We start from the raw sequence: 54,486 nt of genomic DNA, 5'->3' as shown, positions 1-54,486 counted from the left end.
ATTCACTGTCCAAGTACTCGTGGAATCAGTGTCCAAGTGGCCGTGGAATGAGTGTCCAAGTCAGCGTGGAATCAGTGTCCACGTGTTCGTGGAATGGGTGTCCAAGTGCGCGCGGAATACGCAGATTCGATTGTGCAGGCAGGCTTCAAGGCTCTTACTGATCAACCGGGCTTGGCCACCTCTGTGCTCGGCGTTGAAGCATGCACGTGCAAAAACTCCGTTGCCGCAATCGGCCGGCCGAACAGATACCCCTGAAAAGCCCCGCAACCCAAGGTTTTCAACCCCTCACGCTGCGATTGGGTTTCCACGCCCTCGGCAATGGTCGATACGCCTAGAATCCCGGCAATTTCGATAATCTTCCTGACCAGCTCACGCTTGCTTGCATCATTTTCCATGCCTTGCACGAATACCTGATCGATCTTCAGTTCATCCAGCGGCAGCGCTTGCAGCATTGAAAGTGAGGAAAAGCCTGTACCGAAATCGTCCAGCGACCAGGCGATACCATCATCACGCAGGGCGTTCATTTTCGCGGCGATCAGCGTCAGGTCGCTGGCAAAAACAGATTCGGTGATTTCCAGGCACAGCCTGTTCGGTGGCACACCGGTTTTGTGCAGAATGGCCCTCACATCGGCGACGAACGATCTGGATGTAAGCTGCAAGGGGCTGACATTCACCGAAAGCGTCCATTGATCGACACCCGGCAGCCTGGACCAGGCTTTCAAGTGCCAACAGGCCTGCTCCAGTACCATCAAGCCCATTTCATGGATCAGGCCGGTTTCTTCGGCGAGTGGAATGAATCTGGCGGGCGACTGGATGCCATGACCGGGCCGGTCCCAGCGCAACAGCACCTCGGCTCCTATCACTTTGCCCTCGGTCGACACTTGTGGCTGCAGGTACGCACACAGCTCATGCTGGGCAAGCGCGCGAGCCAGTGCCACATATTGATCGACCCTGGCACTGAGGTCTTCGCGAAAGATCGCCAGCACGCCGACCGTCAGGACCACGGCCGTGAGGGTGTTCAGGCCGTGACCCAGCGCCTGGATATTCGCCGGAAAAAGCTCCAGCCCGGCACCAAGACTCACCGGGCTGATCGCCAGAGCCACCAGCGCACAAAAGCACATGCCCGGAAACAGCCATCGCAGGTAAAACCCCTCGCAGCGACACAGAAAGAACGTTGCAACGCCAATCGGCATAAGAAACAAGTGCGTGGACCTGCCCCCTGCCGCCGTTGGTGAATCGGCCAGGCTGGCGAATACCGTCATGAACAGCAGCACATGAGCGATAACGCTCAACGAGAAGCGCTCAGGTGTTTTTGACTGGTACAGGCATGTCATGCCCACGAGCATGAGCGCGAACAGCACCACAGCCAGCACGCTCATGCCCTGCGCCGTGTAGTAGCTGCCCCATGCCAGGCCATGTAAAACGCAAGCGCTGCCCCCAAAGCGCAAAAGCCGCTGAATACGCGGCCATTGGGTGGTATCAGGAAACTTGGGGTTCGCCAGCTCCCTGCTTGACCTCAAGCGAATGTCTTTCACAACGGTCCCTTCTTGACTGTATGCAATTGACGCAGCACGACGCCAGTCAGGAGCCGGCAGCCCGCCGCAGTGTGATTCGGGTGAGTTCTGAAGGCCTGCCCAGGCGAATGGCAAATCCGGGCCATAGCGCGGTGCCGTTGTTGACGTACAACTGCATCCCGTCGACATCGTAAAAACCAGACACGAAACCCGCATTCGCCATGGCGATCACCCGGTCAAGGACGCGGATCATTCCACCATGGGTATGCCCGGACAACTGCACCGCCACCCCTTGGCTGGCAGAGAATCGGGCGTTCCTGGGTTGATGGTCGAGCAGGATGATCGGGGCATCCCTGGGCGCGCCTTTCAGTGCTTGCTCAAGGTCTGGCGCAGGGAAGCCGGTGGTCGGTGCAGTGACATCGGTGACGCCCGCCAACACGATCCGCGCACCGTCACGCTCGATAAGCGTGTGACGGTTTGCCAGGGGGATCATTCCCAGCGAAACGAAGTGCTGCATCCACGCGGCATTGTCGAAGAAATATTCGTGATTACCGGGGATGACGTAGACACCGTCTGGCGCATGCAGATCACGCAACGCCTCCACATCCAGCGTCCTGTTGCTGATCGATCCATCGATCAGGTCGCCCGTCACGACGATCAGGTCAACGCCCAGGGCATTGGAATCACGCACAACCGCTTGCGTCCACGGTTGGTCATACAAGCGGCTGATGTGCAAGTCAGTCAGTTGCAGAACGGTGTAACCGTCAAATTGCACAGGCAGGTTTTTGATCGCAATCTCGATGTCCTTCAGAGGCGGGACACGTATCGCCTGATGAACACCGATGGCGGCCAGCAACAGCGCCGCCGTGGCGATCGCGTAACGCAAACGTGCCGGAATGCCCAACCGTTTTCGTCGAGCCAGCATCGTCAGCAGCAGGCCGATGTCGACCATAATTTGCAGCACCGCAATCAACAGGATGGCGCCAAAGGCCCAGTTGAACAGCATCACGGCCGTGCGCGGAAATTCCGGGGAAAAAACGCTGCCCGAAGAAAACCGCGAGTACAGGTGATATTGAGAGGCGAGCAACAGCAGCAGCGCAGCGGCCAATCTGGCCGATAGCGCCCACGGCATTGGCCAGATAAACCGGATGAGGACGTAGAGGCACGGCAAGCTGAACATCACGTGAAACATCAACGCTTTCCTTGTGCGTGTTACGACCAGAAGCGTTGTTGGGTCAGGCGGCTCCACCATTTGCTCGCCATGCTGTCGACCGACGCAGCTGCGGCCATGCCGACGCGCTCCTGCAAACTTTTGCGCTGGGCATAATGCAGGTGGAACACATCAGCATGTTCAGCTTTGTCCGACAGGTATTCGTCACTGGTCTTGAGCTCGTCGACCAGTTGCTTGTCGAGTGCCGCCATGCCCAGCCAGACTTCACCGGTGGCCACTTCGTCGATGCTCAACTGTGGCCGGTAGCTGGCCACGAAGCCCTTGAACAGATCGTGGGTGATGTCCAGGTCCTGCTGAAATTTTTCGCGGCCCTTCTCGGTGTTTTCGCCAAACACGGTCAAGGTGCGTTTGTATTCGCCTGCGGTCAGCACCTCAAAATCGATGTCGTGCTTTTTAAGCAGGCGGTTGACGTTAGGCAGTTGCGCCACGACGCCAATCGAACCCAATATCGCAAACGGTGCGCTGATGATCCGGTCGCCGATGCACGCCATCATGTAACCGCCGCTGGCCGCGACCTTGTCGATGCACACGGTCAGCGGAATGCCCGCCTGGCGAATGCGCGCCAGTTGCGAAGACGCCAGACCGTAGCTGTGGACCAGACCGCCGCCGCTTTCAAGGCGCAGTACCACTTCGTCCTTGTTCGTGGCCAACGTCAGCAAGGCGGTGATTTCATGGCGCAGGCTTTCAGTCGCCGAGGCCTTGATATCACCGTTGAAGTCCAGCACATAGACGCGCGCCTTGGGTTCGGCCTGCTTCTTGTCTTTTTTCTGCGCCTTGGCCTGCTCTTTGCGCAATGTCTTCAAGCGCGCCTTGTCGAGCAACGAGCCCTCAAGGCGCTCACGCAAACCTTTATAGAAGTCGTTCAGCCGGGTGACCTGCAATTGCCCCGCTGTTTTAGCCCGGCCCTTGCTGCGCAACGAGGCGATGGCGACCAGCACGACAACGATGGCAACCACCAGCGTGACAGTCTTGGCCAGAAAGCCTAAATAATCAGCAACAAAATCCACGGATACTCCTTGATTGCCTGGCGCCCTTCATTCAAGGACGCGATGGCCAAGCATACCGAGCGGGTCCGCCGATCACCAGCGCACAGCATGCCGAGTGGATTTAAACGGCTAATTCAAACAGATGTATGATTTGCGGTTGACAGGCTCCTGGCATCCTCATAACCTCGCCAGCAGCTGCGCACGCAGACATTCATCCATAAGGACCGAACCATGACCTCAGTAGCCGAAGCCGTTCAAACCATGCACGCCAAATTCAATCCTGCTGCCGCTGCCGGCCTGGATCTGGTCTTCGGCTTCAACATCACCGACGAAGACAAGCACTTCGCGCTGATCATCAAGGACGGCACCTGCGAGCTGCAAGAAGGCGAAAATCCGGACGCCAACGTGACCCTGGTGACCGACAGCGAGACCCTCAAGGGCATCGTCAGCGGTGAAACCGACGGCATGCAGGCCTTCATGGGCGGCAAGCTGCGCACCGAAGGCGACATGATGCTGGCGCTGAAACTGAGCGAACTGTTCCCGGTCTGAGTCTGATACCAGGCCTGCGCCCTCCCCTCCAAAAAAGAACCGAAGCCTGTGTGCTTCGGTTTTTTTTCGTCTGCATCCAAGGAGCCATCATGAGCAAAACCCTTTTATTCGACCTCGACGGCAAGATTGCACTGGTGTCCGGCGCCAGTCGCGGGATTGGCGAGGCCATCGCCCGGTTGCTGGCCAGCCAGGGCGCGCATGTGATTGTCTCCAGCCGCAAGCTGGAGGCCTGCCAGCAAGTAGCCAACAGCATCATCGCAGACGGTGGCCAGGCCACGGCGCTGGCCTGTCATATCGGCGAAACAGAGCAGATCGAACACGTCTTTGCGCAGATTCGTGAACGCTTTGGCCGGCTGGACATTCTGGTCAACAATGCCGCCACCAACCCGCAGTTTTGCCACATTCTCGACACGGACGCTGGCGCCTTTCAGAAAACCGTCGATGTGAACATTCGCGGCTATTTCTTCATGTCGGTGCAGGCCGGCCGACTGATGCGCGAGCACGGCGGTGGCAGCATCATCAACGTTGCGTCCATCAATGGCGTCTCGCCCGGTGAGTTTCAGGGTATCTACTCGGTGAGCAAGGCGGCCGTGATCAATATGACCAAAGCCTTTGCCAAGGAATGCGCGCCGTTCGGTATTCGCTGCAATGCCCTGTTGCCGGGGCTGACCGATACCCGCTTTGCCTCGGCACTGGTCAACGACGCGACCATTCTGAAGACCGCACTGACGCGCATCCCGCTCAAACGCGTTGCAGCCCCTGAAGAGATGGCCGGCGCGGTGCTGTACCTGGCCAGCGCGGCGTCGAGCTACACCACCGGCGCGATCCTGAATGTCGATGGCGGCTTTCTGTCCTGAAAATCGCCGGCTGATAAAGAATTAAATTTCCACTATTTTATTTTTTGGAATATATTTTCTGCACAACAACATTTCCTCCCAGGAGAGCGTCATGCAGAAAACTTCCCCCAGCGGCCAGACTGAACTCGGCATCGGCTTGATCGGCACCGGCTTCATGGGCCGTGCCCACGCGCTGGCCTTTCACAGCGCCCGTGCGGCGCTGGATCTGCCGGTACGCATTCGTCTGGCGGCCCTGGCCGACGCTGACAGCGCGCGTGCCGAGCAGTGCGCTCAGGCCTGGGGTTTCGATCACAGCCATAGCGACTGGCAGCAACTGGTGCAAGACCCTGACGTTGATATCGTGGCGATCACCACACCCAATCACCTGCACTTCCCCATGGCCATGGCCGCCATCGCTGCCGGCAAAGCGGTGTACTGCGAAAAGCCTCTGGCCGTCAGCCTCACTCAGGCCACTGAAATGCACCTGGCCGCCAAAGCCGCCGGCGTGGTGACCCAGGTCGGTTACAACTACCAGCACAACCCCATGATCGGCCTGGCGCGGGAGATGATCGAAGCCGGTGATCTGGGCGACATCATCAGTTTTCAGGGCGAGTTCTGCGAAGACTTCATGGGCGATGCCAACTCGCCCTGGTCGTGGCGCTGCGAAGCCGCGCATGCCGGCGGTGCGCTGGCCGACCTGGGCAGTCACTTGCTGGCGATGGCCCGCTACCTGCTCGGCGATATCGAAGCGGTGTGCGCCGACTCCAATACGGTGCACGCCAAGCGCCCGGCCAGCGTCGGCAGCCAGGAGTTACGCGCCATTGCCGTCGATGATCAGACCCATGCCCTGCTGCGTTTCGCCAGCGGTGCACGTGGCACCGTCAGCACCAGCTGGCTCAAGCACGGTTACAAGAACCATCTGAGTTTCGAGATCAGCGGCACTCGCGGCACCCTGGCGTTCGATCAGGAACGCCTCAACGAGCTGCGCCTGTATCGCAGTGGCAATCCGGGGCGTGATGGCTTCCAGCGGATTCTGGCCGGCCCGACCCAGGCCGGTTACGCGGCGTTTTGCCCGGCTCCGGGCCATCAACTGGGTTACAACGAGCTCAAGGCGCTGGAAGTGCGCGACCTGATCCTTGCGGTTGCCGGCAAGCGCCAGCAAGGCCCGGACTTTACCGAAGCCTGGCAGGTCGAGCGGCTGGCCAGTGCGATTCGTCTGGCAGCCAGCGAACAGCGCTGGGTGGCGCTGGGCGAAATCTGACGTCTGACAGGTCGCGTTGATGGGCGTAGAATGCGCCGCCTTCGGGCAGCCATTCTGCCCCCCTGCCGAACAAGTCTACCGTCATGCTTTTTGAACTCAGTGTCGAACCCAGCACCCTTGCCATTCTCGCGGTCGTTGCCTTTGTGGCCGGCTTTATCGACGCCATTGCCGGCGGTGGCGGCCTGCTCACCACGCCCGCACTGATGACCGCCGGCCTGCCGCCACATCTGGTGTTGGGCACCAATAAACTCTGCGCCACCTTTGGCTCGGCCACCGCCAGCTTTACCTATTACCGACGCAAGCTGTTCGACCCCAGGCAATGGAAGCTGGCGCTTTTCAGCACCGCTGTCGGTGCCTTGATCGGCGCCATCATCGCCCATTACCTGCCCGCCGAATGGATCAACCAGATGTTGCCGGTGATCGTGTTCGCCTGCGGCGTGTACCTGCTGTTTGGCGGCACACCCAAGGCACCGCTGAACAGCGATGCACCGATCAAGAAAGGCCGGCAACTGCCGCAGGGGCTGGGGCTGGGGTTTTATGACGGCGTGGCCGGTCCCGGCACGGGCGCGTTCTGGACGGTCAGCACCTTGCTGCTCTACCCCGTCGACCTGGTCAAGGCCAGCGGCGTGGCGCGCAGCATGAACTTCGTCAGCAATGCGGCCGCGCTGTCGGTGTTCGCTTTTTCCGGGCAGGTCGATGTGCTGATCGGCGTCAGCATGGGCCTGGCAGTGATGCTCGGCGCCTACTTTGGCGCCGGCACCGCGATCAAGGGCGGAGCCAAATTCATCCGCCCGGTGTTCATCACCATGGTGCTGCTACTCACCGTGCGCCTGGCCTGGCAGCACTGGTTCGGGGGCGCCTGAGCGGCGCGCCAGGTACAGCTCGATCAAGTGCCGGGCAATCGAGCGACTGGCCGGCAGCGGCGGCATATCGTGGATGCTGAACCAGCGCGCATCCTCGATTTCATCGGCCTGAGGAACGATGTCACCGCTTTCGTATTCGGCATGAAAGCCCAGCATCATCGAGTGCGGGAACGGCCAGCACTGGCTGCCCACGTACTGGATATTACGAATACGCACCTGCACCTCTTCCATCACCTCGCGGCGCACGCAGTCTTCGGCCGACTCGCCGGGTTCTGCAAAGCCTGCCAGGGTGCTGTACACGCCGGGCACGAAGCGCGGCGAACGGGCCAGTAATACCTCATCGCCACGGGTAATCAACACGATCATGCTCGGCGAGATTCGCGGGTAAAAACGCAGGTTGTCATCGCTGCAATACATCGCCCGCTCGCCGGTCACCTGCACCGTCGGCTGACCGCAAGCGCCACAGAAACGATGCTCACGCGCCCAGGTGGCGATCTGCGCGGCATAACCGAGCTTCTGAAAAACCGCGTAGTCGCCTTGCAGCATGAACTGGCGCAAGCCTTGCCAGGCCAGGCCTTCGATGTCGACGTCATGCCGCAGCACCCAGACATACACTGGCTCGCCATCGAAATGACCAATGCCATGTTCGCCCAGCAGCGGCAAATTCAGGCTGGTCAGCCATTGCCTGGAAAACAGCACGCCCTCGTCACCCAGCAAAAAACCCTGGGGGCTGTGCACCACGGCACGTCCGCCCGCAGCCTGAGGGTCCAACACGGCAGTGGTCCAACGGGGTGTCATCAACTAACTCCTTGTGAGCCGGGCTCAATCGTCGAACACCGGCTTCTGCTTGCTCATCTGCGCCATCATGGCCAGCTTGAGGTCGGCTGATTGCAGCATGGACGCGTTCCAGATAGCAACGTGTTCAAGACCATCATCGATACGATGGTCGCGCATATAGTCGATCATGCGCTTGGTGCCTTCGATGGCAATCGGCGATTTTTGCGCAATCTGCCGGGCCAGGGTCAGCACCGCTTCAAGCAATTGCGTGCTGTCGTCATAGACCCGATTGACCAGGCCGATGCGCTCGGCCTCAATGGCATCGACGTTGCGTCCGGTGTAGGCCAGTTCACGCAACATGCCATCACCGATGATGCGCGGCAAGCGCTGCAAGGTGCCGACATCGGCAGCCATGCCCATGTCGATTTCACGAATCGCAAACTGCGCATCCAGTGCGGCGTAACGCATGTCACAGGCCGCGATCAAGTCGACGCCTGCGCCCAGGCAATAACCCTGCACAGCCGCCAGCACCGGCTTGCGGCAGTCGGCCACGGCGGTGAACGACGCCTGCAACTGCTCGATCTTGCGCCGCAACACTCGCGCATTGCGCCCGGCATCAGGCCCCAGCTCACTGGCCACCGCCCCCAGCAGCGCAAAGTCGATGCCCGCTGAAAAATGCTTGCCCGCGCCGCTGAGCACCACGACGCGAACCCCATCGTTTTCGTCGACCCAACGGAAGATGTCGATGATTTCGTCCCAGAACGCCGTATTCATGGCGTTGGCCTTGTCCGGACGATTGATCTGCACATGAGCGACCTGCTCATGAAGCTGGACGATGAAGGCTTGATAGTCGGACACGGCAGGTTCCTTTTGCGTTCGGGGCTGAGCGCCGGACTATAACAAGCCGGCGACAGGCATCGTAAGGCGGCGCAAGTGCCATTTACCGGACCCATTAAATAGCCAGTATCTGCACATCCCTCTATTCACCGCCCTCAAAAACTCTGAACCCCCAGCCGCCCACCGGTGTCTAGCATCAATGTGATACGACGGCTCGCCGGGAGGCCGGGTCGGTGTCCTGTTTTCCGACATCGAGGGTTTTCATTGACTACATCCAAAGCGGCAACCGGTATTGAAGGGCTGGACGACATTCTGACGGGCGGGTTTTCCCGTGGTCATGTGTTTCTGGTCGAGGGCGAGCCCGGTACGGGCAAGACCACCGTGGCGCTCAAGTTTCTGATGACTGGCGCAGCCGCCGGTGAGAAGACGCTGTACATCACCCTGTCGGAGACCGAGCGCGAGTTGCGCGACAGTGCCCGCTCGCATGGTTGGGAGCTGGACGAAAACATTCACGTTTTTGAGCTGACGCCGCCAGAAAGCCTGCTCAGTGCCGAGCAACAGCAAAGCCTGTTGTACTCCTCGGACCTGGAACTGGGCGAGACGGTCGCGCGGATTTTCGAGGTGGTGGAACGCATCCAGCCCACGCGGGTGGTGATCGACAGCCTTTCGGAGATTCGCTTGCTGGCGCAAAGTTCGCTGCGTTATCGCCGTCAGGTTCTGGCGATGAAACATTATTTCGCCCGTTTCGATACGACGGTGCTGCTGCTCGACGACCTGACCACCGACACGCTGGACAAGACCGTGCACAGCGTTGCCCACGGGGTGATTCGCCTGCAGGAGCTGACGCCCAATTACGGCGGTGAGCGCAGACGTTTGAAGATCGTCAAATACCGTGGCCAGAAGTACCGGGGCGGATTTCATGACTTTACGATTCAGAAAGGCGGTGTGCAGGTATTCCCCCGCCTGGTGGCGGCTGAGCATCGTAATCAATATGAGCGGCGCCAGTACACCAGCGGTATCGCCGAGCTCGATGGTCTGCTGGGCGGCGGCGTAGACAGCGGCTCCAGCACGCTGATTCTGGGTCCTGCGGGTACGGGAAAATCGTTGATATCACTGGTCTTCGCGGTCCAGGCCATGGCGCGTGGCGAACGTGTCGGGCTGTTTGTCTTCGATGAAGAACTAGGTCTGCTGTACGACCGCATGCTAAGCATCGGTATCGACCTGCAAGCCTATCAGGACAGCGGTCAGCTGTGGGTCGAACAGGTCGATGCGGCCGAATTGTCACCCGGCGAGTTCTCTCATCGGGTACGCCGCTATGTCGATGAGCAACAGATAAAGACAGTCATTATCGACAGCCTTAATGGTTATCAGGCGGCGATGCCGGAAGAGAATGCGCTGGTGCTGCACATGCACGAGTTGCTGCTGTATCTCAACCGTCAGGGGGCCTCGACGTTCATGACCGTGGCCCAGCATGGCCTGGTCGGTGACATGCGTGCCCCGGTCGATATCACTTACCTGGCCGACACCGTGATTCTGCTGCGCTATTTCGAGGCGCTGGGTAAAGTGCGCCGGGCGATTTCGGTTATCAAAAAACGCACTGGCGCACACGAAACGACGATTCGCGAATACCGTATAAGCCATAACGGCTTGCGCATTGGTGCGCCCTTGCATGATTTTCAGGGTGTGCTGCGTGGCGTTCCCAGCTATCGAGGCGATGGGCAGCCACTGCTGCAGGATGACGAAACGTGATTCCAGCTTTTTCCGAACGGGCAATCATTCTGGCCCCCAATGGTCGCGACAGCCAGATCGCCGCCGCCATCCTCAACGAGGCCGGTTTACGCACTAAAGTCGCCCACGATACGGCTGAGCTGGTCAGGGAACTGAGCATCGGCGCAGGGCTGGCAATCATTGCCGACGAAGCCCTGCGCGGTGTCGACTTCAACCCGCTGCTCAACCTGCTGGCCAGCCAGCCGACCTGGTCCGATTTGCCGGTGGTGTTGCTGACCCGCCACGGCGGCCCGGACCAGAACCCGTCGACCCGTCTGGGTGCGGTGCTGGGCAACGTGACGTTTCTGGAGCGGCCGTTTCATCCGATGACCCTGGTCAGTCTGGTCAATACTGCCGTGCGCGGCCGGCGCCGTCAGTATGAAGCCCGCGGGCGGATGGAAGATTTGCTCGAAAGCGAAAAACGTCTGCAAAACGCCCTGACTGCCGGCCGTCTGGGCTCCTGGCAACTGGAAACCGAGTTTCTGGACCTCAGTTGCTCGGCCATCAGCAAAGCCCACTATGGACTTGCCGAGGACACGCCATTCGACTATCAGGCCTGGCTGGATTCGGTTTACGCCGCCGATCAGCCACGCATGCAGTCAGCCTTGCAGCGTAGCCTGGACACCGGCGTCGACTTCATTATTGAGTACCGCAACCTGTGGCCCGACGGTTCGCTCAGGTGGGTGGATGTTCGCGCCCGCGCCATCTACGGCAAAAGCGGCCAGGTGATTGCGCTTGTGGGGGTCACCTCCGATATCAGCGAGCGCAAGCAAGCCGAAGCCGAGCTGCGGCGACTCAATGAAACCCTTGAGCAGCAAGTTGAAGAGCGCACTTCGCAACTGCGCCATAACGAAGAAGCACTGCGCCAATCGCAGAAGATGGAAGCGGTCGGCCAATTGACTGGCGGCATCGCCCACGACTTCAACAATATGCTGACCGGTATCATTGGCAGCCTGGAACTGATGCGTCGACGCATTGCGCGTGGGCGGGTCGATGATCTGGATAACCTGATCGACCTGGGCGTGACCTCAGCCAACCGCGCCGCCGCCCTTACCCATCGCCTGCTGGCGTTTTCCAGGCGCCAGTCACTGGACTCAAGGCCAGTGGAGATGAACCACCTGGTCAAAGCCATGGATGAGCTGATTCTGCGCAGCCTGAGTGAAAGCATTCATCTGGACATGCAGCTGGACGCGCAGTTATGGACCGCAGAAGCCGACCCCAACCAGCTGGAAAGCGCTTTGCTCAACCTGGTGCTTAACGCCCGCGACGCGATGCCCGACGGCGGACTGCTGCGGGTGCAAACCCGCAACGAGCGGCTGGAGCGCAGTTTTACCGATGCGCATGAAAACTTGCTGCCCGGCGATTATGTGTTACTCAGCGTCAGCGACACGGGGTGCGGCATGCCCGAAAGCGTGGTCAACCGCGCCTTCGATCCCTTTTTTACCACCAAGCCGATTGGTCAGGGCACAGGCCTGGGCTTGTCGATGATCTATGGTTTCAGCAAGCAATCGCGCGGCCATGTACTGATCGAAAGCGAAGTCGGCAGTGGCACGACCGTCAAGCTGTACCTGCCGCGCCATCAAGGTGTTCTGGAAGACGATCAACTGGCCTTTCAAAGTAATGCCACCTACGCCAAGGCTGGCGAAACCGTATTGATCGTTGAGGACGACCCGGCCGTGCGCACGCTAGTCAGCGAAGTGCTCAGCGAACTGGGCTATGCGTTCGTGGAGGCTGCCGACGCCCAGAGTGCGGTGCCGGTACTGGAGTCGGATACCCGTATCGATCTGCTGATCAGCGATGTGGGGTTACCCGGCATGAATGGCCGGCAACTGGCAGAAATCGCCCGGCAATTGCGCCCCGGCCTCAAGGTGCTGTTCATCACCGGTTACGCCGAGCACGCTGCAGTACGTGGTGATTTTCTCGGTAGCGACATGCAAATGATCACCAAACCCTTCGCGTTCGATCACCTCACCTCGAAAGTGCGCGAGATGATCGAGGCCTGACGGTGTCAGGCCAGCAAGTGCTCGATCTGCGCGTGCAGGGTTTCCATGGTGAATGGCTTGGCCAGAATCGGCGCCTTCAAGGTGATAGGGCTACCGGAATCGACGATTTCCGCCGGGTAGCCACTGATGAAAATAACCTTGAGGTCCGGGCGCAGCTTGACGGCCGGCTCGGCGATCATCACGCCAGAGATACCCCCAGGCAGGCGGTAATCGGTAATCATCAGGTCCAGGTGCGGTCGGGTGGCAAGGATTTCAAAAGCCTGTTCACCATTCTCGGCCTGCAACACACGATAGCCTTCGCCCGACAGATAGTCGGCCAGCAGCATCATGATCAGGGGTTCATCTTCGACAATCAGTACAACGTCTTGGGCATCAGCGCTCATTGGAACGGCCTTCAATCTTCAAATAGCTGCCAATACGACCACGGTGCGTACTGGAGGTTGCGCAAAATGTCAGACAATTCGCACTTCGTAGAGGTTTAATTTTTTGCAGCGTCACACCGATGCCTGCAACGGCAGGCACACGGTGAATGCCGAGCCCTTGCCCTCTTCGCTTTCGACCAGAATCCGCCCGCCATGGGCCATGACGATCTGCTCGGAAATGAACAGCCCAAGGCCAAGGCCCGCCACCGCATGATTGGCCGTGACCCGCTCGAACTGCTGAAAGATGCGCTTCTGGTTTGCCTCGGAAATACCAATGCCCTGGTCGGCGACTTCAACGCGTGCCCGATGCTGTTCGGCGTCGGCATATACGCGGACACGGATCGGCTTGCCGGTGCCATAGCGCAAGGCATTGGTCAACAGATTGGCAATCACCTGCTCGATGCGGAACTCGTCCCAGATGCCGATTACCGGCTGATCGGCACTAAAACTGATACTGCAATTGGCAGCAGCAATCTGCGCAGCGAAGTTCTCCAGCAGGCGACCGACCAGCTCCGACAGGTCGAACGCACTGGTGCGGATCGATAGCTTGCCGGTGCGGATGCGCGACACATCGAGCATGTCTTCGATCAGGCGAATCAGGCTCTGGATCTGCCGCTCGTCGCGCTCCACCATGCCACGTATCTTGTCCATGCTGAACGCGGCTTCGTTGTTCTTGGCCAGGTGCAGCTTGCGCAACTGGGTTTCCAGAATCAGCCCGTTGAGCGGCGTGCGCACTTCGTGGGATACGATCGACATGAAGTCGTCGCGCATGCGCACCGCGTGTTCAAGCTCGACCTGGGTAGCCTGCAGGCGATTGAGCAATACCTCTTGCTCCTGCCGGCTTTGCTCCAGTGCCTCGACCTGCAACTTCACCGCCTTGCGCTGACGGTACAGTTCGACGAAGACATTGACCTTGCTCTTGACCGCATGAATGTCCAGTGGCTTGTAGAGAAAGTCCACCGCGCCGCTTTCATAGCCCTTGAAGGCGTAGTTGAGCTCGCGACCGGCCGCCGTGACGAACACGATAGGGATGTTCTTGGTTTTCTCGGTGCCACGCATCATTTCGGCCAGCTCGAAGCCGTTCATGCCGGGCATCTGCACGTCGAGCATGGCCAGGGCGAATTCGTGCTGCAACAGCAACGACAGGGCTTCATCGGCAGACAGCGCCTTGTAGACAATGCGGTCTTCGCGCTTGATCAGGGCTTCGAGCGCCAGCAGATTCTCTGGCAGGTCGTCGACGATCAGCAGTTTTGCCTGGGTATTACTTAGCATGCGATTCGTTCCAGCTGGATCAGCAAGGGACCGATGTCCGACAAGGGCAACAGGTAATTGGGCGTGTGCAGGCTCAACCCGGCGTCCGGCATGATGCGTGCCAGCGCGGTATCGGGATCCTGAATCACGGTCAGGCCGCCGGCGGCGCTGATCTTCGCCAGGCCCCGGGCACCGTCGTTGTTGGCGCCGGTCAACAGCATGCCGCACAGTCTTGCGCCGTAAGCGTCGGCCGCCGAATCAAAGAGAATGTCGATGCTGGGCCGTGAATGAAACACTTTGTCTTCTTGGCTCAGCGACAGGCTGTAGTCGTCCTCGACCGACAGGTGATAACCGGCCGGAGCAAAGTACAAGGTGCCCGCCTTGATGGTCTCTTTGTCCTGCGCTTCATGCACCGGAATCGGCAAACGGTTCTGGAACACTTGTGCCAACTGGCTGCTGCGCTCTTCAGGCAGGTGCAGTACCACCAGGATCGGCAGCATAAAACCCGGGCGAATGCTGCGCAGCACAGCGAGCAACGCCTCGACACCACCGGCGGAGGCCCCCATCACCACTGCATCGACTGCCGGCAGGTCGCCGGCGGCTTGCGCATCGAAAGATGTGTTCATTTCTTGCGGTAGATCCGTTCCGGCTTGACCAGGGTTTCAAAGGCATCGCTGTAGCCGGAGAAATCCAGGGTTTCCTTGCTGCCCAAGGCCAGAAAGCCTCGATGACAAAGGGACTCGTGGAACAATCCAAAGGCGCGATCCTGTAATTTTTTATTGAAATAGATCAGTACGTTGCGACAGGAAATTAAATTTGTTTCTGAGAATACGCTGTCGGTGGCCAGGCTGTGATCGGCAAAGGTCACCGTTTCACGCAGGGTCTTGTCGAAAATCGCATAGTCATAGCCCGAGGTGTAGTAGTCGGAGAAGTCCCCCAGGCCACCTGCCAGCCGGTAATTCTCAGCCCAGCCGCGTACGCTGTCCATGGAGAAGATGCCTTGGCGGGCTTTGTCCAGTGAACTGGGATTGATGTCGGTGGCATAGATGATGGTGCGCTCCAGCAGGCCTTCCTCGCGCAGCAGGATGGCCGTCGAATACACTTCTTCACCGGTGCTGCACCCGGCAATCCAGACCTTCAGCGATGGATAGGTGCGCAACAACGGCACCACCTCGCGACGGATTGCCAGAAAATGCGACGGGTCACGAAACATCTCGCTGACCGGAATGGTCAGCAATTGCAGCAACTGCATGAACGCTGCCGGGTCGTGCAGCACACGCTCCTGCAAGGCCGAGATGGTGCTGCACTCGAACTGGCGCAAGGCGTGGTGCACACGGCGCTTGATCGAAGCGCCGGAATAATCGCGAAAATCGTAGCTGTATTTCAGGTAAATCGCCTCGATCAACAGGCGCAGCTCGATATCGGCATTCTTGTCATAAGACATGCTTGAACCTGACGAGGTGAATCCGGGTGCTGCTTTGGCCGCAAGCACTCAGATACGTTCCATTTTCGGCAGCCAGACCCGAATCAGGGAAAACAGCCTGTCCAGATCGATCGGCTTGGCCAGGTAATCGTTGGCCCCCGCTTGCAGGCAACGCTCCTGATCGTCCTTCATGGCCTTGGCGGTCACGGCGATGATCGGCAGCTTGCGCCAGCGCGGGTCTTTGCGGATATGCATCGTGGCCTCGAAACCGTCCATTTCCGGCATCATCACGTCCATCAGCACCAGGTCGATGTCTTCTACCGCATTCAGACGCTCGATGGCCTCCAGGCCGTTACGCGCCACTTCGACCACCGCGCCCTTGTGCTCCAGGGCGCTGGTCAGGGCAAAAATATTGCGTACATCGTCATCGACCACCAACACCTTGCGGGCCTCGAAGACTTTGTCGCGGCTGCGTGCGGTCAGGAGCATTTTCTGCCGTTCGTTGGACAGTTGCGACTCGACCTTGTGCAGGAACAACGTGACCTCATCCAGCAGCCGCTCCGGCGAGCGGGCGCCTTTGATGATGATCGAGCGCGAGTACTTCATCAGCTCGGCTTCTTCATCGCGGGTCATGTTGCGCCCGGTGTAGACGATGACCGGCGGGAAGGCACAGATGTCCTCGGTCGACATGCGCTTGAGCAGCTCGTTGCCGAGCATGTCCGGCAGTTTCAGGTCGATGATCATGCAGTCGTAGACATGCTCGCGCAAAAGCTCCAGCGCCTGCTGGGCGTAACCTACAGCGGTGATTTCAATGTCGTCGTCACCGATCAGCCGGGCAATGCTGTCACGTTGCAGGTCATCGTCTTCGACCAGCAGGATGCGCTTGACCTTCTGGGTCAGCTTGGCCTCGAGCTTGGCGAACACATCCTTGAGCTCTTCACGGGTGGTCGGCTTGACCGCATAACCGATGGCGCCCATGTGCATGGCCGCTTCCTGGCGGTCTTCTACAGAAATCACGTGCACCGGAATGTGTCGGGTCTCGGCCTGCTCTTTGAGGCGTTGCAATACGGTCAGCCCGGAATGATCAGGCAGGCGCATGTCGAGCAGCACCGCGTCCGGCGTGTAGTTAACCGCCAGATTGAAGCCTTCGTCGGCCGCGTGTGCCACCAGACAGTGGTAATCGAGCTCATGGGCCAGGTCGAAGAGGATCTGCGCGAACGCCACGTCGTCTTCGATGACCAGAATGCTGCGATTCTCGAACGGCGCCTTGTGGCGGTCATCGGCGAACGGCGCGGCACTGTTTTCAACCGGCAGCGGTGCTGGTTCAGGCTCTGCACGGCGCGGCAGCAGCGTGGTGACACCGGGCGACATTGCCGAGACCACCGCCGACAGCGGCGCAGCGCGTTCTTCGCCTTCGGCACTCCAGCTTTGCGGCAACACCAGGGTAAAGATACTGCCCTGGCCCAGTTCGCTGACCACACTGATCGACCCACCGAGCAAGGCCGCCAGGTCGCGCGAGATCGACAGTCCCAGACCGGTGCCGCCATAACGGCGGTTGGTGGTGCCATCGGCCTGATGGAAGGCCTCGAAGATGCTTTGTAACTGGTCGCCAGCGATGCCAATGCCTGAATCGCGCACCGCAAAGGCGATGCCGTCACCCGGCTGACGCGAGACGATCAGACTGACCTCGCCGCTTTCGGTGAACTTGATGGCGTTGGACAGCAGGTTCTTGAGGATCTGCTCCAGACGCTGGAAGTCGGTGTACAGCAGCGCTGGCGCGCCTTCTTGCAGCTCGACGCTGAACTGCAAGCGCTTCTCGCTGGCCACAGGCCGGAACACGTTGTGCAGGTTTTCGACCAGCCGGGCGACGCTACTGTTCTCAGGGCGTACTTCGAGTTTGCCGGCCTCGACCTTGGCAATGTCGAGAATGTCGTTGATCAGGTTGAGCAGGTCGTTGCCGGCCGAGTAAATCGACTCGGCAAACTTGACCTGCTCGTCGGTCAGGTTGCGGATCGGGTTTTCCGCCAGCAGCTTGGCCAGAATCAATGAACTGTTGAGCGGCGTGCGCAGCTCGTGGGACATGTTGGCCAGAAACTCCGACTTGTAGCGGCTCGAGCGCTGTAACTCATCGGCCCGCGCCTGCAACTGCACCTGGGCGTTGCTCAACTCTTCGTTGTTACGGTCCAGCGCATCGCGCTGCTCGGCCACCGCCTGGCTTTGCTCGGCCAGTTGCAGGTTGGTCTGCTCAAGTTCGGCCTGCTGGGTTTCCAGCTGGGCCTGGGATTCCTTGAGAATCCGCGACTGTTCTTCAAGTTCTTCGTTGGCGGTACGCAGTTCTTCCTGCTGCACCTGCAACTCTTCGTTGAGCTGCTGGGTTTCGCTCAGGACTTCCTGCAGACGCTGACGGTAGCGGGCGGCCTCGACCGAGGTGCCGACGTTATCGGAAACCAGTTCGAGAAATTCCAGATCGCGCTCGGTCAAAGGCCGCAGAAAGCCCAGCTCGACCACGGCATTGACCTGGTTGTCGTTGCTGGTCGGCACGATCACCACGCTGGAGGGCTCGCCCTGGCCAAGGCCCGAGCTGACCTTGAAATAGTCACTGGGCAGGTTGTCCAGGGTGATGATGCGGTCTTGCTGCACGGCCTGGCCGATCACGCCCTCATCGGCGTAAATCGACTGCTCGTGTTGTTCCTGTTCGCGAGAAAAGCCATAGGAGGCGACCCGTACCAGACCACCATGTTCCTGGCGCACATACACCGCTGCCACCACGGCGCCCAGGTACTGGGCAAAAAACTGCAGCACATTACGCCCGACCAGGTTCAGGGTCAGCTGGCCAAGTACCCGTTCGGCCAGTTCGCTTTGTCCGTTGCGCAACCAGGCCACTTTTTCCAGGCGCTCGGCATTGACCTGTTGCAGCTTGAGGTTGGCGTCATAGGTGCTGGACAGCGACAACAGATCGCGCCGCCCCACGAACGCCAGTGCTGCACTGACGCTGAGGACGAATATCAGGTAAAGCGTGACCGACAGCACGGTGGTGCGCGTCACATCAGCGTTACGGTTGATGCGCAGTTGTTGTTCCATGGCCACGGCCAGGTCGTACTCGTTGCGCATCTGGTCGGTTATGCGCTTGCCGCGCCCGTCCTTGGTCGGCGTCAGGTAATCGCCATTCTGGCGGCGCAGGCTGATCATCTGCTGGGCGAAGTTATCCCATTCGTCCTGCAAGGTGGACAACCGACGGATTCGGTCCTGTTGCGTGGGGTTATCGGCCACCAACGCTTCGAGACCGCCCAGTTCAGCCTTGAGCAACGGCCGGGCGATCTCGTAAGGATCGAGAAAATGCTCGTCACCGACCAGTAGAAAACCGCGCATGCCGGTTTCCATGTCGATGGACAGCTTCATCGAGCGGTTGATGTTGTTGATCACCCTGTCGGTGTGCTCGACCCACTGGATCGCTTGCAACAGGTAGTTGATCAGAATGATGAAAAACACGGCGCTGAGCACGCCGACACCCAGCGGCAGACCGACGTTACGCCCCAGCAGTTTCCGAAAACGCTGCGCGTCGATAGTGGACAGGCGATTCATGTAAAGTCCCTGATGGCCCAGTGAAACCATGGAGTTTGCCGCAAACTTAACAAAAAGACTCGGTTTTCGGTCTTACAGGATTGAAATTTCAGACATAAATGGGCGATAAGCTCGGCCACATCACAGAAAGCCTGCCGTTTTGGAGAAGGAATGCATGGCGTTGAGCTGCTCATGGAACTTCTGAGGGTGTTTTACTTACAGATTCAGGAGGCCGCTATAAAAATGCAGCCTTCAATGACCATATCCAAGGGAGTTAACCATGTCCGATCCAACCAGCACGATTCTCGTGGTCGAAGACGATGACATCGTGCGCATGCTGATCGTCGATGTGCTTGAAGAGCTGGAGTACAAGGTGCTTGAGGCCGGTGACGGCAAATCGGCACTCGATACGCTCGCCAATGCCGACAACGTGATCCACCTGCTGATGACCGACCAGGGCCTGCCCGACATGAAAGGCACCGATCTGGCCCTGGCGGCCCGTGAGTTGCGCCCGCAGGTGCCGGTGCTGTTTGCCAGTGGTTATTCGGAAAATATCGATGTACCCGGCGACATGTACTCGATTGGCAAGCCGTTCTCCATCGATCAATTACGCGACAAGGTAACCGCTATTCTTGGCCAGGCATGACGTACCCGACGTGACCCTTACTGCTTCTGTTCGCCTGCTGATCATTGGCTACGTCTGGCCAGAACCCCGCTCTTCGGCGGCCAGTGGTCATATGATGCAATTGATTCACTGCTTTCTCGATCAGGGCTGGCACATCACCTTTGCCAGCCCCGCTACGGAGGGTGCGCACAAGGCCGATCTGGCCGGACTGGGCATCGATGAGCAACACATCGAACTCAACAGCAGCAGCTTCGATGATTTTGTCCGCCATCTAAACCCCGATATCGTACTGTTCGATCAATTCATGATCGAGGAGCAGTTCGGCTGGCGTGTCGAGAAACATTGCCCGAATGCTCTGCGCATCCTGGAAACCTCAGACCTGCAAAGCCTGCGGCATGCGCGGCATCACCAGCTAAGGGAATTACTCAAAAACCCTATTCAAGCGGATGATACTGCTGAGCTTTTCAAGCAGGATCATGCGGTGTGGTTCGAGCACATGGCCGGCACTGATCTGGCTCAGCGCGAAATCGCGGCACTGTATCGCTGCGACCTGAGCCTGATGACTTCCGATGTGGAAATCGAGTTGCTCACCGGGCAGTTCGGCTTGCCGCCGGCGCTGCTGCACTGGTGCCCGCTGATGGTCGAAGACGGCGTACCCGAAACACCCGGATTCGAACAACGGGCACACTTTCTGAGCATCGGCAATTTTCGCCATGCGCCCAACTGGGACGCCGTGCTGTGGATGAAGCAGAGCATCTGGCCGTTGATTCGCCAGCAACTGCCGGGTGCGCAACTGCATGTGTATGGTGCCTATACACCGCCCAAGGCCACCGCCCTGCACAATGCGGCTCAGGGCTTTCACATCATGGACTGGGCCGAGGATGCACTGTTAGTGATGAGCAATGCGCGGGTATGCCTTGCGCCCTTGCGTTTTGGCGCGGGCATCAAAGGCAAACTGATCGACGCCATGCTCTGCGCCACACCCTCGGTGACTACCCCGATCGGCAGCGAGGCCATGCAGGGCGCCCTGCCCTGGCCCGGCCTGATCGCACAAAGCGCTGAAGACATCGCCGCAGCCGCCGTACGCCTGTATCAGGACCAGGCATTGTGGGAGCAGGCTCAGGAAGCTGGCACGGCGCTGTTGCAAGCCCGCTATCAGTACCGTGAGCACGCACAGAGCCTGATCGAGCGCATCGAAGCCCTGCGCCGCGACCTGCCCCGGCACCGCTTGCACAACTTCACAGGCTCCATGCTGCGCCATCACCAGCACAAGAGTACGCAGTACATGGCGCAGTGGATCGAGGCCAAGAATCGCCCGGCCTGATCCTTAGCCGATCAAACCAGCCTTGAGGGCATTGATGCGCACATTGATGTCCTCCTTGGCCACCTCCTGCTGTTGCTTGAGTGCTTCCTTGAACTTTTCGTCCACGCCAAGTTTTTCCTCAGGGCTCATGGCCTCGTACGCCTCCTTGCTGACCCCGGTCAATTGCTCGCGCAAGCGGTCTTCGGCCGGCTGTTTCATGTAGTCGAGAAACTGTTGCTGGGCAGAGGTATAGGTCGTGTCGTTGGCGGCCGCAATCGACACATCACCGCTAACGCCGTTATCGACATCAGCCGTCGTTTGCGACAGCGCGGTTTCAGCCTGAGCCTTGAGGCCCAGCATCATCCGCGCAAAGGACTCTTCATAGGCCGAACTGTCCTGGGTACTGCTTTGCGACGCGCCCTTGCCGGAGCCCGAGGTGAGCGCGGCGGCAGAAGCCTTGGTCTCCGGTGGCTTGATCAGGCTGAATGACGCCTGGGACACTTCGTCCAGCGCACTGCGCCCGCTGACAAACCTGGAGGCCAGGCTTTCTAATGTGTTGCTGCTGACTAGCATGACGTTCTCCTGCTTTAGCGAGGCGATTAATCCCCGGCCAGTCTTTACTCAGCAAAATGGATGCCATTCAGCGCAAGCCCGGCAGACCTGCATCATTGTTGAAAAGCTAGCCGCTTGCCACCCGCCGGGACCGGAGACGACTTGCCAGCTTTGGCAAAAGCTTGCCGTTCAGTCGGCACCTGGCAGCACCAGACGATCCTCAGGCAGCGGCACGGAAAAATAATAACCCTGGGCCTGACCGGCGCCGATATCGCGCAATAATTCAAGGGTGGCTTGATCCTCGACCCCTTCGGCCACCACGGTCAGGTCCAGCGACTCGGCCATGCGCACAATCGCACGCACGATCGCCCGGCTGCGCGCGCTGGTGCTGAGTTCGAAAATGAACGACTTGTCGATCTTCAGGCCGCTGAAGTGGTACTGGTGCACGTAACTGAGCGATGAAAAGCCCGCACCAAAGTCATCGAGCACCACCGACATGCCGTTATCGGCCAGTTGCTTCATGGTCTGGCGCGCTTGCTCAGGCTCGGCAACCAGTGCGCCCTCGGTCAATTCCAGGCAAATACGCGACGGCGCCACGCCCTGCCCGGCCAGCATGGCCAGTACCTCGGCGGCAAATTCCGGGCGGGTGATGCTGTAGCTGGAGCAGTTAACGTGCACGGCCGGCCAGTGGGCATTGGCCGGCAGCGCGAGAATGGCAATGACCTGTTGCAGCATGTACAGGTCCAGACGACCGATCAGTCGCAAACCCTCGAGCGCCGGCAAAAAGTGCCCCGGAGCAATCACCCGACCATCGGGCTGGTGCCAGCGAATCAGGGCCTCAAGCGCCAGCAGCTTGCCGCTGTTGACGCAGACGATGGGTTGAAAATACGGAATCAATTCATCGGTACGTTTGAGCGCGTTACGCAACGCGCCCTCTTGCTCGACCTGATCGGATACTTCACGGCGCAGCGCCTGGTTGAATACTGCAAAGCTGTCACGCCCGGCATTCTTGACCCGGTACATGGCAATGTCGGCATCGCGCAGCAGATCGGTCGGCTCGCGATGAAACTGGCTGTCGGCTCCGACCACACCAATGCTGCACGAAGAAAACACCGCATGCCCGTCAATGAAGAACGGCAGGTCGAAGCTCGCCAGAATGCGCTCGGCAATGCCGCTGCCAACCTCCAGCGAAGCACCGACCGCCAGCACCGCGAACTCGTCGCCACCCAGACGGGCCAACAGGTCACTTTCGCGCATGCAACCACGCAAACGCTCAGCGGCCTGGACCAGCAGATCGTCACCGCAGTGATGACCCAGGCTGTCGTTGACCAGTTTGAAGCGGTCCAGGTCGATGAACATCACCACCAGCGGCCGACCCTGCTCGCAGAAATCACGCCACACCGCTTGCAGGCGCTGTTGCAGATGGCTGCGGTTGGCCAGCCCGGTCAGCGCATCGTGGGCGTTTTCATACTGCAGCTTGGCGTTGGCATGATCCAGCTCACGAGTACGGTCTTGCACCCGCGCTTCAAGCTGCAGATTGGCCGCATGAATCGCCTCGGCCGCACTGCGTCGCGACAGGGCCGTGTCGATATGCCGGGACACGAACGTCAGCAGTTCCTGATCGCGCTGGGTGTAACTGACATTGGGCGAGTAGCTTTGCACCACCAGAATACCGCGCACCTGGTCACCCTCGAACAACGGGATACCCAGCCACGACCAGGAGCGCTGCGACTCTCGCTGCTCTTCGATCTCGCCCAGCGCCGCCAGGCGCATGGCCTCATCGCGATTGATCAGACACGGACGGCGCTGACGGATCACGTATTCGGTATAGCCGCGCTGGCCACGGCGGGAACCGGGGCGTGCGCTTTTCTCGTCGACGAAGTACGGAAACGCGACCTCGCCGGTGCTGTGGTCATACAGGGCGATGTAGAAATTCAGCGCCACCAGCAGTTCGGCCACGATCATGTGCAAACGGTGGAACAACTCGGCCATGTCGCCCTGCTGGCTAGAGAGTTCGGCAATCTGGAACAAAGCGCTTTGCAAGTGCTCGGCACGCTCGCGGTCGGCCACTTCCTGGCGCAGAGCATCGTTGGCCGCCGATAACTGCTGGGTGCGCAACAATACGGTCTGCTCAAGATCGGTACGATGCAGCAGCCGGTCCAGGGCCATTGCCACATGCCGCGACACCACCTGGAACAGCGCCCGATCCTCAAGGCTGTAGACCCGGCTGGCGTCATAGACCTGCATGGCCAGCATGCCGAATACTTCGTCGGCGGCATTTTTCAGAGGCGCGCCCATCCAGAATTCCGGGCGGTGCCCGACACAACTGAAGCGCCCCTGAAGCCTGGCCTGTTCGATATCGTGCGCATCGACGAACAAGGACTGGCCACCGGTCAGCACATAGCCGGTCATGGACATGTTTGCACGGTCGAGAAATTCGTAGGCATCCGCCTCAGGCGCCTCGCCGTCGATACTGTCGACGTAATAGGGCCAGGTAATCTTGTCGCGCAGCCGGTCGTACAAGGCCAGCGAAAAGTTCTCGGCATCGATCAGGTTCGACAGCTGCTGGTGAACGCCCTTGATGAACTCGCCGCGATCACGGGCGGAACTGGCCAGATGGCTGATTTCGTAGAGCACCCGCTGGGTGTGCTGGGCGCGGATCAGGGCCGCACTTTGCAACAGCGAGCCCAGGCGCAGGGCCAGATCCGCCAGCCATGGGCTGTGGGCCTGTGCATGGGGCGCCACGACCCAGCCCAGCACGTCCTCACCCCTGCCGGCAACCCAGCGATGCAGGTCGTGCGCCTGACACCAGCTGTCGAAATCGGCGCTGGCGATATGTTCCGGCCAGTCCTGGCCCGCAGCATCCCGGCCCAGCAGGCGCTTCTGTTCGCCCGCGCCATAGACGGCCCAGCGGGCGCCAGGGCGCATGTCTTGCACGCCTTGCAGCAGGCTGCTGATCGAGATGACGGCGGATGACGAATGATCGGGCAAGTGAACTGAATGGCACACATCGTCGACCAAAGGAGGAATATTCATCAAAGCCTCACACCCATAAATCCACGCCCCATCAGACTGTTCCCTATTGCGCCGGCGGCGAAGAACAATACTGCGAAAACGGCTTTATCGAAACCTGTAACCGTCTGCCACACACATATCAGTCCCGTCGCCATCTGACGAACGTCACAACACCTCGTCTCCGGGTATTTGACACGCCTGAACTTGAGGCGCGCAATGTGCGCCTGCCTGAAAACAAGGAGAGATGAACATGGCCAGGATCAATGTTTTATCAGGAGACTTTCTTCAAGGTGACGCAGAGTATCGCTCTGGCACCCTCACACTGGTGACCGCACTGTTTCCCTCGCCTGGTATCAGCTTCAATCACGATGAAATCCAGTCCATGGAAATAGCCAGTCAGGCCAGCAGCAAGAATATCGACGACGCCATTGGCCTGGGGCTGGCCGGAGCGCTGATGCTGGGTCCGCTTGGCGCGGCGGCCGGCATGATGCTGGCCGGCGAGGAAAAGGAAATCACCTTTCTGGCAACGCTCAAGGATGGCCGCACACTGCTGGCGGCCACCGATGACAAGACATTTCGGCGCATGGCTCGCCATATCGGGCTGAACCTTTGATGCCTTGAACGGGACAAACCCTGACAGCGCATAGATGCCCCCCGCAGGCCAGGATATCCCTCCCCCCATGAAAGCCAGAGCCACCGTTATTTGTAAACGCGACGACCAGATTCTTTGTGTACGCAAGGCCAAATCGCGCTGGAACCTGCCTGGCGGCAAAATCGAAGCCGGCGAAACACCACGGCAGGCCGCCACCCGCGAGTTACGCGAAGAAACCGGGCTACGCGACCTGCAGCTGTTGTATCTGGACGAGTTCACCGGTAATCAGGTGCGCCACTACGTGTTCGTGACTAATGTGCCCAAGAAGGGCAAGCCCAAGCCCAATAATGAAATCAGTGCGTGCAAGTGGCTGGCAGACACACAGTGGAGCGAGCTCAAGGCCAGCGACACCACCAAATCGATCCTCAAGGCATTTGCCCGGCAATCCTGAATAGCCCACAAACTGCCAACGAGTGCACACCTCGACATGCGCAGGCGAACCCGGACGAATTTTCAAGGTCTTTCAGATGACCTGAAACAACGACGGACGACGAAGATGAGCCTGATCGACTGCCCTGAATGTGCCGCCCGGATTTCCGACAAGGCCCATGCCTGCCCGCACTGCGGCAACCCCATGAGCGCAGCCCCGAACCGCCTGCTCAGCGAGAAAAACATCGGCCAGATCGCCGGCGCCACTGGCGTGTGGCTGACAGCCCCATGGATCGCGAGAATGATATTTGGCGTGGTGTTCGTGATTGCCGCCGCCGCGGTGCTGATTTTCAGATAGTCCGGCGGTTTTAAAAGCACCAGACGCAAAAAAGGCGACCCTTTCGGATCGCCTTTCTTGTACCGCCCAGCAGAGCGGATTTTGTTTGGTAGGCGCGATTGGACTCGAACCAACGACCCCCACCATGTCAAGGTGGTGCTCTAACCAACTGAGCTACGTGCCTGCTGTGAGGCGGCATTCTACGGAATTCCGACCCCCTGTCAACGACTTTTTTCAGTAAGCCACTGAAAAACCGAATTTTTTAGGAAAGCTTGAGCCCACAATCACATCTCAACCCGATTACGCCCATAAGCCTTGGCCCTGTACAGGGCGCTGTCGGCCACTTCAACGATCGAGGGCTTGCGCTGAGTTATCTCGCTGCCCTGAAAACAGGCAATGCCAAAACTCATCGTCACTCGACCAAAGGGGCTTGGTGCATGACCGATATTCGCCGCAGCCAGCGCTTCGAGCATGGCAGTGGCCAGCAGGCGTGCTCCCTCAGCATCCGTGTCCGGCAGGATGGCGGCCAACTCTTCGCCGCCATACCTGGCCACCAGATCTGAAGGACGGCGCGCGCAGCCTGCGATTACGCGGCTGACCGCTTGCAGGCACTCGTCACCTGCAACATGGCCATAGGTATCGTTGAACAGCTTGAACAGATCGATATCCATCAGGATCAATGACAAAGGCGTCCCTGCGCGCTGAGCGCGCCGGACTTCCACTTCCAGCGTTTCATCGAAACAGCGCCGGTTGGCCAGGCCAGTCAGTTGATCGCGTGACGCCAGCTGCTCCAGCTTTTCGTTGGCGCTCATCAATTGCTGACGCGCCATCTGCAACTGGGATTGCGCTTCAATCCTGCGCTTGATCAGATTGAACAACACCCAGCCGGTACCCGCCGTCAGCAATATCAATACGGCCAGCACCATCAGTGACAACTGGGTTTCAATCCGCCAGGTGCGCAAAGCCTCGTTCTTGCCCAGCGCCACGGTCGTGATCAATGGAAAGCTTTCACTTTTGCGAAAGGCATACAAACGCTCGACACCGTCGAGTGTCGAGGTGAGCGAAGCGGTTCCGGAATCGCGATCCAGAAAATACTTCTTGAAGCCCGGCGACTGGGAAAAATCCTTGCCCATGTCCTGCTCGCGAAAGGGATAACGCACCAGCAACTGGCCGCTGGCATAGGTCAGTGAAATGGCGCCATCGTCGCCAACATCAATCTTGCCGTACAGGTCGAGAAAGTTTTTTATCCCCAGCGTCGCCGCCACCACCCCTGCAAACTTGCCGTCAACATGGTCGATGCGACGACTGATGGTGATGACCCATTCCTTGGTCGCACGATGCAGGATGGGCGGGCCGATGAAGATGTCCCGCGATGCATCATCGCGGTGATGGGTGAAGTAGGCACGATCGCCACTGTTGAATCCGGAGGAAATGGCGCCGTTCGATGACAGCAACCAATTGCCCTCCCTGTCGTAGAGGGTGATGCCGCTCAACTGGGGCATGGCACGGTGCTGGATCTTCAGAAATCTTTTCAGGCGATCGAACTGCTCCGGGCCCGTGCCCTCGGTTTCAATACGCTCGACCATGCCGTTGAGCAGCATCGACCCCTGGCGCATGATCCCTTCCGAATAGGTCACCAGCGCCTGAGCCAGGTTCGCGCCATTGACATTCACATTGCTCAAGGCTCTTTCGCGGGCCGCCATGACTTTCCAGAAAGTGATGAATACCAGCGAAAAACACACGACCAATAAAAGCGCTACAACGAGCTGAAGATCACGTTTCACTTGAGCACCTGACAGCCAGCTCTACAACAACCTGCCGAGACGTCCCTATGGCTGGGTAACCCGGCACCACGAGCCAACCCCTGGCCCGTCAGGAGGAATGGTAGCACTGGAACAAGTAATAGCTCTATGCCACGTCATCGACACTCACAGCCGATTACCCCCCGAACCCTCCCTGCGAGGCCCTGCAACTGCCCAGGCGATCAGGCCCAGTACGGGAAACAAAACAATCCCTGCACTCCAGGCCGCTTTGACGCCTGGACTTTTCTCGCTGCGGCATACGCCGATGATCACCACCACGTCTGCAATTAATACAAGCAAAGTGAACGGCAGCCACAACAGGCTGATAATTGCTTCCACGACGGGTACTCCGTGATTGATAAATACAGCTGTACGAATACCGGACCGGCATCCAGCGGCGGGGCATTTTGCAAAAAATCTGCCCATAAAAGAAGGGAAACAACTTCTGATCGCCTGACGAAACATCATTCAAGTCTGGTTTTCATGAATATTCGATGCAATGGTGTCGCATCGAACATCTCGACCCAGGAGCCGACATGGCCACAGCATCGACACTTTGCATCTACCACGGCAATTGCGCCGATGGCTTCGGTGCCGCGTGGGTAGTGCGCCGCCGGTTCGGAACCGACGTCCAGTTCTACGCCGCCAACCATGGAGAGCCGCCACCTGAAGTCCTTGATCAGCATGTCGTGATCGTTGACTTCGCCTATTCGCTAGAAGTGCTGACCGCGATGGCCAGCACCGCCCTGTCAGTTCTGGTCATCGACCACCACAAGACAGCACAGGCCGATCTGGCCGATGTGAAGCCTTTTCCTGAGCGACGGCAGCCAGGTCCGCTCGAAGGACTGCATGCCGTGTTCGACATGAATCGCTCTGGCGCCGGACTGACCTGGGACCATTACTTCAAAGACAAGCCGCGACCGGAGCTTATCAATCACATTGAGGATCGTGATCTGTGGCTATTCAAACTTGAAGGCACGCGAGAGATCACCGCGAACCTGTTCAGTCATCCGCAAGACTTCGAGGTATGGGATGAGCTGATGGCCACGCCGGTCAGCACCCTGCGCTCGGAGGGCGCCGCGATCGAGCGCAGTCGGCAGCGAGAGCTGGCCGCCCTCCTGCGGACCACTCCGAGGCGCCTGGTGATTTGCGGATTTGACGTACCAGCCGCAAACCTGCCATTTACCCATGCCAGCGATGCAGGGCATCTGCTATGCGCGGGAGAGCCTTTCGCTGCCATCTATTGGGATACACCGCAAGGGCGGTCTTTCTCTCTGCGCAGTACCGAGGCCGGCGAGGATGTGTCTGTGATTGCCAGACAGTTCGGCGGTGGCGGGCACCGCAATGCGGCGGGCTTCAATGTGCCTTACGGGCATGAGCTGACGCTGTACGTGGAGTCGGGACACATTCAGAACCGCGATTGCACAGTTCAGACCGATGAAGATAAAAGCACCGAGGTTATTGCTGCTGAGCTGAAACTGTGACCCTCTGCCTACAACTCAGCTGACGGCAATGAGCGCAACCCAAAGAAGAGGAACCATGCAAACGTTACTCAAGATCTTCGCAACCGGCGTGATGCCAATACTGGCAGTGGCACTGGCCGTCCTTGCCTATCGACACAACATGAAGAAGTGGCGATCAAAGATTGACGCAGAGCTACAGACAGCGTTGAGCGGACTGGGAGTTGGCGCCTACACATTGATCGTGGACAAACTGACGGCGCCCAGCACCAACACTACAGCCGATGTCTACCGCATCCTGCATGACGATCAGGATCGTTACTTCTTGTTCATCAAAATCGGCGAACATCCCGGAGTGCTCAAGCCCCTGACAAAAGAACGGGCCTTACTGGCAGCACAGATGAATGGGTGAAACGGTTAATAAGATGGGGGGCGACCTGGCGGATGCCACACTGGCGTTTTGAGAGGAGCGCTTTGAAAAAATCGCCCATAAGAAAAAGGGGGAGATCATTTCTGATCTCCCCCTTCCCAGCCCGCGCATTGCGCGGGTTTTGTCTGGTAGGCACGATTGGACTCGAACCAACGACCCCCACCATGTCAAGGTGGTGCTCTAACCAACTGAGCTACGTGCCTGCTGTGAGGCGGCATTCTACGGAAATTAAAACCCCTGTCAAACGTTTTTTTCGCTAAGCCACTGAATTAGAAAACCTTTTATAAACGCCCTGTTTTGCATCTTTAACGATCTCGGGTAGGATCGCCATCATTCGTCAAGAATTTTAAACGGAGAGTCCGCATGGCGAGCATTGCCTACCCGCAGTCCTATTACGCAGCCTCAGCCAATCCGGCACCCGAGCGCCCTGCCCTGCAAGGCGAAATCGAGACTGACGTGTGCATCATCGGCGCCGGCTACACCGGGCTTTCCAGCGCGCTGTTTCTGCTTGAACACGGTTTTAAAGTCACGGTTCTGGAGGCGGCGAAAGTCGGCTTTGGTGCCTCGGGCCGTAATGGCGGGCAGATCGTCAACAGTTATAGCCGTGATATCGATGTGATCGAGCGCAGCGTCGGCGCGGACCAGGCGCAATTGTTGGGGCACATGGCCTTTGAAGGCGCGCAGATCATTCGTGAGCGGATTTCCCGCTATGCCATCCAGTGCGACCTCAAGGACGGCGGCGTGTTCGCGGCCCTGAATCCCAGACAGATGGCGCATCTGGAGTCGCAGAAGCGCTTGTGGGAGCGTTATGGCCACTCGCAATTGCAGCTGCTGGATACCGCACGCATACGTGAAGTGGTGCAGTGCGACCAGTACGTGGGCGGCATGCTGGACATGAGCGGCGGGCACATTCATCCGTTGAACCTGGCGCTGGGCGAAGCGGCTGCGGTGGAGTCGCTGGGTGGTGTAATTTACGAACAGTCGCCGGCGATTCGCATCGAGCGCGGCGCCAGCCCGGTGGTGCATACCGCTCAGGGCCGGGTGCGGAGCAAGTTCGTGATCGTGGCGGGCAATGCTTATCTCGGCAATCTGGTGCCAGAACTGGCCGCCAAGTCGATGCCTTGCGGCACGCAAGTGATTACCACCGAACCGCTTGACGACGAACTGGCCCGCACGCTGCTGCCGCAGGACTATTGCGTCGAAGACTGCAACTACCTGCTGGACTATTACCGCCTGAGCGCCGACAAGCGCCTGATTTTCGGCGGAGGCGTGGTCTATGGCGCACGCGACCCTGCCAATATCGAAGCGATCATCCGGCCGAAGATGCTCAAGGTCTTCCCGCAGTTGCAGAACGTGAAGATCGATTACGCCTGGACCGGTAACTTCCTGCTGACCCTGTCACGCCTGCCGCAGGTCGGTCGCCTAGGCGACAACATCTATTATTCGCAAGGCTGCAGCGGCCATGGTGTGACCTATACGCACCTGGCCGGCAAGCTGCTGGCCGAAACCCTGCGCGGCCAGGCCGAGCGCTTCGATGCCTTTGCCAACCTGCCCCACTACCCGTTTCCTGGCGGCCAGTTGCTGCGCACGCCGTTTACCGCGCTGGGTGCGTGGTATTACAGCTTGCGGGACAAGCTGGGGTTTTAACGCCTAACGCCCCAGCGTCTTGACCGCCTCGCCGGCTGCCTGCTCCTGGCCGGCTTTGGCCAGCGCCTCGGCCGCTTGCAGCCAGCGCTGGCGGTCGACGTTGACGGGCAACTGGCGGGCGCCCTGCACCAGTACCGCCCAGTGACCGGCGTCATTCCAGGCCGAGGTGAAGCTGTCAAACTTCATCAACAGCCGACGATTCATGCCGGCCTGCAACAACACCCCGTCGCGGTATCGGTCGTAACCGACCAATACCGCGTAACGCGGCTCTTTCCACAGTGCCGAGCCTTCGCTAAAGCGCAACAGCACCGGGTAACCCGCCGTCAGTTGAGCCTTTAAATCGCTCAACTGGCCATTGAGCGGATAAACCACAAAGCCGTACTCACGGGCTACGCGTTGCAGGTTTTGCTCCAGTTGCGCTTCAGCGCCCGGCAGTTGCAGATTTTTCTCCAGCAGGCCGGGAGTGGTGGCGACGTTTTGATGCGCCAGCATGGTGGCCAGTGCGTTAGGCCCGCTCTGGAAAGCATTGCCGCGAAAGAATGGCATCGATGTCAGCTCGACCCGGTCGGGCAGCCCTTGCGGATCCGGCGGCAGCGCATGCAACGTGCGCGACGATGAAGAACAGCCGCCCAGAATCGCCAGCATGGCAACCGCCAGTCCAACCCGAACCGCTCTGGATGCAAATAATACCGGCAACATGTTCCCTCACTTGATCGAACGCCAGGCGACCTCTGACCTGACGGGAATGGCGATAATAGAGCGCTGTACGTCGGCGGTATAGCCTTTAGGCATGTAGCCATCATTGCATAGAGCAAAACAGTCGAAGCCGGCAACCACTTGTCAAGTTGGCGAAACACTAAGGGGTCTAGACTGTCGGTTATGAAGACTGCAATCGATTGCAGCGACTGTGGAGGAACATCCATGAACGTGGAAATGACTATTGCGATGTTGATCGCTGCCTGGCTTGCCGTAGCCTGCGCCATGCTCTGGGGCGTCATGCGCATTGCCCGTCGCCATCATCGGCATCACACCCGCCCCACTCCAGTCGTTCAACCCTCGAAGCCCGCCAGACATCACAAGATCCGGCCGGCGAACGCTCACTGATATCGCTTTTTCAGACCTGAAAGCAAAACGGTCGGCCCCATCACAGGACCGACCGTTCTTTCACTCGCCTGCAGAAATCAGGCAGTAGAAGCTTTCTTGCGTTTGGAACGACGCGCCAGCATGTTCAGCACCTCGATCAGGGCCGAGAAGGCCATCGCGGCATAGATATAGCCTTTTGGCACATGGGCACCAAAGCCCTCGGCGATCAGCGTCATGCCGATCATGATCAGGAAGCCCAGCGCCAGCATCACCACGCTCGGGTTGTCGTTGATGAATTTGGCCAGCGGGTCAGCCGCCACCAGCATCACCACCACCGCCGAGACTACGGCAATGATCATGATCGGCAAGTGCTCGGTCATGCCCACCGCAGTAATAATGCTGTCGATCGAGAACACCAGGTCGAGCATCAGGATCTGCGCGATGGCCGCACCCATGCTCAAGGTCACCTTGGAACCGACAGTGTCTTCCTTGTCGTGCGCCTCATCCATGCTGTGGTGGATTTCAGTGGTCGCCTTCCAGACCAGAAACAGACCACCGGCGATCAGGATCATGTCTTTCCACGAGAACGCCTGGCCCATCAACTCGATCACCGGTTCGGTCAACTGCACGATCCAGGCCACGGTGCTGAGCAGGCCCAGACGCATGATCAGCGCCATGCCGATACCCAGCCGGCGTGCCTTGGGCCGCTGATGCTCGGGCAGCTTGTTGGTCAGGATCGAGATGAAGATCAGGTTGTCGATGCCCAGCACCACTTCCATGACCACCAAAGTTGCCAGCGCCACCCAGGCCGCCGGGCTTGAAGCCAGTTCCAACAGGTATTCCATATTTGTGTCCCGAATGAGCCAAGGTTAATAACGTCAGATTTCCTGCCCGGCTTTAGTGCCGGCATCTTTTGGCTTTGCCGCAGGCTGCGCGACCGACAACTCTTCACGAGCTTCCTCCAGCGCCTTGGTGGCCGCTTTATGGGTGTCGTCGATGGCCTGTTTGGCGGAACTTGCCGCCGTATCGAGCATCTGCTTGCTGGTTGTTTCAACCTGATCACAGCCGCTCAGTACAAACAGAGAACATGTCAACAATGCAGCATAAAGGGAGCTTTTCATGGTTTCCTCGATCATCGGTGCCAATGGTTTAAGCGTCATGGCGATGAGGAAGCATTCTAGAGACCTTGTAACATCAGGAAAATTCGCATTTTCAAGGTATATACTTCGTTTTTTACGAAGTGTGTGAACCCATGCTCAATTACCGTCAATTGCATTATTTCTGGGTCGTGGCCAAGACCGGCAGTATCGTGCGCGCCTGCGAGCAACTGAACCTCACGGCTCAAACCATCAGCGGTCAGATCAGCCTGCTGGAACAGGGCCTGGGCGTCGACCTGTTCCAGCGGGTGGGCCGGCAACTGGAGCTTACCGAAGCCGGCCGCCAGGCGCTGCCTTATGCCGAACAGATGTTCCAGCTCGGCAACGAACTGGAAACGGTGTTGCGCTCGCGGCCCGATGAGCAACAGATTCTGTTCCGTATCGGGGTAGCCGATGTGGTACCAAAATCCATTGTTTACCGGCTTATCGCCCCGACCATGGAGCTGAGCGAGCCGGTGCGCATTACCTGCCGAGAAGACAAACTTGAACGCCTGCTGGCCGATCTGGCCATCCAGCGCCTGGACATGGTGGTATCCGACAGCCCCATGCCACCGCATCTGGACATCCGTGGTTTCAGCCAGAAACTGGGCGAATGTGGCGTCAGCTTCTTTGCCACCGAAGAAGTCGCCCAGCGCCTGCACGCGGATTTTCCGCAAGCCCTGGACAACGCCCCGCTGCTGATCCCCGGCCAGGACACTGTGGTGCGCGGGCGGCTGATGCGCTGGTTCGCCGAGCAGAAAATACGCCCGCGCATCATCGGCGAGTTCGATGACAGCGCGTTGATGAAGGCCTTCGGCAAATCGGGCAGCGGCGTATTCGTGGCGCCCAGCGTCATCGCTGACGAGGTACAGGCGCAGTATGGCGTGCGCATGATCGGTCAGACCGACGCGGTGACCGAATCGTTCTACGCCATCACCGTAGAACGTAAAGTGCGCCACCCCGGTGTCGTGGCGATCACCGAGGGGGCGCGCAACAAGCTGTTCAGTGACTGATCACAGGCTCGCCTGCGCGCATCATGCCCAGCGCCAGCATGATCGCCAGCGCAATGATGCCGGCCGCCGCGAAACCGACACTGGTCAGCCCCAGACTGTCAATGACCCGGCCACCAATCAGCGCGCCCATGCCAATGCCCAGATTGCCGCCGGCCACGTTCAGCGAGGCGGCAAAGGCCGGTGCCTGTGGCGCAGCCTTCATGATCCGCACGTGGCAAACCAGAAACAGCGCCGCCTGGGTCACACCCCAGACGGTCAGGGCCAGGGCTAGCGCCGGCAGGGACTGAATACTGGGGACCACGGCCAGCATGCCGGCAATCAGAAACGTGCAGAACACCAGGCTGGCGATCAGCGGATGGCGATCGACCAAACGTCCGCCCAACGCATTGCCCAGCAAACCGACCGCACCAAAGCCCATCAGGCACCAACCCACCACAGCGCCATCGAAGCCAGCCAGGCGCTCAAGAATGTCAGCCAGATAGGTGTAGGCGGTGAACATGCCGCTGAACACTAGCACCGACAGCAACACATGCCCCTGCATCAGGCTGCTGCGCAAAATGCCGAACTGGCTGAGCATCGAAACCTTTTGCACAGGCCTCGATTCCGGCAACCAGAGCGCCAGCAGCAAGGCCTTGAGCAGTGCCAGGCCAGCCAGTACCGCAAAGGCGGTGCGCCAGCCAGACATATCGCTGATCAGCGTGCCGACCGGAATGCCAAACACCATGGCGCAGATGATTCCCACGCCAAACCGCGCCACCGCGCGTCCGGCAGATGCCGGGCCGGCGATACTCACCACCGTTTCACTGGCCAGTGCCCAGAACACCGGCAGGCCCAGCGCCGGAATCAACCGGGCGAACGCCATTAGCGCAAAGTTATTGGCCAGCGCAGCAATCAGGTTGGACGCTGCGAACAGCAACAGCACGCCAATGAACAGCCGCTTGCGCTCGAAGCGCGAAAAATACGCGGTCAGAAACGGACCGAAGGCCGCCACGGTAAAGGCAAAGAGGGTCACCAGCAGCCCGGCCCGGGAAATCGAAATCTCCAGGTCCCGGGCCAGCGCCGGCAACAGGCCGACGATGACGAACTCCGTGGTCAGCACCGTAAAACCGGCGGCCGACAACAGAAAAATGGGCAGCATGAGCAAACTCCAGAACGTGGCCGCCGATTATAGACGGCACTGGCAATAATCCTCATCTCAACATAGGCTGGCGGCCTGCCATTGCTCAGGGAGTACAGCATGTCCAACAGCATCGAAAACACCGACGATTCACACGCCCTGCATCTGGATAGCAGCCAGGTGCGGGTACTGGGTTGCCTGATCGAAAAGAAGGCCACCAACCCGGAAACCTACCCCCTGACCCTCAATGCGCTGATGCTGGCCTGCAACCAGAAAACCAGCCGCGACCCGGTCATGAGCCTGACCCAGGGCCAGATCGGCCAGAGCCTGCGCAGCCTGGAAAACATCGGCCTGGCCCGTTTGGTCATGGGCAGCCGCGCCGACCGCTGGGAACATCGGGTCGACAAGCACCTGGAACTGGTGCCGGCGCAGGTGATTCTCACCGGCCTGTTGCTGCTGCGCGGCCCGCAAACCGTCAACGAACTGCTGACCCGCAGCAACCGCATGCACGACTTCGAAGACGCCGAACAGGTGGTGCACCAGCTCGAACGCCTGATCGCCCGAGGCCTGGCGTCGCTACTGCCACGCCAGAGTGGTCAGCGCGAAGACCGCTACATGCATAACCTGGGCACCGAGGAAGACCTGCAGGCGCTGCTGGCCAACCGGCCGCAAGCGGCGGAACGCAGTGCACCGCCCTCCAGCGAACGCCTCGACGAGCTGGAAGCACGCATTGCCGCCCTGGAAGCACGGCTGGCGCAGCTGGAGGGCTGAGACTCAGAGGCTGCGGGCAAACGCTGCGGCACGCTGATATTGCTCGTCACTGGGACGCACGCCGGTGTACAGCACGAACTGCTCCAGCGCCTGGATCGCCGCCACCTGATCACCGCTGATCAGGTGCTTGCCCAGCCGGCGGCCGGCCTGGATCAGCGGCGTCTCGGCAGGCGTGGCCACCACATCGAACACGGTATCGGCGGCCTCGATCGCGGCAAGTTCGAAGGCCAGCTCATCGGCCTGGGCGCCAGCCATGCCCAGCGGCGTGACGTTGACCAGCAAGGGCGGGCGCTCAGCGCCCAGCTCCGGCTGCCAGTGCAGGCCGCAGGTTTCGGCCAGGCGCCGGCCAGCCGCTTCATTGCGGGCCACGATTATTCCGTCGGTAAAGCCGGCATCGCGCATCGCACAGGCCACCGCTTTGGCCATGCCGCCACTGCCGCGCAGGGCAAAACGCGTGCGTGGCACGGCATGCGCATCGAGCAACTGCGCCACAGCGATGTAATCGGTGTTGTAGGCCTTCAAATGGCCGTCGGTGTTGACAATGGTATTGATCGACTCGATAGCCGCCGCCGAAGCGTCCAGTTCATCGACCAGCGCGATGCAATCCTCTTTGAACGGCATCGACACACCGCAACCACGGATGCCCAGCGCGCGCATGCCGTTGACAGCACCCGCCAGGTCGTTGGGGGCAAAGGCTTTGTAGTAGAAATTCAGCCCCAGCTCACGGTAAAGATGGTTATGGAAACGCACCCCGAAATTACCGGGACGGGCGGCCAGTGACATGCACAGCAGCGTGTCCTTGCTGGCGATGACGGTCATGTAAATCTCCTGAACGGTATTGGCTAAAGCCTGCTAAACAGGCGTACACTCGCCGCCACAGGTGCTGGCGAAAAAGACGGTTTGTGACGACGGGTCATACCTTACACAAACTTTACGCAGGCGATTCGCAGATCTGAACAAAACCGCTGTCTTAGCAATAACCCCGTAGCAGCACCAGAGCCGGTGCAACGCGATAACGGGTCGAAAGCCGAGGAACAACCATCATGATTCGTCAATTACCCAAGATCGCCTTGTTTGTAGGTGCACTGGCCCTGGCAGGTCAGGCCAACGCCGGTGGCCATGGTTGGGGAGGTCCTGCGATCGTCGGCGCGATTGTCGGCGCCGCCGTCGTCGGTGCCGCCGTGTCTTCGGACCGCGGTCGTGACCGCACGGTGTACGTAGAGCGCGAGCCGGTATATGTGCAGCAGCCACGCACCGTTTACTACGCTCCACCACCACCGCCGCCGGTCTACTACCAGCAGGTCCCGGCCTATGAAGTGGTCGAGCGCTACCCAGGCCCACCGCCTGGCTACTACCGCCAGTACGGCCCACCGCCGCAACCTGTGTACTACGGCCCACCGCGCCGCTGGTAACCCACAAAACCCCGCCTTCCCGGCGGGGTTTTGCGTTATGGCGTCCCCAGGCTTCTATCGATGACCACTATCGAAACGGTTGATTTCTGCGTGCCAGCAGCCTTGGGTAAAGTGGCCAGCATGAATAGATGGAGGCAGCCATGAACGAAGTACACATCATGTCGGTGGTCGGCAGCGCTGTTCCCGTGCCGCTCAGAGAACAAGGCTTGCTGGCCTGCTGGTACCTGATGCGCGACGGCGAGCCAATTGGCGGGCCGTTCACCTCACGGCCGCAGGCACAGGCACTGTCCGAGCAGTTGACCGTGCGCCGGCTCAATAGCTGACTCAGGAACGCTCGGCAATCACCACAATCAACTGGCAGCGCTGGGTCAGCTTTTGCAAGCGCCGCTCCAGCGCCACGTATTCGGTGCGGTCGGTACGCCCGCTGTCCAACTCTTCAATCAGGTTATTGGCCACCTGGCGCAACTCGTGCGCCACGACGATGCGGTCATCGTTGAGGTCGCGCTTGTGCGACTCGAACACCCGGTGCAGATAGTCCTGCAAGGTAAACTTCAAGCGATGGCGGTCATTGGCGCGCAGATGCGGCAGGTTCAGGCTGATACGCCCGTGCATTTCGCTCAACTCTCCACACAGGTATTGAATGCGTCGCGCATAGCCGACTTCACGTGCGCGATGGCGCAACGTGACCCGGTGCGCCTCTTGCTGACGCTGAATGGCCGGCACCGCCACCGCTAGCAACAGTGCCACAATCACCCCACTGGCCTGCACCCAACCGGCCCAGTCGACTGGCTTGACGAAAAAACCTGCACCCAGCAGCAGGACTGCAATAGCCACTGCAATGATTACCAGCACGCCATAATCCTTGCCGATCAACCCTTTGGGCATTACCTGACTCCTTGAATCCGTTACATACGATAAGGCTGGGATGCTAATCGGTGTCAGCATTCGATACCACGAATATCGGTCGCGGCCTGGTTAAAAGCGCTTTCCTACTTAACAGTGTCTGAATAAGCACGCAGTCGCGTGATTAAAAGGATGAAATGCCGGTGGTGCCCCATCGACTTTGGGTAAATCCTGCTCCTAAAATGCGCACTTTATTTCTGTATTCCGTGCGCGTGCGCACATTCATCGAGTGAGCTTACTTGAAAATTCGTCATACGCTTCTGGGCCTTTTATTTGCATTCACCGGCCCGCTGCTTGGCACCCAGGCTTTTGCCAATGAATCGGCAGCCTTGGCGCGCGACCCGGCCAATCTTCACCTGGCCTCCGGCAGCACCATGGTCGTCGACCTGCAAAGCAACAAAGTGCTGTATTCCAATAACCCGGATGTGATTGTGCCCATCGCCTCGGTCACCAAGCTGATGACCGCCATGATTGTGCTGGACGCCAAACAATCGATGGACGAAGTGATCCCGGTCGATATTTCCCATACGGCAGAAATGAAAGGCGTGTTTTCCCGGGTCAAACTCGGCAGCCAGCTCAATCGGCGCGACATGCTGCTGATTACCCTGATGTCATCGGAGAACCGCGCGGCGGCCAGCCTGGCGCACAGTTATCCCGGCGGTTATCCGGCGTTTATCCTGGCCATGAATGCCAAGGCCAAGGCACTGGGTATGAAGCACACCGCCTATGTCGAACCCACCGGCTTGTCGGTCTACAACGTCTCGACCGCCCGCGACCTGACCAAACTGCTGCTGGAAGCACGCAAATATCCGCTGCTCAGCGAACTGAGCGCCACCGAAGAGAAGACCGTACGGTTCACCAAACCCAACTACACCCTGGGCTTTCGTAACACCGACCATCTGGTGCACCGCGAAAACTGGGACATCCGCCTGACCAAGACCGGCTTCACCAACCAGGCAGGGCACTGCCTGGTGCTGCTGACCAACATGGCCAAGCGCCCGGTGTCGGTGGTGATTCTCGACGCCTTCGGCAAACAGACCCACTTCGCCGACGCCAGCCGTTTGCGCAAATGGCTGGAAACCGGCCAGAGCGGCCCGGTGCCAGAAGTGGCCTTGCAGTACAAGAAGGAAAAGAACCTGGCAATTCGCCAGAACGGCTTGCAGCAGGCCAAGGAATAATCGAGAAAGGAGCGGCCAAGGCCGCTCCTTCTGCATCGACTTAGTTGAACTGCGTCACCAGTTTGGTGTTCAGGTAAGCCTCGATTGCCTCGATGCCGCCCTCGGAGCCGTAGCCGGAATCCTTGATGCCGCCAAACGGCACTTCCGGCAAACCGATGCCCTGATGGTTGATCGACAGCATACCCGCCTCAATGCCATGGCTCAGCGCCTGGGCGGTTTTCATCGAGGTGGTAAAGGCGTATGACGCCAGCCCGAAAGGCACACGGTTGGATTCGGCGATGGCCTCTTCCAGTGTGTCGAACGGCACCAGCAACGCTACCGGACCAAACGGTTCGTCGTTCATGATGCGCATCGCCGGCGTCAGCCCGGTCAGCACGGTCGGCTCGAAAAACCAGCCCTCGCCTTCAACCGCCTTGCCGCCGGTCTCGACTTTGGCGCCAGCACCGACGGCGTCTTCCACCAGATCACGTAACGCCGGCACACGGCGCTCGTTGGCCAGCGGGCCCATGGTGGTGTCTGATTGCAGACCGCTGCCGACCTTGATCTCACGGGTCAGGCCAACAAACTGCTCGGTAAACGCCTCGAACACCGAACGCTGCACCAGAATGCGCGTGGGCGATACGCACACTTGCCCGGCATTGCGGAACTTGGCGGTGGCCAGGGTACGGGCTGCCAGGTTCAGGTCGGCGTCTTCGAACACCAGCGCCGGCGCATGGCCGCCCAACTCCATGGTGGCGCGTTTCATGTGTTTGCCGGCCAGTGCTGCAAGCTGCTTGCCGACTGGCGTCGAGCCGGTAAAGGTCACCTTGCGGATCACCGGGTGCGGAATCAGGTAACCGGAAATCTGCGCAGGATCACCGTACACCAGGCCAATCACACCGGCCGGTACGCCGGCGTCATGAAAGGCACGAATCAGTTCGGCAGGCGATGCCGGGGTTTCTTCCGGGGCCTTGACGATAATCGAGCAACCGGCCGCCAGTGCCGAGGACAGCTTGCGCACCACCTGGTTGATCGGAAAGTTCCACGGCGTGAATGCCGCCACCGGGCCGACCGGTTCCTTGATGACCTTCTGCTCGATATTCGCGCCGCGCGATGGCACCAGACGCCCGTAGCTGCGGCGCGCCTCTTCGGCCAGCCAGTCGATGATGTCGGCCGCCGACAACGCTTCGGCACGTGCTTCGCCAAGCGGTTTGCCTTGTTCCTGGGTCATGATGCTGGCGATCGAGTCGGCACGCTCACGTACCAGTACCGCCGCCTTGCGCATGATCTTGTAGCGCTCGAAGGCCGGCACCGCACGCCAGGCGGCAAATCCACGCTCGGCAGCCGCCAGTGCATCGTCCAGATCACTGATGTCGGCATGCGCAACCTGGCCGATGATCTGGCCGGTGGCCGGATCGAGTACCGGTTGAGTGCGACCGTCGTGAGCGGCGCGCCATTGACCGTTGATATAGAGCTGTACATCGGGATACATCGCGAATCTCCAATCCTGGATAAACAGGTAGCTAGAGGGCCATCATCGCAAGGCCCACGTCAAGTCCTCAAAGAATCGGCTTGCCGCCGGTTACGCCAAAGCGCTCGCCAGACAGGTAGCTGCCCTCGTCGCTGGCCAGCAGGACATACAGCGGCGCCACTTCGACCGGCTGACCGGGGCGGCCCAGCGGCGTATTACTGCCAAATTGCTCGACTTCATCCTCGGGCATGGTCGCGACAATCAATGGCGTCCAGATCGGCCCCGGCGCAACGCTGTTGACACGAATGCCACGCTCGCCCAACAACTGCGCCAGGCCGCCGGTGAAGTTGGCAATCGCGCCCTTGGTGGTCGCGTAGGGCAACAGGGTCGGCTTGGGCATGTCGGAGTTGACCGAACTGGTATTGATAATCGAGCCGCCCTTGGGCATGTGCGGTACCGCTGCCTGGCAAATACGGAAAATCGCGGTGATATTGATATCGAAGGTGCGCACCCACTCTTCGTCAGGGATGTCTTCGAAGCGCTGGTGGGTCATCTGGAACGCCGCGTTGTTGACCAGCACATCGATGCGCCCGAACTGCTCGACGGTCTTGGCCACCGTCTCCTGGCAAACCGATCTGTGCGCCAGATCACCCGGCAACAGCAGGCACTGACGGCCCGCCTGCTCGACCCAGCGTGCGGTTTCCTGAGCATCTTCATGCTCATCCAGGTAAGCAATGGCGACATCGGCACCTTCACGGGCAAAGGCAATGGCCACCGCGCGACCGATGCCGCTGTCGCCGCCAGTGATCAGCGCAATCTTGTTCTGCAAGCGGCCAGAGCCGGTATAGCTTTCTTCGCCGCAGTCCGGATACGGGTCCATCTTGCCTTGCAGGCCAGGCACTGGCTGTTGCTGCCTGGGGAAAGGTGGACGTGGATAATCGGTCATGGGATTTCTCCTGAGTGTTCGGAACGTGACCTCTGTTGTGTCCCGCTACTGAGGTGCAACGTTCAACACGATCCTGATCGGCCCTGACGAGTGGTTAATCCGCACTGCCCTGCTTGCCTGCCGCATGCCTGCCCGCGATATAGCCAAAGGTCATCGCCGGCCCTAGATTGATACCGCCAGAGGGATACACACCGCCCATCACGCTGGCCATGTCGGTGCCGACCGCATACAGGCCGGCAATCGCATCGCCATCGGCGTTCAGCACTTGCGCCGCTGCATTGGTCTTGAGCCCGGCAAAGGTGCCAAAGCTGCCGGGACGCACCTTCACCGCATAGAACGGCGCCTGTTCGATAGGCGCCACGCACGGGTTGCCCTCGCGGATCAGAGGGTCGCCCTGTTTACGGTTATAGGGCGTCGAGCCCCGACCGAATTCAGGGTCTTCGCCGTTGCGCGCATGCTCGTTGAAATGCTGTACGGTCTGCGCCAGCCCCACCGGATCAATACCGCAGGCGCGCGCCAGTGCTTCGATGGAGTCGCCGCGCTGCAAATAGCTGCTGCGCACCGCAGGCCCTACCGGTAGAGGGAATGGCCGCGAGTGCCCCAGACCGAAGCGCCGTTGAAAACGATGATCGCAAATCAGCCACGACGCCACCTCTTCCCCTTGCGGCGCCTGCGCGACCATGGCGGCGGTGTAGTCGTAGTAACCGTCGGCTTCGTTGACGAAGCGCTTGCCGGTCGACAAAACACCGATCAGGCCGGGTTTGGCGCGGTCGATGATGTGCGGAAAATGCCCGGTCGTACCATCGGCATGCGTCACCTGCGAGACGGGTGCCCAGGCCACTGGCGAGGCCAGGTCAACCGCCAGCACGCCGCCAACCGCTTCCCCCAGGCTGATGCCGTCGCCAGAACATTCCGCCGGCGGCAGCGCCAGGTGTTCATGACCCGAAGGCGTGCGCGGGAACAACGCCTTGCGCCGGGCGATATCATGGGGAAAGCCGCCGGCGGCCAGCACCACACCGCAACGGGCATGGATATCGGTCGCGCCCTCAGGTGTGTCGACCCGTGCGCCGGTCACGCGGCCCTGTTCGGTCAGCAACTGCCGCGCCGGCGCCGATTCGATCAAGGTTACGCCCAGATCGACGGCGGACCTGGCCAGCCGCCCGATCAGCGCCACGCCGTTGACCAGGTGCATGGCCCGGCCATACAACGCCAGGTCGCGCAAATGACGCACGAAGCGTTTGCTCACATGCACGAAGGACCTGAGCGAACGGGTCATGCTCAGAAACGCCGCCAGATCGGCGCCGGCCATGATCGGCATGCCCAGAAACGAGGTTTCGCGCATCGTCTTGCGCAATCGCCGTAGCAGCGGCCCCAACTCGCGAGCGTCATACGGTGCGGCAATCACCTGATGGCCTTGCAACCCGGCGCCCGGTACATGGCCATGAATGTCTGGAATACCGTTGCCGTCTACCCATTGCACGGCGGTGTGCGCTTCGAAAAACGCGACCATGCGTGGCGCATGCTCAAGAAACGCATCGACCCGGGCCGCGTCGAAGCGCTCACCCAGTTCGTGTTGCAGATAGGTTCGCGGCTGTTGCGGGTCTTCATCGATGCCGGCGCGCCTGGCCAGCGGATTACCCGGCACCCACAGCCAGCCGCCCGACCAGGCGCTGGCACCGCCGAAGGTGTCATGCTTTTCCACCACGATGACCTTCAACCCGTGATGGGCGGCCGTCACTGCCGCCGCCAGGCCTGACGCACCCGAGCCGATTACCAGCAGATCACAGTCCAGGCGCCTTGCCGTGCCTTGAAGTTGTTCGCTCACCGCTGTTCTCCCTGCCGGGCATCCAGAACGCTGAGCTGCGGGCTCATCAAGGCCGGCGAACCGGGCATCAGGTGGCGAATTTCTTCGGCGGCGGCCAGCAGCGCGGGGGCGATTTGATGCAAGCGCGCCTCGGGCAAGCGGAACACCGGGCCGGCCACGCTGACCACACCGATCACCTTGCCACTGACCGGGTGGGTCACGGCCACGGCAATCGCCGACATCCAGTCGGCAAAGGTCTGAATCGCCAGGGCATACCCCAGCGTGCGGGTCACTTCGATGCGCGGCAGCAACGTGGCAGTGCTTTGCGGCGCGTCGGGACCGTAGTCCTGCACGCTGCCGAAGCCCTGCTGGGCGATCAGCTCCAGCGCCTGCGGGTTATCCATGCTGGCCAGCCAGGCGTAACCGCTTGCCGAACAGGACAGCCGCGCAGCCATGCCCATGTCCGGGTCATAGCGCAGCCCGGAACGCGCGCCTTGAGCACGCGCCACCCAGACCAGCCGGTCTTCGTCGACCACCGACAAACGCACCAGCTCACCGACCTCGGTCGCCAGGCGGTTAAGCACCGGCTGCACGGCATCGACCATGCCTTCGGCGCTCAGGTGGGTGAACGCCAGGGTTTGCAGTCGGGTGGTCAACACATAGGTGCCACGCTCATGTTCCTGACGCACGTACCCGGCTTCGCACAGGGTATTGAGCAGCCGGTGGGTGGCGCTACGGGGAATCTGCAACTGCTCGGCAATCATCGTCAGCGCAATGCCCTCGGCGTTGCTGGCGAGCATTTCCAGAATGGCCAGACCACGCTCGAGCAATCCGGCGTGGCTGGAAGGTGTGGCACTGGCAGCGCTCGGCATGAGCGGTCTCCTGTCCGGGTTATCAGGTTTCTGGAAAAGCGTTCCAGTTATCGACTGGAAAAGTATTCCAGTTATGACTCCGCCGTCAATGGCTTTGCCACACGCGCCATCATTGACTGGAAATCAATTCCAGCATGCCACTTGATTTAAAACTGGAACTCGGTTCTAACTAGAAAAAGGCGCTCGATTCGGCAATCACCGATCGGCCATTTTCCGTTCACACCCAACAATGAGAGTCGACCATGAGCGAACCGGTCTTTTCCCTTGCCGCCCTCACCGTGCTGGAGCTATCGCCACCGGACATGGTAGAGGTCGCCGCCCGTGCAGGTTACAGCCATGTCGGCCTGCGGCTGTTGCCGGCCACGCCGCAGGAGCATCACTTTGCCCTGCTGAGCGACGCCGGATTGCGCCGCCAGACCCAGCAGCGTTTGCGCGACACCGGCATCAAGGTGATGGACATCGAAATCCTGCGCCTCACCCCGCAGACGCAAGTGGCGGACTGTCAGGCCTTGCTGGAAACCGGGGCCGAACTTGGCGCAACCGAACTGCTGGTGGCAGGCAACGACCCTGATGAAGCACGGATGATCGAGCACATCGCGGCGCTCTGCGACCTGGCAGCCGGCTTCGGCATTCACCCACATCTGGAGTTCATGCCCTGGACCGACACGCCGGATCTGGCGCAGGCCCTGCGTATCGTCGAACAGGCCAACCGGCCCAACGGCGGCGTGCTGGTCGACGCGTTTCACTTCAACCGTTCGGGCTCGTCGCTGGTCCAACTGGCCACCGCCACAGCGGCCAATCCGCAACGCTTTCGCTATGCGCAATTGTGCGACGTGGCCGGCCCGCGCCCTGACGACATGGATGAAATCCTGCATCAGGCGCGCAACGAGCGTCGCTTTCCGGGCGACGGTGATTGTGATCTGCACGGGCTGCTCAAGGCCCTGCCCGGCGCAACGCCGCTAAGCCTGGAAATTCCCACACGGCAATTGCTGGAGCAAGGCGTCAGCGCCTATGAGCGCGCCAGTCTCGCCCTGCAAAAGGCCCGCGAGGTGCTCGGTCTGGCGCACGCCCGGTAACCTTGCGCGGCAGCGGTCAGTCCAGACGTGCAATCGCCTCGATCTCGATGAGATAGCCATGATGCAGTTCTGGCACAGGAACCACGGCACGCGCAGGAAGGTGCGCGCCCAAAGCCTGGGCATACAGCGCATTGAAGGCGGGCCAGTGCTTGACGCCGACGATGTAGACCGTGACCTTCATCAGGTCGGTAATCTGTGCACCTGCGTGCTCGAGAATGGCCAGCAGGTTATTCAAGGCAATGCGCGCCTGCGTCTCGAAAGGCTCATCCATGCTATGGCTGCCATCGGCACGAACCGGAAGTTGCCCCGAGATATACAACGTGTCCTGATAACGCACGGCCTGAGCGTAATGCCCGCCGGGAGGCGCTGCCTGGTCGGTTTGCACAGGCAGGATCGTATTACCAGCCATAGAGCCGACTCCATTGCTCGGCAGCACCGTTGCTGTCGATGCCTTGGTAAAAAGGAAATTGTGCACCGGTCGCGCAGGCGTGGTTGGGCAGGATGCGCAATCGGCTACCAATTGGAAAACGCTGTTCGAGGGCCTCGCCGTTCAGGCCCTGGAAGGTCACGATGCCATGTTCCTGATTGGCGCTGTGCAGCAGCGCGCCCTCGATCCACTGGCCCTGAAGGGTGCAGACCTGGCCGTAGCCATAGTCATGGCCTTGCCGTTGGGTACCACGGTCCCGGCTCATGGCCATCCAGCCTGAATCGGTGATCACCCAGCCTTTTTCGACCTGATGGCCGATCACGGTCGTCAGCACGCTCAGTGCCAGCTCATCTCGCTGACAGACCCCCACGTTGTGCATGACCAGGTCAAAAAACACATAGACCCCGGCGCGAACTTCCGTCACGCCGACAAGATCCCGCGCCGACAGCGCGGTAGGAGTAGAGCCGATGCTCACTTCGGGGCAAGCGATGCCCAATGCCCGAATACGCTCGGCGGCGACCACACATTCACGCCGCTCCTGTTCAGCGAGTTGCTCAAGCGCCGGTTGATTATCGAGTTCATAGCTTGAGCCGGCGTGGGTCAAAACGCCTTTTACATTCATTGCGCCACGTTGAAGGGTTCGCGCCACCTCAAGCAACGCCGCAGATTCGCTCTTGAGTCCCGAGCGATGCCCGTCGCAGTCCACTTCAATCCATACGTCGAACACCGCGCCATGCTGATGAGCAAAGGCCACGATTGCCGCTGCCCCCTGAACGCTGTCCGTGAGAATGCTCAAGTTGCATCCGCGCTGTTTCAGCTCATGCGCCTGGGGCAGCTTTGCCGGCGCCATCGACACCGCGTAGAGGATGTCATCGATACCTGAATCGAAGCATTGCTGCGCTTCCTTGAGCGTTGAAACGGTGACGCCGCACGCGCCCGCCTTGATCTGCGCGTTGATCACCGGCAGGCATTTTGTGGTCTTTACATGGGGCCGCAGGCGCACGCCGAGGCGGTCCATCCGTAGCTGCATACGCTCAATATTCGCGAGCATCTTCGCCCTGTCGATAATGGCGGCCGGCGTTTGCAATTGTGAAAGTGAAGAGGTCATGGGCAGTACCTGGTTGAAAGCTGACCTGGGTACTCTACTCATTCGAGATTAAGCTGTGGTTCAATGTTGAGTCATCAATGATTAAGAAAAACTGAATGATTTCTATCGAAGACTTGCGCCTGGCCGTGACCCTGGCGCATTCGGAATCGCTCAGCGCGGCCGCGAGAAGACTGAATGTTTCTGCACCTGCGCTATCGATGCGGCTGCGCAAGCTGGAAGCGCATCTGGGCGTCAATCTGGCGAGTCGGGACGCGCGCAGGTTAAGCCTGACGGCAGAGGGAGAACGCTTCGCAGCGGAGTCGGCCATATTGTTGCAACAGCTGGAAGCGCTGCCCGAATCATTCAGGCGCGCTGATGACGAGTTGACCGGAACACTGCGACTGGCGGCACCGTTCGGTTTTGGCCGCCAGCGTATTGCGCCCTTGCTCTCCAGGTTTGCCACGGCGCATCCACACCTGCGCGTTCATCTGGATTTACGCGAGACGCCCTGGCCCGATCGCCATGACAGCGATGCGGTGATTCACATCGGCCGCATCAGCGACAGTTCGTGGGTGGCGCGTACGCTTGTCAGTAACGAGCGATGGTTGTGCGCCAGCCCTGAGTATCTGGCCTTGCGCGGCGCAGCGCAGACGCCAGAAGACCTGGTCAACCATCGGTGTCTCTGTATCCGGGAAAACGAAGAGGATGTAACGCTGTGGCACTTGCGCAAACGCTCGGTGAGTCGTGTGTTACGCATCGAGCCTGCCATGCTGACCAACGACGGCAGTGTTGCCCGCGAATGGGCTGAGCAGGGACAAGGGCTGGTGCTTCGTTCCGAATGGGATGTCAGTGAGTCCATCCGGTCTGGAAGACTGGTCAGGGTATTGGCTGACTGGTCATTCGAAAGTGCCCCCATCTCACTGCTGATACCTTCGCGCAAACATCAGACTGCCAGAGTGCGCGCTTTGACGAATTTTTTGATTGAGGCAATCAAACTATAGAAACACCTTGCGCACTCCAGCACCAAGCCAGGCCCGTCGATGCAAACGGCCCTGGACGGTTACGCCGCTTCGTCGCCTGGCATCGGGTCGAAACTGTCCGAACGGGCGGCGCGCCACATACGCTCGTAGAACTCGCCGCGAACCTGATCGGCCAGCAATTCCCCAGGCTTGAGGAACACATGCATCTGCGAGAACAGCTTGACCTCGGTGGCCGACATGCGTCGCACCAGATGGCGGGCAGTCAATTGCGAAGGGTGCGTCAAGCCGGCCGCTGCGAGCATTTCGGCGAGGGCCTTTAAAGTGCTGCGGTGAAAGTTGTAGACCCGCGTGGCCTTGTCTTCGACCACCAGCGCGCGTTGGCGCAGCGGATCCTGCGTCGCCACGCCAGTCGGGCACTTGTTGGTGTGGCAGCTTTGCGACTGGATACAGCCGATGGCAAACATGAAGCCGCGTGCGGCGTTGGCCCAGTCGGCACCGATGGCCAGCAGGCTGGCGATGTCGAACGCACTGATCACCTTGCCGCTGGCGCCCAGTTTGATCTTGTCGCGCAAATTGATGCCGACCAGGGTGTTGTGCACGAACAACAGGCCTTCGCGCATCGGCACGCCGAGGTGATCGGTGAACTCCACCGGCGCCGCGCCTGTGCCGCCTTCAGCGCCATCGATGACGATGAAGTCGGGCAAAATGCCGCTCTCCAGCATCGCCTTGGCAATGCCCATGAATTCCCACGGATGGCCCAGGCATAGCTTGAAACCCACCGGCTTGCCGCCCGACAACTCACGCAGACGAGCGACGAACTGCATCAGTTCCAGCGGCGTGTTGAAAGCGCTGTGACGTGAGGGCGAGATGCAGTCTTCGCCCATCATGATGCCGCGGGTGCTGGCGATCTCCTGGGTGACTTTGTGCTTGGGCAAGATGCCGCCGTGGCCAGGCTTGGCGCCCTGGCTCAGCTTGATCTCGATCATTTTCACCTGCGGGTCGGCAGCCTGCTGAGCGAATTTATCCGGGTCGAAACGACCGTCGGCGGTGCGGCAGCCGAAGTAACCGCTGCCCAGCTCCCAGGTCAGGTCGCCGCCATGCTCGCGGTGATAAGGGCTGATGCTGCCCTCCCCGGTGTCATGCGCGAAGTTACCCAGGTGCGCGCCTTTGTTCAGCGCTCGAATGGCATTGGCACTGAGTGAGCCAAAGCTCATCGCCGAGATATTGAACACCGACGCCGAGTACGGCTGCGTGCACTGCGGCCCGCCGATCTCGACCCGAAAACTTTCAGGGTCGGTGAGCGGCGCGGGACGCATGGAATGGCTGATGAATTCGTAGCCGGTTTCATAGACGTTCATCAAGGTGCCGAACGGTTTGTCCGACGCCTCGCTCTTGGCCCGCGAGTACACCAGCGCCCTTTGCGCTCTGGAAAACGGCGTGGCTTCGGAGTCGGCTTCCAGCAGGTACTGGCGAATTTCCGGGCGGATGCCCTCGATCAGGTAACGGATATTGCCCAGGATCGGGTAGTTGCGGCGCACGGCGTGGCGCGACTGCAGCAGGTCGAACACCCCCAGCAGGCTTAGCACGCCGGCGATCAGGGTAAACGCCCAGAGCCATTCATGCTGTGGGGCAAACGGGAGGGTAGCAAGGGTGAACAACACGCAGCAGACAAAAAAGGCGTAACGGCTCAGCAAAGACAGACTCATGGGATTTCCTTTTAGGCGTTGCACGGTCAAAGCAACTTACCTTCAAAATAGCGGCAATTTGAAATCCCGAAAGGCACAACGTCAGGCAATATTTATATAGCCCCACTCAGGGTTGGGGCTGGTGGATGCTTTACCTTCATATCAAAGGAAGGCCACCATGCCGGATAACACCTCAACCCTCCCCACTGTTGCGCCACCCGTTCTGGTCCATGATTTTTCGCTGGCCAATGGGCTGCGTATCATCCTGCGTGAGGATCACAGGGCGCCTGTAGTAGCCTGTCATCTCTGTTACAAGGTCGGCTCCGCTCAGGAACCACCCGGGCAATCGGGCATGAGCCATGCCCTTGAGCACCTGATGTTCGAGGGCAGCAGCAAGCTGGATGCCGGTCAGGCAAGCCGCTTGCTGGAACGCCTGGGTGCTCAGGAAAACGCCTACACCACCCAGGACATGACGGTGTTTCACCAAACCCTGGCCAGCCACTACCTGGAAGTCGCACTGGAAATCGGCGCAGACATGATGGCCAGCGCCTTGTTGCCGGACGCCACGTTCAGCCGGGAAATCGAGGTTATCAAGGCTGAGCGCAGTCTCAGTGTCGATGCCGATACCGCCAGCAGCGCCCATGAACTGTTCCAGAGCGCCGCTCACCTGATGAGCAGTTATCGAACCCCGGTTATTGGCTGGCAGGCCGATCTTGCACGCTTGAGCAATGCCGAAGTGCGCCACTGGTATCGGCAGTGGTATACGCCAGCGAACGCCACCCTGGTAGTGGTCGGCGACGTGCAACCAGAGTCCTTGAAGGCCATGGTCGAGCGCCACTTTGCACACCTGCCTGGCGGCGCGCCGGCAGTACACAAACGCCCACTGGAACTGCAGGCTCCCGCAGAGCGCAGGATCACGATCAAACTGGCAGGGGCAGCACCCGGACTGATACTGGGCATCAATGTACCCGGCATGGCCACTGGCAAGGAGCTGCGCAAAATCAATGCATTGCGGTTACTGGCGGTGATATTGAGTATTGGCCTGGGCTCGCGGATCGTCGCCCGTTTGCTGCGCGGGAAAGAAATCCTGACGACCCCGCTGATCAGCTACAACGCCCATGCCTGCGGCGATACCCTGCTGGAGTTTTCAGCGAGTCCCAAAACCGGCGTCAGCCTGGAAACGCTTGAAAAAGAGGTGTGGGCACAGTTTCAACAACTGACCACAGACCTGGTCAGTACAGCTGAGCTCGATCGCGCACGTGCCCAGTTGTTCGCATCCCAGGTCTATGCCCGCGACTCGATCCACACCCAAGCGATACAACTGAGCGAAATGGCCCTGGCAGGTTTGCCTTTGTCACTGCTCGACAGCGAACAGAGCGATTTGCAAGCAATCACCCCCCAGGACCTGCGTGAGGTCGCGCAAGCCTGGTTTACCCGCGACAGGCTTTGTATTGCCCATATTCTGCCCAAGGACGAAAGCCATGAATGAATTCAGCCGTTTGCAATCACTGAAGGACCTTGCGCCTGTTGCGCCCTCTCACGCCCCGAATATTCAACAGTGGCTGACTGCCGAGGGCGCACGCGTACTGTTCGTGCCTGCCAGAGAGCTGCCCATGGTCGACATCCGCCTGGACATTGCCGCCGGCAGTTGCCGCGATGACACCCGTTCAGGCGCCGCCTTTCTGACCATGAGCATGCTTAACGAAGGAGTGCCAGGGCTTGATGCCCAGCAGATTGCTCAGACCTTCGAAGGCGCAGGCGCGAGGTTCAACACTCATCTTGATAAAGACCATGCCATTATCTCGCTGCGCTGCCTGAGCGCCCCCGCCCAGCGCGAAGTCGCCGTCGCGACCTTCGCCAGCGTCGTCGGCCAGCCAGACTTTACCGAGGCGGCCATCAAGCAAGTCAAGGGCTTGTGCTCGGAGCTGGTCGACGCTCGTGAACGTGTACCCCGCTATCGCTTGCAAAACCTGATCTATCGCCATCTGTTTGCCGGTCACCCTTATGGCTACCCCCGTTACGGCGACAGGACAGGTATTGCCAGCCTCACGCGTGAGGATTTGCAGGCGTTTCACCAGCGTCACTACACCTCCCCCAACACTGCCATCAGTCTGGTCGGGGATCTGAGCCGGGACCAGGCCCAGGCCATTGCGGCGAAGATATCTGCTCAACTGCCACGCGGGCCGGCAACACCGGCCATCGAGCGCCCGAGCCCCAGCGAGCCGGAGGTGCTGCATATCGCGACCGAGGCGGGACAGGCACTGGTGATTTTTGTTCTTCCGGGCATTCTTCGCCATTCGCCCGATCATGCCGCCATGACTGTTGCCAACGACATTTTCGGCGCAGACACACACTCAAGAATCTATCAGGAACTGCGTATTCGCCACGGCCTGTCCTACAGCGCAGGATCAAGCCTTGTGTATGCACTGGCCGATGGCAGGCTTGCCATGTCCTGGCAGTGTTCGGCGCAGTACAACAGCGCCTCGCAGGATCGCATCGAGGAAATGCTCAAGGATTATGTTGCCAACGGCCCTACCGAGGACGAGTTGAACCAGTCGAAACAGCGCATCCTGAACAAAGCTGCGCTGGCGGGTGCCACCAACCAGGCCATTTTGATGCAACTGGCAACGCTCAATGCTTACAGGTTACCCATCAACGCCATCGAACAATTTCACGCCCAAGTCATGGCGCTGACCCAGGCAACGGTGAAAGCAGCCATCCAGCGCAATGTCCAGCCGCGTAATCTGCTGTATGCCAGCATCGGACCGGATATCGCACAAGTGCCTCTGCCGGCCTTGCCCTGAGAAACGCGGTTTCAGACGCTTTCCGGCACATCGATCTGAATCGGCAGCAGGCAAATATCCGAATCCTCCGGCACCTTGATCGCCGCGTGCACCAGCCGACTGATCGTGGCCTGCGCCAGCGCCTCTATGGGATGTGACAGCACGACATTGATCACACCTTCACGCAGGGCGGTGCGGGTCAGCGGAGTCAGGTCGTGGCAAACCACGATCGGCATCGCGGCCTGCTGCGCCTTGAGCTCGCGCAGCGCCTTGATCACCCCTTCGACACCGCCACCGCCCACATACAGGCCGGCAAGGTCCGACTGGCTGGTCAGCAAGTCCAGGGTGCCTGCATAGGCAAACGCCGGGTCTTCGAGGGTCAGCCGGGTGGCGAGCACTTCCCAGTCGGCGCCCTGCTCGGCCATGTACGAGCGAAAACTCAGCTCGCAGAGTTCCTGACACTGATAACGCTGGGTGCCGACCATCACAGCCACCGTACCGGAGCGGGCGGCCAACTGACTGATGAACCAGGCAGCGGTGCGGCCCATGCGCCGGTTGTCGACGCCGACATACCCGGCACCGGCCGCCGCACTCAATTGCGAGACCATGGCGATCACCGGCACCCCGGCCTCACGCAACTGCACAACGGCGGCGCGTACGGCGCTGTGATCGGCGGCCACCACGCCCAGGGCATCGACTTCGTGTTGCAAGGCCAGGATCCGCTCAGCGGTGGCGGCGGGGTCGAGCTCGTCGATATAACCGATCATCACCCGCACCTGGGCACGCACGCTGGCCGCCGCAGCATCGGCCAGCGCCTTGGCCAGCCCCTGGTAAAACGCGACACCACGCTTTTGCAGTAACAGGCCGATGCGCACCGTGGGCCGGTGTTGCAGCAGCCGCTGCTCGATGACCTTGCGCCCGTAAAAGCCCAACTGCTCGGCCGCCTCGGCAATGCGCTGGGCGGTGTCGGCGCGCACATTGGCGCGCAGGCTCATGACCCGGTCGACCGTGGAGACACTGACCCCGGCCAGCTGAGCGACATCTTCCAGGGTGGCGCGGCGTGCGGGCAGTGGCGCGTCTGACATGAAATGACATCCCTTTTTGTCTATTTGACAGGTTATGACAGGTATTGCCGGGCAACTATAGCAACGTCATCGCGCCTGCCTCAGGATTGTTTCAGGCCGGTTAAGCAGGCCCCAGAACAATAATGAACGACGGAGCCTTTCCCATGACCCTGCACATCTGCACGGCCCCCTGCTGCTGGGGCGTCGACGACCCCAAGAACCCGCA

General features: G+C 59.9%; 53 protein-coding genes and 2 tRNA genes (1 of these 55 only partly in view). 25 read left to right on the top strand and 30 right to left on the bottom strand.

The window, feature by feature from the left end:
* Positions 1-161 precede the first annotated feature (161 nt).
* The 3 genes from ACYP2A_RS13905 to sohB form a co-directional block, all read right to left on the bottom strand.
* Positions 162-1,379, bottom strand: a complete 1,218-nt coding sequence (locus ACYP2A_RS13905) for a putative bifunctional diguanylate cyclase/phosphodiesterase (protein WP_459745711.1) — start codon at positions 1,377-1,379, stop codon at positions 162-164.
* Between the two features lie 202 nt (positions 1,380-1,581).
* Entirely contained in the window at positions 1,582-2,706 is a 1,125-nt protein-coding gene (locus ACYP2A_RS13900; protein WP_459745710.1) for a metallophosphoesterase, read from the bottom strand.
* Between the two features lie 20 nt (positions 2,707-2,726).
* Positions 2,727-3,752, bottom strand: coding sequence for a protease SohB (gene sohB / locus ACYP2A_RS13895; RefSeq protein ID WP_459745708.1), 1,026 nt, complete (start codon positions 3,750-3,752; stop codon positions 2,727-2,729).
* Between the two features lie 210 nt (positions 3,753-3,962).
* Here sohB and ACYP2A_RS13890 point away from each other — a divergent pair, with 210 nt between their 5' ends.
* The 4 genes from ACYP2A_RS13890 to ACYP2A_RS13875 all read left to right on the top strand — a co-directional run bounded on the left by ACYP2A_RS13890 (position 3,963) and on the right by ACYP2A_RS13875 (position 7,240).
* Positions 3,963-4,280, top strand: a complete 318-nt coding sequence (locus ACYP2A_RS13890; RefSeq protein ID WP_459745706.1) for an SCP2 sterol-binding domain-containing protein — start codon at positions 3,963-3,965, stop codon at positions 4,278-4,280.
* An 89-nt stretch (positions 4,281-4,369) separates the two neighbouring features.
* A complete protein-coding gene (locus ACYP2A_RS13885) occupies positions 4,370-5,137 on the top strand; it encodes an SDR family oxidoreductase (RefSeq protein ID WP_459745704.1) in 768 nt (255 codons plus the stop codon).
* A 91-nt stretch (positions 5,138-5,228) separates the two neighbouring features.
* Positions 5,229-6,377, top strand: a complete 1,149-nt coding sequence (locus ACYP2A_RS13880; RefSeq protein ID WP_459745703.1) for a Gfo/Idh/MocA family protein — start codon at positions 5,229-5,231, stop codon at positions 6,375-6,377.
* Between the two features lie 83 nt (positions 6,378-6,460).
* Positions 6,461-7,240: a TSUP family transporter gene (locus tag ACYP2A_RS13875; protein ID WP_459745702.1), complete on the top strand. Its 780-nt coding sequence runs from the start codon at positions 6,461-6,463 to the stop codon at positions 7,238-7,240.
* Here ACYP2A_RS13875 and nudC read toward each other — a convergent pair.
* Together nudC and ACYP2A_RS13865 are read right to left on the bottom strand one after the other, a co-directional pair.
* A complete protein-coding gene (gene nudC / locus ACYP2A_RS13870; protein WP_459745700.1) occupies positions 7,193-8,038 on the bottom strand; it encodes an NAD(+) diphosphatase in 846 nt (281 codons plus the stop codon). The two genes, ACYP2A_RS13875 and nudC, sit on opposite strands and share 48 nt — an antisense overlap.
* 24 nt (positions 8,039-8,062) lie before the next feature.
* Entirely contained in the window at positions 8,063-8,875 is an 813-nt protein-coding gene (locus tag ACYP2A_RS13865) for a crotonase/enoyl-CoA hydratase family protein (RefSeq protein WP_459745698.1), read from the bottom strand.
* 243 nt (positions 8,876-9,118) lie between these two features.
* Between ACYP2A_RS13865 and ACYP2A_RS13860 the strand changes: the two genes are divergently transcribed.
* Together ACYP2A_RS13860 and ACYP2A_RS13855 are read left to right on the top strand one after the other, a co-directional pair.
* Positions 9,119-10,603 (top strand): ATPase domain-containing protein, encoded by a 1,485-nt coding sequence (locus ACYP2A_RS13860; protein WP_459745697.1) that lies wholly within the window; start codon positions 9,119-9,121, stop codon positions 10,601-10,603.
* Positions 10,600-12,624 carry a response regulator gene (locus ACYP2A_RS13855; RefSeq protein ID WP_459745696.1) on the top strand — a complete coding sequence of 675 codons (2,025 nt, stop codon included), beginning with the start codon at positions 10,600-10,602 and terminating at the stop codon, positions 12,622-12,624. Before ACYP2A_RS13860 ends, ACYP2A_RS13855 begins: the two co-directional genes overlap by 4 nt.
* A gap of 5 nt (positions 12,625-12,629) precedes the next feature.
* On the opposite strand, the gene ACYP2A_RS13850 is transcribed toward ACYP2A_RS13855, so the two are convergent.
* The 5 genes from ACYP2A_RS13850 to ACYP2A_RS13830 form a co-directional block, all read right to left on the bottom strand.
* Positions 12,630-13,007: a response regulator gene (locus ACYP2A_RS13850; protein WP_459745694.1), complete on the bottom strand. Its 378-nt coding sequence runs from the start codon at positions 13,005-13,007 to the stop codon at positions 12,630-12,632.
* 111 nt (positions 13,008-13,118) lie between these two features.
* Positions 13,119-14,318, bottom strand: a complete 1,200-nt coding sequence (locus ACYP2A_RS13845) for a hybrid sensor histidine kinase/response regulator (protein ID WP_459745693.1) — start codon at positions 14,316-14,318, stop codon at positions 13,119-13,121.
* Positions 14,312-14,923, bottom strand: a complete 612-nt coding sequence (locus tag ACYP2A_RS13840) for a chemotaxis protein CheB (protein WP_459745692.1) — start codon at positions 14,921-14,923, stop codon at positions 14,312-14,314. The genes ACYP2A_RS13845 and ACYP2A_RS13840 overlap by 7 nt, the downstream gene beginning before the upstream one ends.
* The gene (locus ACYP2A_RS13835) at positions 14,920-15,741 is read right to left on the bottom strand and encodes a CheR family methyltransferase (RefSeq protein ID WP_459745691.1); all 822 of its coding nucleotides are present in this window, start codon (positions 15,739-15,741) and stop codon (positions 14,920-14,922) included. Before ACYP2A_RS13835 ends, ACYP2A_RS13840 begins: the two co-directional genes overlap by 4 nt.
* A gap of 48 nt (positions 15,742-15,789) precedes the next feature.
* Positions 15,790-19,332 carry a response regulator gene (locus ACYP2A_RS13830; protein ID WP_459745690.1) on the bottom strand — a complete coding sequence of 1,181 codons (3,543 nt, stop codon included), beginning with the start codon at positions 19,330-19,332 and terminating at the stop codon, positions 15,790-15,792.
* A gap of 229 nt (positions 19,333-19,561) precedes the next feature.
* On the opposite strand from ACYP2A_RS13830, the gene ACYP2A_RS13825 reads away from it, so the two are divergent.
* Positions 19,562-19,927 (top strand): response regulator, encoded by a 366-nt coding sequence (locus ACYP2A_RS13825; protein WP_459745688.1) that lies wholly within the window; start codon positions 19,562-19,564, stop codon positions 19,925-19,927.
* A 10-nt stretch (positions 19,928-19,937) separates the two neighbouring features.
* Positions 19,938-21,230, top strand: coding sequence for a glycosyltransferase (locus ACYP2A_RS13820; protein ID WP_459745686.1), 1,293 nt, complete (start codon positions 19,938-19,940; stop codon positions 21,228-21,230).
* A 3-nt stretch (positions 21,231-21,233) separates the two neighbouring features.
* Here ACYP2A_RS13820 and ACYP2A_RS13815 read toward each other — a convergent pair whose 3' ends face one another.
* Positions 21,234-21,782, bottom strand: coding sequence for a hypothetical protein (locus ACYP2A_RS13815; RefSeq protein WP_459745684.1), 549 nt, complete (start codon positions 21,780-21,782; stop codon positions 21,234-21,236).
* A gap of 168 nt (positions 21,783-21,950) precedes the next feature.
* Positions 21,951-24,797 carry a bifunctional diguanylate cyclase/phosphodiesterase gene (locus ACYP2A_RS13810; protein ID WP_459745683.1) on the bottom strand — a complete coding sequence of 949 codons (2,847 nt, stop codon included), beginning with the start codon at positions 24,795-24,797 and terminating at the stop codon, positions 21,951-21,953.
* Between the two features lie 229 nt (positions 24,798-25,026).
* Between ACYP2A_RS13810 and ACYP2A_RS13805 the strand changes: the two genes are divergently transcribed.
* The 3 genes from ACYP2A_RS13805 (at position 25,027) to ACYP2A_RS13795 (ending at position 26,155) form a co-directional block, all read left to right on the top strand.
* The gene (locus ACYP2A_RS13805; protein WP_459745682.1) at positions 25,027-25,389 is read left to right on the top strand and encodes a hypothetical protein; all 363 of its coding nucleotides are present in this window, start codon (positions 25,027-25,029) and stop codon (positions 25,387-25,389) included.
* A gap of 67 nt (positions 25,390-25,456) precedes the next feature.
* Complete coding sequence (locus tag ACYP2A_RS13800) at positions 25,457-25,819, top strand: NUDIX hydrolase (RefSeq protein WP_459745680.1); 363 nt, start codon at positions 25,457-25,459, stop codon at positions 25,817-25,819.
* Between the two features lie 105 nt (positions 25,820-25,924).
* Positions 25,925-26,155, top strand: a complete 231-nt coding sequence (locus tag ACYP2A_RS13795) for a zinc-ribbon domain-containing protein (RefSeq protein WP_459745678.1) — start codon at positions 25,925-25,927, stop codon at positions 26,153-26,155.
* Positions 26,156-26,241: 86 nt separating this feature from the next.
* Here ACYP2A_RS13795 and ACYP2A_RS13790 read toward each other — a convergent pair.
* The 3 genes from ACYP2A_RS13790 to ACYP2A_RS13780 all read right to left on the bottom strand — a co-directional run bounded on the left by ACYP2A_RS13790 (position 26,242) and on the right by ACYP2A_RS13780 (position 28,275).
* Positions 26,242-26,318 (bottom strand) — tRNA-Val (locus ACYP2A_RS13790).
* A gap of 100 nt (positions 26,319-26,418) precedes the next feature.
* Entirely contained in the window at positions 26,419-27,918 is a 1,500-nt protein-coding gene (locus ACYP2A_RS13785; protein ID WP_459745677.1) for a sensor domain-containing diguanylate cyclase, read from the bottom strand.
* A 144-nt stretch (positions 27,919-28,062) separates the two neighbouring features.
* A complete protein-coding gene (locus tag ACYP2A_RS13780) occupies positions 28,063-28,275 on the bottom strand; it encodes a PLD nuclease N-terminal domain-containing protein (protein ID WP_459745676.1) in 213 nt (70 codons plus the stop codon).
* Between the two features lie 197 nt (positions 28,276-28,472).
* Between ACYP2A_RS13780 and ACYP2A_RS13775 the strand changes: the two genes are divergently transcribed.
* On the top strand, positions 28,473-29,420 hold the full coding sequence (locus ACYP2A_RS13775; protein WP_459745674.1) for a DHH family phosphoesterase: 948 nt from the start codon (positions 28,473-28,475) through the stop codon (positions 29,418-29,420).
* Between the two features lie 55 nt (positions 29,421-29,475).
* On the top strand, positions 29,476-29,808 hold the full coding sequence (locus ACYP2A_RS13770; RefSeq protein WP_459745673.1) for a hypothetical protein: 333 nt from the start codon (positions 29,476-29,478) through the stop codon (positions 29,806-29,808).
* A 144-nt stretch (positions 29,809-29,952) separates the two neighbouring features.
* Here ACYP2A_RS13770 and ACYP2A_RS13765 read toward each other — a convergent pair.
* Positions 29,953-30,029, bottom strand: a tRNA-Val gene (locus tag ACYP2A_RS13765).
* Between the two features lie 160 nt (positions 30,030-30,189).
* On the opposite strand from ACYP2A_RS13765, the gene ACYP2A_RS13760 reads away from it, so the two are divergent.
* A complete protein-coding gene (locus ACYP2A_RS13760) occupies positions 30,190-31,473 on the top strand; it encodes an NAD(P)/FAD-dependent oxidoreductase (protein ID WP_459745672.1) in 1,284 nt (427 codons plus the stop codon).
* A 3-nt stretch (positions 31,474-31,476) separates the two neighbouring features.
* Here the strand turns inward: ACYP2A_RS13760 and ACYP2A_RS13755 are convergent, their stop codons facing one another.
* The gene (locus tag ACYP2A_RS13755; protein WP_459745671.1) at positions 31,477-32,172 is read right to left on the bottom strand and encodes a peptidase C39 family protein; all 696 of its coding nucleotides are present in this window, start codon (positions 32,170-32,172) and stop codon (positions 31,477-31,479) included.
* A 222-nt stretch (positions 32,173-32,394) separates the two neighbouring features.
* Here ACYP2A_RS13755 and ACYP2A_RS13750 point away from each other — a divergent pair, with 222 nt between their 5' ends.
* Positions 32,395-32,577, top strand: a complete 183-nt coding sequence (locus ACYP2A_RS13750) for a hypothetical protein (RefSeq protein WP_459745670.1) — start codon at positions 32,395-32,397, stop codon at positions 32,575-32,577.
* A 77-nt stretch (positions 32,578-32,654) separates the two neighbouring features.
* Here ACYP2A_RS13750 and ACYP2A_RS13745 read toward each other — a convergent pair whose 3' ends face one another.
* Together ACYP2A_RS13745 and ACYP2A_RS13740 are read right to left on the bottom strand one after the other, a co-directional pair.
* A complete protein-coding gene (locus tag ACYP2A_RS13745; protein ID WP_459745668.1) occupies positions 32,655-33,401 on the bottom strand; it encodes a TerC family protein in 747 nt (248 codons plus the stop codon).
* A gap of 33 nt (positions 33,402-33,434) precedes the next feature.
* Positions 33,435-33,677, bottom strand: coding sequence for a hypothetical protein (locus ACYP2A_RS13740; RefSeq protein WP_459745666.1), 243 nt, complete (start codon positions 33,675-33,677; stop codon positions 33,435-33,437).
* A 131-nt stretch (positions 33,678-33,808) separates the two neighbouring features.
* Here ACYP2A_RS13740 and nhaR point away from each other — a divergent pair, with 131 nt between their 5' ends.
* Positions 33,809-34,705, top strand: coding sequence for a transcriptional activator NhaR (gene nhaR, locus ACYP2A_RS13735; RefSeq protein WP_459745664.1), 897 nt, complete (start codon positions 33,809-33,811; stop codon positions 34,703-34,705).
* Here the strand turns inward: nhaR and ACYP2A_RS13730 are convergent.
* Positions 34,695-35,843 (bottom strand): MFS transporter, encoded by a 1,149-nt coding sequence (locus tag ACYP2A_RS13730; RefSeq protein ID WP_459745663.1) that lies wholly within the window; start codon positions 35,841-35,843, stop codon positions 34,695-34,697. The genes nhaR and ACYP2A_RS13730 overlap by 11 nt on opposite strands.
* Before the next feature lie 99 nt (positions 35,844-35,942).
* Between ACYP2A_RS13730 and ACYP2A_RS13725 the strand changes: the two genes are divergently transcribed.
* Positions 35,943-36,593, top strand: coding sequence for a YceH family protein (locus tag ACYP2A_RS13725; protein WP_459745662.1), 651 nt, complete (start codon positions 35,943-35,945; stop codon positions 36,591-36,593).
* A gap of 3 nt (positions 36,594-36,596) precedes the next feature.
* On the opposite strand, the gene ACYP2A_RS13720 is transcribed toward ACYP2A_RS13725, so the two are convergent.
* Positions 36,597-37,412 (bottom strand): shikimate 5-dehydrogenase, encoded by an 816-nt coding sequence (locus tag ACYP2A_RS13720; protein WP_459745661.1) that lies wholly within the window; start codon positions 37,410-37,412, stop codon positions 36,597-36,599.
* Positions 37,413-37,636: 224 nt separating this feature from the next.
* On the opposite strand from ACYP2A_RS13720, the gene ACYP2A_RS13715 reads away from it, so the two are divergent.
* Both ACYP2A_RS13715 and ACYP2A_RS13710 read left to right on the top strand, forming a co-directional pair.
* Positions 37,637-38,005 carry a hypothetical protein gene (locus tag ACYP2A_RS13715; protein WP_459745660.1) on the top strand — a complete coding sequence of 123 codons (369 nt, stop codon included), beginning with the start codon at positions 37,637-37,639 and terminating at the stop codon, positions 38,003-38,005.
* Between the two features lie 140 nt (positions 38,006-38,145).
* Positions 38,146-38,328 (top strand): hypothetical protein, encoded by a 183-nt coding sequence (locus tag ACYP2A_RS13710; protein ID WP_459745658.1) that lies wholly within the window; start codon positions 38,146-38,148, stop codon positions 38,326-38,328.
* Position 38,329: 1 nt separating this feature from the next.
* On the opposite strand, the gene ACYP2A_RS13705 is transcribed toward ACYP2A_RS13710, so the two are convergent.
* Complete coding sequence (locus ACYP2A_RS13705) at positions 38,330-38,890, bottom strand: hypothetical protein (RefSeq protein WP_459745657.1); 561 nt, start codon at positions 38,888-38,890, stop codon at positions 38,330-38,332.
* Positions 38,891-39,147: 257 nt separating this feature from the next.
* Here ACYP2A_RS13705 and pbpG point away from each other — a divergent pair, with 257 nt between their 5' ends.
* A complete protein-coding gene (gene pbpG, locus ACYP2A_RS13700; protein ID WP_459745656.1) occupies positions 39,148-40,086 on the top strand; it encodes a D-alanyl-D-alanine endopeptidase in 939 nt (312 codons plus the stop codon).
* A 40-nt stretch (positions 40,087-40,126) separates the two neighbouring features.
* On the opposite strand, the gene ACYP2A_RS13695 is transcribed toward pbpG, so the two are convergent.
* From ACYP2A_RS13695 to ACYP2A_RS13680, 4 genes are all read right to left on the bottom strand, one after another.
* The gene (locus ACYP2A_RS13695) at positions 40,127-41,557 is read right to left on the bottom strand and encodes an NAD-dependent succinate-semialdehyde dehydrogenase (protein WP_459745655.1); all 1,431 of its coding nucleotides are present in this window, start codon (positions 41,555-41,557) and stop codon (positions 40,127-40,129) included.
* 67 nt (positions 41,558-41,624) lie between these two features.
* Entirely contained in the window at positions 41,625-42,482 is an 858-nt protein-coding gene (locus tag ACYP2A_RS13690) for an SDR family oxidoreductase (protein WP_459745654.1), read from the bottom strand.
* A gap of 94 nt (positions 42,483-42,576) precedes the next feature.
* Complete coding sequence (locus ACYP2A_RS13685) at positions 42,577-44,307, bottom strand: FAD-dependent oxidoreductase (RefSeq protein WP_459745653.1); 1,731 nt, start codon at positions 44,305-44,307, stop codon at positions 42,577-42,579.
* On the bottom strand, positions 44,304-45,158 hold the full coding sequence (locus tag ACYP2A_RS13680; protein WP_459745652.1) for an IclR family transcriptional regulator: 855 nt from the start codon (positions 45,156-45,158) through the stop codon (positions 44,304-44,306). Before ACYP2A_RS13680 ends, ACYP2A_RS13685 begins: the two co-directional genes overlap by 4 nt.
* Positions 45,159-45,400: 242 nt before the next feature.
* Here ACYP2A_RS13680 and ACYP2A_RS13675 point away from each other — a divergent pair, with 242 nt between their 5' ends.
* The gene (locus ACYP2A_RS13675) at positions 45,401-46,234 is read left to right on the top strand and encodes a sugar phosphate isomerase/epimerase family protein (RefSeq protein WP_459745650.1); all 834 of its coding nucleotides are present in this window, start codon (positions 45,401-45,403) and stop codon (positions 46,232-46,234) included.
* Between the two features lie 16 nt (positions 46,235-46,250).
* Here the strand turns inward: ACYP2A_RS13675 and ACYP2A_RS13670 are convergent, their stop codons facing one another.
* Both ACYP2A_RS13670 and ACYP2A_RS13665 read right to left on the bottom strand, forming a co-directional pair.
* On the bottom strand, positions 46,251-46,643 hold the full coding sequence (locus ACYP2A_RS13670) for a RidA family protein (protein ID WP_459745648.1): 393 nt from the start codon (positions 46,641-46,643) through the stop codon (positions 46,251-46,253).
* Positions 46,633-47,769: a DSD1 family PLP-dependent enzyme gene (locus tag ACYP2A_RS13665; protein ID WP_459745647.1), complete on the bottom strand. Its 1,137-nt coding sequence runs from the start codon at positions 47,767-47,769 to the stop codon at positions 46,633-46,635. Before ACYP2A_RS13665 ends, ACYP2A_RS13670 begins: the two co-directional genes overlap by 11 nt.
* A gap of 95 nt (positions 47,770-47,864) precedes the next feature.
* Here ACYP2A_RS13665 and ACYP2A_RS13660 point away from each other — a divergent pair, with 95 nt between their 5' ends.
* Entirely contained in the window at positions 47,865-48,749 is an 885-nt protein-coding gene (locus tag ACYP2A_RS13660; RefSeq protein ID WP_459745646.1) for a LysR family transcriptional regulator, read from the top strand.
* A gap of 59 nt (positions 48,750-48,808) precedes the next feature.
* On the opposite strand, the gene ACYP2A_RS13655 is transcribed toward ACYP2A_RS13660, so the two are convergent.
* Positions 48,809-50,434, bottom strand: a complete 1,626-nt coding sequence (locus ACYP2A_RS13655; RefSeq protein ID WP_459745645.1) for an FMN-binding glutamate synthase family protein — start codon at positions 50,432-50,434, stop codon at positions 48,809-48,811.
* Between the two features lie 157 nt (positions 50,435-50,591).
* On the opposite strand from ACYP2A_RS13655, the gene ACYP2A_RS13650 reads away from it, so the two are divergent.
* Positions 50,592-51,902, top strand: a complete 1,311-nt coding sequence (locus ACYP2A_RS13650; protein ID WP_459745644.1) for a M16 family metallopeptidase — start codon at positions 50,592-50,594, stop codon at positions 51,900-51,902.
* The gene (locus ACYP2A_RS13645; RefSeq protein WP_459745643.1) at positions 51,895-53,217 is read left to right on the top strand and encodes a M16 family metallopeptidase; all 1,323 of its coding nucleotides are present in this window, start codon (positions 51,895-51,897) and stop codon (positions 53,215-53,217) included. Before ACYP2A_RS13650 ends, ACYP2A_RS13645 begins: the two co-directional genes overlap by 8 nt.
* 11 nt (positions 53,218-53,228) lie before the next feature.
* Here the strand turns inward: ACYP2A_RS13645 and ACYP2A_RS13640 are convergent, their stop codons facing one another.
* Positions 53,229-54,281: a LacI family DNA-binding transcriptional regulator gene (locus ACYP2A_RS13640; protein ID WP_459745642.1), complete on the bottom strand. Its 1,053-nt coding sequence runs from the start codon at positions 54,279-54,281 to the stop codon at positions 53,229-53,231.
* A gap of 143 nt (positions 54,282-54,424) precedes the next feature.
* Between ACYP2A_RS13640 and ACYP2A_RS13635 the strand changes: the two genes are divergently transcribed.
* A protein-coding gene (locus ACYP2A_RS13635; RefSeq protein ID WP_459745641.1) for a sugar phosphate isomerase/epimerase family protein crosses the window boundary here: on the top strand, positions 54,425-54,486 show its start. It continues 862 nt past the right edge of the window; 62 of the gene's 924 nt are visible here — the first part of the coding sequence; its start codon is at positions 54,425-54,427; the stop codon falls past the right edge of the window.

Source organism: Pseudomonas sp. 3A(2025), from assembly GCF_054589175.1.
Note: the sequence above shows the minus strand (reverse complement) of the source record. Positions and strands in the feature narration are given on the sequence as shown.

Bases quoted from the DNA above. Each gene is read 5' to 3' on its own strand.
- ACYP2A_RS13905 (WP_459745711.1), bottom strand. From the start codon at position 1,379: ATGAGCGTGCTGGCTGTGGTGCTGTTCGCGCTCATGCTCGTGGGCATG.
- ACYP2A_RS13900 (WP_459745710.1), bottom strand. From the start codon at position 2,706: ATGTTTCACGTGATGTTCAGCTTGCCGTGCCTCTACGTCCTCATCCGG.
- ACYP2A_RS13890 (WP_459745706.1), top strand. From the start codon at position 3,963: ATGACCTCAGTAGCCGAAGCCGTTCAAACCATGCACGCCAAATTCAAT.
- ACYP2A_RS13885 (WP_459745704.1), top strand. From the start codon at position 4,370: ATGAGCAAAACCCTTTTATTCGACCTCGACGGCAAGATTGCACTGGTG.
- ACYP2A_RS13880 (WP_459745703.1), top strand. From the start codon at position 5,229: ATGCAGAAAACTTCCCCCAGCGGCCAGACTGAACTCGGCATCGGCTTG.
- ACYP2A_RS13875 (WP_459745702.1), top strand. From the start codon at position 6,461: ATGCTTTTTGAACTCAGTGTCGAACCCAGCACCCTTGCCATTCTCGCG.
- nudC (WP_459745700.1), bottom strand. From the start codon at position 8,038: ATGACACCCCGTTGGACCACTGCCGTGTTGGACCCTCAGGCTGCGGGC.
- ACYP2A_RS13850 (WP_459745694.1), bottom strand. From the start codon at position 13,007: ATGAGCGCTGATGCCCAAGACGTTGTACTGATTGTCGAAGATGAACCC.
- ACYP2A_RS13845 (WP_459745693.1), bottom strand. From the start codon at position 14,318: ATGCTAAGTAATACCCAGGCAAAACTGCTGATCGTCGACGACCTGCCA.
- ACYP2A_RS13840 (WP_459745692.1), bottom strand. From the start codon at position 14,923: ATGAACACATCTTTCGATGCGCAAGCCGCCGGCGACCTGCCGGCAGTC.
- ACYP2A_RS13835 (WP_459745691.1), bottom strand. From the start codon at position 15,741: ATGTCTTATGACAAGAATGCCGATATCGAGCTGCGCCTGTTGATCGAG.
- ACYP2A_RS13830 (WP_459745690.1), bottom strand. From the start codon at position 19,332: ATGGTTTCACTGGGCCATCAGGGACTTTACATGAATCGCCTGTCCACT.
- ACYP2A_RS13825 (WP_459745688.1), top strand. From the start codon at position 19,562: ATGTCCGATCCAACCAGCACGATTCTCGTGGTCGAAGACGATGACATC.
- ACYP2A_RS13815 (WP_459745684.1), bottom strand. From the start codon at position 21,782: ATGCTAGTCAGCAGCAACACATTAGAAAGCCTGGCCTCCAGGTTTGTC.
- ACYP2A_RS13810 (WP_459745683.1), bottom strand. From the start codon at position 24,797: ATGAATATTCCTCCTTTGGTCGACGATGTGTGCCATTCAGTTCACTTG.
- ACYP2A_RS13805 (WP_459745682.1), top strand. From the start codon at position 25,027: ATGGCCAGGATCAATGTTTTATCAGGAGACTTTCTTCAAGGTGACGCA.
- ACYP2A_RS13800 (WP_459745680.1), top strand. From the start codon at position 25,457: ATGAAAGCCAGAGCCACCGTTATTTGTAAACGCGACGACCAGATTCTT.
- ACYP2A_RS13795 (WP_459745678.1), top strand. From the start codon at position 25,925: ATGAGCCTGATCGACTGCCCTGAATGTGCCGCCCGGATTTCCGACAAG.
- ACYP2A_RS13775 (WP_459745674.1), top strand. From the start codon at position 28,473: ATGGCCACAGCATCGACACTTTGCATCTACCACGGCAATTGCGCCGAT.
- ACYP2A_RS13770 (WP_459745673.1), top strand. From the start codon at position 29,476: ATGCAAACGTTACTCAAGATCTTCGCAACCGGCGTGATGCCAATACTG.
- ACYP2A_RS13760 (WP_459745672.1), top strand. From the start codon at position 30,190: ATGGCGAGCATTGCCTACCCGCAGTCCTATTACGCAGCCTCAGCCAAT.
- ACYP2A_RS13755 (WP_459745671.1), bottom strand. From the start codon at position 32,172: ATGTTGCCGGTATTATTTGCATCCAGAGCGGTTCGGGTTGGACTGGCG.
- ACYP2A_RS13750 (WP_459745670.1), top strand. From the start codon at position 32,395: ATGAACGTGGAAATGACTATTGCGATGTTGATCGCTGCCTGGCTTGCC.
- ACYP2A_RS13745 (WP_459745668.1), bottom strand. From the start codon at position 33,401: ATGGAATACCTGTTGGAACTGGCTTCAAGCCCGGCGGCCTGGGTGGCG.
- ACYP2A_RS13740 (WP_459745666.1), bottom strand. From the start codon at position 33,677: ATGAAAAGCTCCCTTTATGCTGCATTGTTGACATGTTCTCTGTTTGTA.
- nhaR (WP_459745664.1), top strand. From the start codon at position 33,809: ATGCTCAATTACCGTCAATTGCATTATTTCTGGGTCGTGGCCAAGACC.
- ACYP2A_RS13730 (WP_459745663.1), bottom strand. From the start codon at position 35,843: ATGCTGCCCATTTTTCTGTTGTCGGCCGCCGGTTTTACGGTGCTGACC.
- ACYP2A_RS13725 (WP_459745662.1), top strand. From the start codon at position 35,943: ATGTCCAACAGCATCGAAAACACCGACGATTCACACGCCCTGCATCTG.
- ACYP2A_RS13720 (WP_459745661.1), bottom strand. From the start codon at position 37,412: ATGACCGTCATCGCCAGCAAGGACACGCTGCTGTGCATGTCACTGGCC.
- ACYP2A_RS13715 (WP_459745660.1), top strand. From the start codon at position 37,637: ATGATTCGTCAATTACCCAAGATCGCCTTGTTTGTAGGTGCACTGGCC.
- ACYP2A_RS13710 (WP_459745658.1), top strand. From the start codon at position 38,146: ATGAACGAAGTACACATCATGTCGGTGGTCGGCAGCGCTGTTCCCGTG.
- ACYP2A_RS13705 (WP_459745657.1), bottom strand. From the start codon at position 38,890: ATGCCCAAAGGGTTGATCGGCAAGGATTATGGCGTGCTGGTAATCATT.
- ACYP2A_RS13695 (WP_459745655.1), bottom strand. From the start codon at position 41,557: ATGTATCCCGATGTACAGCTCTATATCAACGGTCAATGGCGCGCCGCT.
- ACYP2A_RS13690 (WP_459745654.1), bottom strand. From the start codon at position 42,482: ATGACCGATTATCCACGTCCACCTTTCCCCAGGCAGCAACAGCCAGTG.
- ACYP2A_RS13680 (WP_459745652.1), bottom strand. From the start codon at position 45,158: ATGCCGAGCGCTGCCAGTGCCACACCTTCCAGCCACGCCGGATTGCTC.
- ACYP2A_RS13675 (WP_459745650.1), top strand. From the start codon at position 45,401: ATGAGCGAACCGGTCTTTTCCCTTGCCGCCCTCACCGTGCTGGAGCTA.
- ACYP2A_RS13670 (WP_459745648.1), bottom strand. From the start codon at position 46,643: ATGGCTGGTAATACGATCCTGCCTGTGCAAACCGACCAGGCAGCGCCT.
- ACYP2A_RS13665 (WP_459745647.1), bottom strand. From the start codon at position 47,769: ATGACCTCTTCACTTTCACAATTGCAAACGCCGGCCGCCATTATCGAC.
- ACYP2A_RS13660 (WP_459745646.1), top strand. From the start codon at position 47,865: ATGATTTCTATCGAAGACTTGCGCCTGGCCGTGACCCTGGCGCATTCG.
- ACYP2A_RS13655 (WP_459745645.1), bottom strand. From the start codon at position 50,434: ATGAGTCTGTCTTTGCTGAGCCGTTACGCCTTTTTTGTCTGCTGCGTG.
- ACYP2A_RS13650 (WP_459745644.1), top strand. From the start codon at position 50,592: ATGCCGGATAACACCTCAACCCTCCCCACTGTTGCGCCACCCGTTCTG.
- ACYP2A_RS13645 (WP_459745643.1), top strand. From the start codon at position 51,895: ATGAATGAATTCAGCCGTTTGCAATCACTGAAGGACCTTGCGCCTGTT.
- ACYP2A_RS13640 (WP_459745642.1), bottom strand. From the start codon at position 54,281: ATGTCAGACGCGCCACTGCCCGCACGCCGCGCCACCCTGGAAGATGTC.